Source organism: Pseudomonas sp. TE6283 (assembly GCF_054060555.1).
In genome coordinates, this window is sequence record NZ_JBSSDH010000002.1 from 341564 (window position 1) to 398654 (window position 57091).

Here is a 57091-nt window from a genome sequence, read left to right on the forward strand (position 1 = left end):
GATCACCAGGAACAGGATGATCACCCCGAACAGCGTCAGGTTGCCGAGGATAGACGACAGGCTGGCCAGCGCGGCCGCCGACAGGGTGCCGAGGAAGGCCATGAAGCCGCCCAGCAGCAGGGCGCCGGGAACCAGGTAGGCAAGCACCACCGGGTCCCACAGGCGCAGGCGCTGCATCACCGCCACCGACAGCAGGCCGACCAGGGTCGAGCAGCTGGTGGCCAGCAGGATCGGCAGGAACACCATGGTCGGATCGGGCGCGCCTTGCTGGGCGCGGTACATGAAGACGGTCACCGGCAGCAGGGTCAGCGACGAGGCGTTGAGCACCAGGAACAGGATCTGCGCGTTGCTCGCCGTGGTGCTGCTGGGGTTGAGCTCCTGCAGCGCGCGCATGGCCTTCAGGCCGATGGGCGTGGCGGCGTTGTCCAGGCCCAGGCCATTGGCGGCGAAATTCATGGTGATCAGGCCCAGGGCCGGGTGGCCGGGCGGCACTTCCGGCATCAGCCGGGCGAACAGCGGGCCAAGGACCTTGGCCAGCCATTCGACGATGCCGGCCTTCTCGGCGATTTTCAGGAAACCCAGCCACAGGGTCAGGGTGCCGAACAGCAGGACCATGACCTCCACCGACAGCTTGGCCATGGCGAAGATACTCTCGACCATCGCGGCGAAGATGCCGGCGTTGCCGCCCACCAGCCACTGGGCCAGGGCGGAGATGGCCGCCACCAGGAAAAAGCCGAGCCAGAGGCCGTTGAGCATCCGTGTGTTCCCCCGTGAAAAGTGCCCGAATGATAGCGAAGATTGCGGGCGAGGGCTGCGCCCTCGACTATTGCGCAGACAACAAAAAGCCCCGACAGGTCGGGGCTCTTCGTTCAGCTCAGTGGCTTACTGGTTGACGGTCTTGCCCGCCACCACAGCCTCTTTCTTGCCTTTTTCCAGCACCAGCGACTGGTAGTACGCCGCGCCTTTCTCGGCGTCGTACATGCCCTGCCACTTGGCGATGACCACGGCGGCCAGGGCGTTGCCCACCACGTTCAGCGCGGTACGGGCCATGTCCATGATGCGGTCGACACCGGCGATGAAGGCCAGGCCTTCCAGCGGAATGCCCACGCTGCCCAGGGTGGCCAGCAGTACCACGAAGGACACGCCCGGCACGCCGGCGATACCCTTGGAGGTGACCATCAGGGTCAGCACCAGCAGCAGCTGCTGGCTCCAGGACAGGTCGATGCCGTACAGCTGGGCGATGAAGATCGCCGCGATGCTCTGGTACAGGGTCGAACCGTCGAGGTTGAACGAGTAGCCGGTCGGTACCACGAACGAGCAGATCGACTTCGGCGCGCCGTACTTCTCCATCTTCTCGATCACGCGCGGCAGCACGGTCTCGGAGCTGGAGGTGGAGTAGGCGAGGATCAGCTCGTCCTTCATGATGCGCATGATCTTGATGATCGAAAAGCCGAACACGCGCGCCACCAGGCCCAGCACCATGAAGGCGAAGAAGGCGATGGCGAAGTACACCAGCAGCACCAGCTTGGCCAGCGGCAGCAGGGAGGCGAAGCCGAAGTTGGCGACGGTGGCGGCGATCAGGGCGAACACGCCGATCGGGGCGTAGTTCATGATCATGTGGGTGACCTTGAACATGGTCTCCGACACGCCCTGGAAGGTGCGCACCAACGGCTCGCGCAGGTCTGCGTTGAGGCTCGACAGGCCCATGCCGAACATCACCGAGAAGAAGATGATCGGCAGCATCTCGCCACGCATCAGCGCCGCGAAGATATTCGACGGGATCAGGTTGAGCAGGGTCTCGATGAACGCGTGCTCATGCTGCACCTCGGCCGCGGTGGCCTGGTACTTGGAGATGTCGACGGTGCCCAGGGTGCTCATGTCGATGCCGGCGCCCGGGTGGAACACGTTGGCCAGGACCAGGCCGACGACGATGGCGATGGTGGTCACCACCTCGAAGTAGATGATGGTCTTCAGGCCGATGCTGCCCAGTTTCTTCGCGTCGCCAACCCCAGCGATGCCCACGATCAGCGACGAAATCACGATCGGGACGACGATCATCTTGATCAGGCGAATGAAGATGTCGCCGGCCGGCTGGAGGACGTTGCTGATCCACCATGCCTTTTCTGCACTGAAATGATTCAGTAGCGCGCCGACTGCAACGCCCAGCAACAGACCGATGACGATCTGCCAGGCGAGGCTCAGTTTTGCCTTCTTCATGTCATTACCCTTTGTTGTAGTGGTCACGGGCACCGGCCGAAAAGGTGCATGCCAGAGCGGCTTGAAGCCTTTCCGGTTGCGTCTGGTCGATCCGGCGTCCCACTGTAAGGACACCGCGAGCGAACATTGCTGGCGCTCGGGCCGAGGAAAAAGGCGGCAACTATTGCGACGTGGGGAGGGGCAGTCTAATGCCGGAAACGACTACCCTATGCCGAATCGGCATGAGACCGGAAGGCGAAATCGGGCATCGCCAAGTCCTTGATTTTCAACGTTCGGATTTCCGAACAAGGCCAAAGCGCCATTTTTAGGCCGATTTGACGGGAGCACAGAAAGGTGTGAAGTGGCGTGTTCGACAATCCGAATGGCTGAAATGCCACACGAGCTGACCTGTCGGACAAGTAAAAAAAATTCGATATACGGTAGCGACAAAATGTGTCTGAAGTAAAAAGTCGCTCGTATTAAAGGAAGAACTCCCACAGGCGCTTCGGAAGCCAGATCGGTCGCATCGTCCTGTTCGGACCCAACCGACCTGCAACTTCCGATGCCACCCTCTCCTGACCCGGCCCATGACGGAGGTACTCCCTGTACCCCTAGGCCACTGCGACCCTGCAACAGTCAGAGCGGCCCGGCCCCCTGGTCATGCGCCGCCCCTCCTCGGGGCGGCGCACCATAGAAGCTTGAAAGGTAAAAAGGTTCAGCTTCTATAGCATTACAGTCCGCGACCGCCGGTCAGTACCAGTTCGGGTCGCGCTTGAGCTGCTCCCGCAGCAGAGCCTTTATCCCGTCACCCGGCTTGCCCAGCCAGCGGTAGTCGGCATGACGGCTGGGCGACTTGTCGGCAGGCAGCCCTTCGGGCACCTCCACGAGCATGCCGTAGGCTTTGTCCTTGTCCCAGCTGAAGGCCACGATCAGGCGCTTGTAGGTACAGTTGCCTTCGGACTCGCACAGCGGGCCGACCAAGTACTTGTGGCCGTCCTCGGTTACCGCAGACATCTGCTGCGCCGAGCTCCCGCTGAGGTTGATCACCCACTCGGGCAGGCGCTCCTCGTTCTTGAGGGTCTTCTGCCAGGTTTTCTGGTATTCGGGGTCCGAGCCAAGCAACTGGTTGGCCCGGACCTGGCCATCATTGGCCGCCAGCGCTGTCGCGCCGCTGCCCAGCAGCAGCGCGACAAGCAGGGCCTTGGGGAGCATCCTGCTCATGGTCATCAACCTCTGCCACGGCCGAAGAAGAAGGAGGCTACGAACAGCACCAGGAAGATGATGAAGAGGATCTTCGCGATACCGGTAGCGGCGCCAGCGATACCACCAAAACCCAGGACTGCGGCGATGATGGCGATGATCAGGAAGGTGATTGCCCAACTAAGCATGATGTTTCTCCTTTTCTTGTGCGAAATCGGTCGATGGCGTCAGAACACCCAACGCTCCTCGGGCTGAACACGCTCGAGCACGGCAGGCGCATTGTCGGCACTGGGCAGCGGCTCGGCGGCCTTGACCAGGGTAGAGGCATGGGTTGCCCGTAACTGCGTCAACAGCGCGGTCTGCACCGCCACCTGCTCGGCCAGCCGGGCGGTCTGCCAGCTGTGGTAGAAGAGGCCCGCCGCCAGGGTGAGCAGCAAGGCCATGCCGAGGAACAACAGCTGGTGCAGGGGGACTACAGCGCTCTGCGTACGATTGTCTTGGGGGCGATTCATGCCGGCTCCTCCTGCTGTGCTTGTTATCCATTCTGCAAAGGTTATTGCAGCCTGCATGCCAGCCCTCTCAAAGAATAAAAATTCTTTTAAATCATATAGTTACGAAATACGCCCAACTTGCTGAGGGACGTATCCTGCACGATGACCCACAATCGGGTCGTGCGTTTTGCACGACCCAGCCGTCGGCCAAGCCCTGCCGATGCCTCGATTCCAGCCAGTGGAATCCGAATAGCAGCCAATCGCCAGCGATCAACTTCATATTTATCAGAGACTTAGCCATCATTAAGGCGTGCAGCTAGCATGCATGGAGCGGAATCAATCAGAATCGACCATGCAACTTGCCCGATTTTTCCGACACTAATTGAGATCAATCCCAAAGGAGCGCAGGAAATGGAATCAGCCCAGGACAACCAAGGCCGCATTCTGCTGGTGGATGACGAGTCCGCCATCCTGCGCACATTCCGTTATTGCCTCGAGGATGAGGGCTACAACGTGGCCACGGCCAACAGCGCTGCCCAAGCCGAGGCACTGTTGCAGCGCCAGGTGTTCGACCTGTGTTTCCTCGACCTGCGCCTGGGCGAGGACAATGGCCTGGACGTACTGGCGCAGATGCGTATCCAGGCACCGTGGATGCGGGTGGTGATCGTCACCGCCCACTCGGCTATCGACACTGCGGTGGATGCCATCCAGGCCGGGGCCGCAGACTACCTGGTCAAACCCTGCAGCCCCGACCAGCTGCGCCTGGCTACCGCCAAGCAGCTGGAGGTGCGGCAACTGTCGGCGCGCCTGGAGGCCCTCGAAGGCGAGGTGCGCAAACCCAAGGACGGCCTGGACTCCCACAGCCCGGCGATGATGGCGGTGCTGGAAACCGCACGCCAGGTGGCGACCACCGATGCCAACATTCTCATCCTGGGTGAGTCGGGCACCGGCAAGGGCGAACTGGCCCGTGCCATCCACGGCTGGAGCAAGCGGGCACGCAAGGCCTGCGTGACCATCAACTGCCCCTCGCTGAATGCCGAGCTGATGGAGAGCGAGCTGTTCGGCCACACGCGCGGCGCCTTCACCGGCGCCAGTGAAAGCACACTGGGCCGAGTCAGCCAGGCCGATGGCGGCACGCTGTTTCTTGATGAAATCGGCGATTTTCCCCTCACGCTACAGCCAAAACTACTGCGTTTCATCCAGGACAAGGAGTACGAGCGGGTCGGCGACCCGGTCACCCGCCGGGCGGACGTGCGGATCCTCGCGGCCACCAATCTCAACCTCGACGAAATGGTCCGCGAGAACCGCTTCCGTGAAGACTTGCTGTACCGACTGAACGTCATCACCCTGCACCTGCCGCCGCTGCGCGAGCGCTGCGAGGACATACTGACCCTGGCCGACCGCTTCCTCGCCCGCTTCGTCAAGGAGTACTCGCGCCCGGCCCGCGGCTTCAGCGATGAAGCACGCACGGCGCTGCTCAACTACCGCTGGCCGGGCAACATTCGCGAACTGCGCAACGTGATCGAGCGCGCCAGCATCATCTGTCCCCAGGAGCGGGTGGAGATCATCCACCTGGGCATGGCCGAACAACCCGCCAGCAACGCGCCAAGGGTCGGTGCGGCGCTGAGCCTGGATGAGCTTGAGCGTGCCCATATCGGGGCGGTGCTCGCTGCCAGCGACACCCTCGACCAGGCAGCCAAGACCCTGGGCATCGATGCCTCCACCCTTTATCGCAAGCGCAAGCAATACAACTTATGAAATGGCCGATGAAGCTACGCACACGGCTGTTCCTGAGCATCTCGGCACTGGTTACCGTGGCTTTGCTTGGCCTGTTGCTGGGCCTTTTCAGCGTGCTGCAGATGGCAGCCCTGCAGCAGCACGTCGTCAAGGACACCACCTACACGCTCGAGCTGGCCCTCAAGTTGCGGCAGAACCTGGGCGAACAGCTGAATCTGATTCTCGACGAGGACACCACCCCGAATACCCTCGTCACCCTGCAGGACCAATTCCAGACACTCCTCGATCAGGGACTGGAACAAGGCGGAGAACGCACCGGCTTGAGCAAGGCCGCCAGCAACTACCAGGCATTTGTCCAGGCCTACCGACAGAGCCCCTCGCCTGCACGCAGCATGGGTGTCGAGCAGCCCCTCGGAGCGGCCTTCAACCAGGTACGCATGGACCTGCTGGAGTCCCACCGCCAGGCCTTGGAAAAAATCACCCGCAGCGAGGAGCAGTCGCGCAATCAAGCCCTGCTCATCAGTGGCATGCTTGGCATGGTTGGCCTCACTGTGCTGGTACTAGGTTTCATCACTGTCCACAACATAGCCAGGCGCTTCGGCCAGCCGATCGAGGCACTGGCCAAGGCCGCCGACCAGATCGGCCAGGGCAATTTCGACGTCACCCTGCCGGTGACCCAGGCCACCGAGCTCAATCAGCTGACCCGCCGCTTCGGCCTGATGGCCGATGCCCTGCGCAAACACCAGGCCACCAACATCGATGAACTGCAGGCTGGCCAGCAACGCCTGCAGGCGGTACTCGACAGCATCGATGACGGTCTGCTGATCATCGATCGCCAGGGCCGCCTGGAACACCTCAATCCGGTAGCCCAGCGTCAACTCGGCTGGGATCCGAGCCGCCGGGGCACAGGCCTGGCCGAGGCGTTGCAACGCCCGGAGCTGGACCTGCAACTGCGCCAGGTACTGCGCGGCGGCAGCCTGGATCGTCCACCGGACGACCTGAGTCTGGAGGTGGATGAGGAAACCCGCCTGCTGACCTACAGCCTGACCCCGGTCAGCCACCCCGAGGGGCCGATCCTTGGCGCGGTGATGGTGCTGCACGATGTTACCGAGCAGCGCGCTTTCGAGCGGGTACGCAGCGAATTCGTGCTGCGCGCCTCCCACGAACTGCGCACGCCGGTCACTGGCATGCACATGGCCTTCGGCCTGCTGCGCGAGCGGGTCAGTTTCCCGCCTGAGGCGCGGGAGAACGATCTGCTCGAAACCATCGCCGAAGAAATGCAGCGCCTTACCCAGCTGATCAACGACCTGCTCAATTTCTCCCGCTATCAAAGCGGCCTGCAGAAGCTGGAGCTGGCTCCCTGCGCCCTCGACGAACTGTTCGAGCGCGCCCGGGCACGTTCTGCCGAGCAGGCTTCGAGCAAGCAGATCGAGCTGATACTCGAGCTGGAGTCACCACTGCCGCGTATCCAGGCCGACGTCACGCAGCTCGACCGGGTGCTCGACAACCTGCTGCACAATGCCATCCGCCACACCGGCAGTGGAGGGCGTATCCGCCTGCACGCACGGCGCCATGCCGAACGGGTGATCATCAGTGTCGAAGACAACGGCGAAGGCATCGCCTACGGCCAGCAAGGGCGGATCTTCGAGCCGTTCGTCCAGGTCGGACGCAAGAAGGGCGGGGCCGGCCTGGGCCTGGCGCTGTGCAAGGAGATCGTCCAGCTGCATGGCGGGCGGATGGGCGTATTCTCGCGGCCTGGGCAGGGTACGCAGTTCTACATGGCCTTACCGGTCTGACACGGCTTTTTTTCAGGCAATCAGCCTCAAGGCTCATCATCGATCCGCCGCCCTGCCACCCGCCGCCCCCGGGTAATCAGCTCGGCAAACTGACGCGCGTTCAACGGATGGGCGAACAACCAGCCCTGTCCATAGTTGACCCCCTCGCTGTTAAGTAGCACCGCCTGGTCCTCTGACTCGATTCCTTCGGCGATGACCCGCAGGTGCAAGTCATGGGCCATGCGGATGATGTGCGGCGCCACACCGCTGCTGGCGGCGTCATGGCCGAGGGCGTCGATAAATGACTTGTCGATCTTCAGGCAGTCCACCGGCAACGTCTGCAGGTAGGCCAGGCTGCAATAGCCGGTGCCGAAGTCATCGATCAACACCTGATGCCCCACGGCGCGCAAGGCCTGCAGGTTGTCCCGCGCCACCACCACGTCGATCAGCCCGCGCTCGGTCACCTCGAAGGCGATCTGCCGGGGCGCCACCCGATGATGGGCCAGCAGCCGCGCCGCCACTCGACCGATACGCGGCGCCATGACGTCGCAGGCCGCCAGGTTCACCGAGATATACAACTGGCGGTTGGCCCGCAGCAACTGCCCGAGCTGCTCGAGCACCCGCTGCAAGACGAAGTCGGTGATCTGGCGAATCTGCCCGGTGTTCTCTGCCAGGGGAATGAACAGGTCCGGGCTGGTCAGGCTGCCATCCGGACGGCGCCAGCGCACCAGGGCCTCGGCCCCGACACAGCGGCGGCTGTCCAGCTCGAAGATCGGCTGGTACAGCACCTGCAGCTCGCCCCGGCGCAAGGCCTGCTGCAGCTCAGAACTCATCGAGCGGCGCTGCAGGATCAGTTGCAGCACCAGCCAGCCGATGCACGCCGCCAGCACCAGGCTGCCGGGAAAAAGCAACCAGAGCAGGCCGTTGAGTTTCAGGGGCAGGCTGGCGCGCGGGGCGATCAGCACCAGTTGGTAGTCCGGCGATTTGGTGGACATGCGATAGACCAGGCGATCGGGCAGCTCGATCAGCGACTTGCCCTGGGGCGGCGGCCAATCGGCGATGGGTGGCCAGGGTTGCGCCGGCCCCAGTACCGGAATGGCCCGCGTGCCCCGGTCGAGCACCACCAGCAAGCTGCCGCCTGGGGGCAAATCGACCACATCCGTGAGGTGGCCACGGGAGGTGGAGACCACGAAGCGGCCCCGACCCAGCATCAGCGCCGCGAGGTTTTCGTTGGGCTCGGTGGTGGTGTTCAGCCAGTAGCTGTAGGTCGGCCCCTGGATGTCCGGGCTGCGCAAGGGTTCGATGATCCGCTCGCCGCCGCGGTTCGAACAGGCAAGCGTGCCTTCCACATAGGACGCCTCGTAAATGAACCGCGACTCCAACGCCACCTGCTGCAACTGCGCCAGCATCTGCGGATCGCAGCCGCGCAGGGGTTGCGCCTGGAGCTGGTCCACACCCTCGCGCAACTGGCCGAAGACCTGCTCCAGGCGCTCCAGAAAACGCTCGCCCTGGGCGTTCATCTGTGCGCTTTCGCTCTGCTTCATCTGCTGCAAGGCCACATTGACGCTGATCGCCAGCAACAGTGCGGCACTGGCCAACGCCGCGAGCGCGGCCAACAGCCAGGGTCGGTGGAAAAATTGACGCACCGAAGCGAGGAGGTCAAACATGCGTGGCATCCAGTTGAATACCAAAGGTATAGCAACTGAATCGATGATTGGCGTGGCCGCTGGGCGTGTGATTGTCAGGATTTGCTCGCTCCCCTGTAGGAGCGGCCTTGTGTCGCGAAAGGGCTGCGCAGCAGCCCCGGCAATCTTTAGTCAGACTCGAGATCCTGGGGCCGCGCTGCGGCCCTTTCGCGACACAAGGCCGCTCCCACAGGGCAAGACCAGTTTCTATGCTATGAAAGCTGCCTCACCGCTTGCGGTTGAGCACCTGCAAAATCGCGGCGGTCTGCGCATCCGGCACACCGTCGAAGCGCTGCGCACGGAAGCGCATCTGGAACGCGGCGATAACATGGCGAGTGGCCACATCCCATTCGCCGGTCTGGTCGATGGCGTAGCCAAAGCGCGCCAGCTGCTGCTGGTACCAGGTGACGCTCGGCGGATTGACCTCGAAATAGGCCTGCTGGCGTGCCACCGACGCGGCGTCCGGCCAGATGCCCAGACCGGCGTCGGCCAGGCGCTTCCAAGGGAACAACGGGCCCGGGTCGAGCTTGCGCAACGGCGCGATATCACTGTGGCCAATGATATGACGCGGGTCGATGTTGTTGCGCTTGACGATATCCTTGAGCAACGCGATCAGCGCCTGCACCTGCGCTTCGCTGTACGGGTGCCAGACCCGCCCGGTCGGGGTGTCGGTATAACCCGCGTTGACGATCTCGATGCCAATGGAGCTTGAATTGAGCCAGGTGCGTCCCTGCCACTGACTGTCCCCGGCGTGCCAGGCCCGGCGATTCTCGTCCACCAGTTGATAGACCGTGGCCGGGCCGTCACCGATCAGGTAGTGGCTGCTGACTTCGCCACGGGTCAGCAGGGCAAGGGAACGCTCCAGCGAGGCATTGGTGTAATGCAGCACGACAAACTGGATGCGGCTGTCCTGGTTGGCCGAAGGATGGCTGCGGTCGATGCGCAGGCCACCGGAACAACCTGCCAGGGCCAGCAGGAGCAGGGCGGTGAAGAGTCTTTTCATTGCGGGAATACGTCATTAGGTAAGCGGCAACAGCGCTATAGTATAACGTGCTGACCGCTTGGCGTCAGAGCGCGTTACATCCGCTCAGCGCATACACATGACCAGAAACTCCAGTGAGTTGTCGCCGCTGGCGCCTTTCATGTCCACCAGCTGCGTCATGACCGTGGCATGCGTGACCTGCGGGCTGCCAATTACCTTGGCTTGGCCATGCAGTTGTCGGTCATAGCTGCTGGCATCGATTGGCGACACCGAACAGAACCCCGGTTCTTGCTGCACGATGCGTGGATTGAACTTGAGCTTGTATTGAGTGAAGTAATTGGCCTGCGCCTGGCGCTCCACCTCACTGATCCACTGGGGCCATTGGCGCAGGACCGTGCCGTCGGCCCCCACACGTGCGGTAAAGAACTGATCCTTGGCCATTGCACTTGCCTGGAAAACCAGGCCCAGCAGCAGTGGCATGATCAATCGGGTCGTTTTCATTCTTCAAACTCCTGTCGTCGGTCTGTAGGCGAGGCGCTGGATAGCCAGCGCTCATCTGTAGTCTCAACGGTCCGGGAGTCAGAGAAGCGGTACTTGTTTATGCCTGCTCGACGCGGTTGCGGCCATTGTCCTTGGCCCGGTACAACGCCTCGTCGGCGCGCTTGAGCACCTGGTCGCCGCGCTCGCCGGAACGGAAGGCGCTGATGCCGATGGAAGTGGTGATGACTACCCGCTCGCCCTTGAAGTGGAACGGGCAGGCCTCGATGGCCGCACGCATTGCCTCGGCCACCTGCAACGCTGTCGACGGCGCAGTCTGCGGCAACAGCAGGACAAATTCCTCGCCGCCGAAACGGGCGATGAAGTCGCGGCCGCGCAGGCGCTTGCGCAACTGATCGGCAACGATCTTCAGCACTTTGTCGCCCGCCAGATGGCCATAGCCGTCGTTGATGCGCTTGAAATGATCAAGGTCGAGGATCGCCATGGCCAGGTGGCCACCATTTTCCTGCCAGTCGAGTACCTCGCGCTCGACCTGCTCACTCCAGGCCGCACGGTTGGGCAAACCGGTCAGCGGATCGATCATGGCTTTCTGGCGCTGCTCCTCGAGGTGCTCGCGGTAACCGAGGGCCTCCTGCTCCATGCTCGCCACGCGCTCGGCCAGGCCTTGCAGACGGCTGGCCAGCTCGTGCTCGCGACGATCGCGCTCGTGCTGGTGATCGTCCATGGTCACCAGCAGGCCTTCGAGGCGGTTCTCCAGGATGTGCTTGAGGCTGTCGACATCGACGGCGCCCTGCACGCTGCTTTGCAGGCCGTCGACTTGCTCGCGCAGCTGGCTGTCCAGCGCGCGGGCGGCGGAGCTGTTGTCGGCATGGCCGGCGCTGGCTTCGTGCAGGTGGCTCTGGAAGGACTCCAGGCGCTCGTTGAGCTGTTGCAGGTAGGCTTCGAATTCATGCTGGCCACTGTCGGTGATCGCCAGCATGAGCACAGCCAGGTCATCCAGGACCGGGATCAGTTCGTACCAGTTCAGCCCCCGTGAAACCCGCTCGCGCATCTCCAGGGCCTGGGCCTTGTGACGCTCCGGCAGGCTGAGGTCGTCGAGCAGACCGATCAGGGTCTGCTCGATATGAGCGGCGACCTGACTGTACGGCGGCTCGACCGCGTCAGGGAGGGCGTAGGGACCGTCCTCGCCGACGACCTCCTCGAGCGTGGCCTCAGGTTCGCCCGCAGCGGCGCCTTCGTTCTCGACAGAGGCCTCGGCTTCAGGATCGATGTGTTCGACCGGCTGCGCCAGTGCTAGCGGTTCAGGTTGCGGTTCGGCAACGGGCACCGACGTGGTTTCAACCAGTGCGGGACCAGGCAACTCGACCTCGGGCCCGGGCAATACGGCAGGCTCAGGCGTGACATGCGGCGCGGGTGCCACGGCATGCAGCTCATCAGCGTCCCTTGGCTGCACCTCAGGCGCAATGACGGGCGCCTCCAGCGACGCAGGCACGGGGGCGTCGACCGCCGCAGGCGCCAGCTCAGCCTGGGGCTCGTCACGGCCACCGAACAGACGCTGCAGGAAGCCCGGGCGAGTCTCGTCCTCGGGCTTTTGCATCGCGCTCAGGGCGCGTCCCTGCAAGCCACTGAGCTCACCCAGCAAGGGCGGCAGCTCACGGGACTGGCTGACCCCGCCATCAAGCTTCTTCGCCAGTTTTTTCAGCGGTCGCGACACCTCGCCTGGCAGCGGCAGGGTCTGCAACTGGGTAACCAGCGCAGTCAGCGCGTCGGTGACCTGGTTCATGCGGGTTTCGCGGCGCTGCTCGGAGTCGAGCACGGCTTTTTCCAGGCGCGGAATCAACCCGGCGAGGCCGGCGTCCATGTTGTCGCTGCGGATGACCTCGCGCATTTCCTTCATGCACTGGTCAACGGTCTTGTCGCTACCTTCAGCCGCCAGGGTGCTGCGCACCAGGCCACGGCGCAGCAGGTCGAGACGGGCTTCCCAGCGCCGCTCGAGCTTTTCCTGCTGCTCGATGCTCTTGAGGTATTTTTCTTTCCAGCGCTCGGCTTCTTCGGTCATGCCTGGATCCGCAACGGGTAGTGGCATCTAGTCCTGCAATCACTGGATTTCGGCGGAAAAGCCCAACACTTGAGTGCCGGATTCGCCCAGGCAGGACTAACTCAGGACCGGCAGCGTATCCACAGTCAGGGCATCAGGCAATCGGATCTCGACGGCAACCGGAAGGTGGTCGGAAATAGGCTGCGCCAGCACCTCGACACGTTCGAGCGTAAGGCTTGGGCTGAGCAGGATATGGTCCAGGCAGCGCTGGGGGCGCCAACTGGGGAAGGTGGCCTCGACCTGGGGCGCGATCAGGCCCAGATCCCGCAGTGGCGAGTGGTCGATCAGGTCGTTGGCGTGGGTGTTCATGTCGCCCATGAGGATCTGGTGGCGATAGCCGCCGATCAGCTCGCGGATGTAGGCCAGCTGACGAGCGCGGGTCTTGGCGCCAAGGGCCAGGTGCATCATCACCACGATCAGCGCATCCTCGCCCTCGCCGAAGCGCACCAGGATCGCCCCGCGGCCGGACGGGCCGGGCAGGGGGTGGTCTTCCAGGTGCTGGGGCTTGAGACGGCTGAGCACGCCGTTGCTGTGCTGGGCGAAACGCCCGAGGTTGCGGTTGAGCTGCTGGTACCAGTAGGGGAAGGCGCCCAACTGGGCAAGGTGCTCGACCTGGTTGACGAAGCCGGAGCGCAGGCTGCCGCCGTCGGCCTCCTGCAGGGCCACCAGGTCGAAGTCGCCGAGCAGGTCGCCGATCTTCTGCAGGTTGCCGGCGCGCCCGTTGTGCGGCAGCAGGTGCTGCCAGCTGCGGGTGACATAGTGCCGATAACGCTCGGTGCTGATGCCGACCTGGATGTTGAAGCTGAGCAGCCGCAGGCGACCATCTTCCGGCAGGCCGGTGGCCCGCAGGTGATGCTCGTTGACCTGCGGCTGGGGCAGGCCGATGCCTCGCGTGGCACGCAAGCGCATGGCAATCGCCGCTTACTTAGCGGCGCGCTCCTTGGCGATCAGTTGGTCGGCGACGTTCAGCACGCCTTCCGGACCTTGGGCGGTGCCCAGGTCGAAGCGGTATTTGCCGTTGACGACCATGCTCGGTACGCCAGTGATCTCGTACTTCTTGGCCAGCTCCTTGGCCTGGTTGACCTGGCCCTTGATGGCGAAGGAATTGAAGGTGGCGAGGAACTTGTCCTTGTCCACGCCCTGGGTGGCCAGGAAGTCGGCCATTTCTTCAGGCTTGGTCAGACGCATGCGCTTGTTCTGGATGGCATCGAATACCGCGTTGTGGACGTTGTGCTCCACCCCCATGGCTTCCAGGGTCAGGAACATCTGGCCGTGGGCATCCCATGGGCCACCGAACATGGCCGGTACGCGCTTGAAATTGACATCCTTGGGCAGCTTGTCGATCCAGGGATTGATGACCGGTTCGAAGTGGTAGCAGTGCGGGCAGCCGTACCAGAACAGCTCGACGACTTCGATCTTGCCAGGCACGGACACCTGAACGGGGTTGCTCAGCTCGATATATTCCTTGCCGGCGGTTGCAGGCTCCGCGGCCTGCACGGCGGCCATACCGAATACGCTGGCGGCGACCAGCGCGGCGCTGAGAATCAGTTTACGCATGCTTTACTCCTGGGCAGTCTTTGGTCGCCTCGACGCGACCCGTGTAGGACAGGCCGGATAGGGCTCGAGTTCTGTAGTGTAACGGCTATGGACAGAAAAAAGGGCAGCCTGGGCTGCCCTTTTCATCTTTAGCGCTGGTGCATTAACCGAGTGTTAACGCGTAAGTCAGTGCAGGCCCTGGATGTAGCTGGACAGCGCTTCGATGTCCTTGTTGCTCAGCTTGACGGCGATGTTGCGCATGATCATGGCGTCGCCGTCGTTGGTGCGGTTGCCTTCGCGGAAGTCGGTCAGTTGCTTGCTGACGTACTGCGCGTGCTGGCCGCTCAGGTGCGGGAATTTCGCCAGGGCAAGGCCCGCGCCGTTGGGCGAGTGGCAGCCGGTGCAGGCGGGCAGGCCATTCTCGAGGTTGCCGCCATTGAACAGGGCACTGCCACGCTCGACCAGTTTCGGGTCGGCGGCGCCCACGCTGCCTTTCTGGCTGGCGAAATAGGCGGCGATATCGGCCAGGTCCTGGTCGTTGAAGTTGGCCAGCAAGCCGGTCATCTCCGGCACGGTACGCTTGCCGTCCTTGATGTCATGCAGCTGCTTGTTCAGGTAGGGCTCGCCTTGGCCGGCGAGTTTCGGGAAGTTCGGTGCCAGGCTGTTGCCGTCAGGGTTGTGGCAGGCCCCACAGACAGCTGTTTTGGCCTGACCGGCAGCAGCATCGCCTTTGATGGGTCCCGCAGCAGTTGCCGCACCTGCGACCCCCATGGTCAACAGCAGACTCACGAATAGTTTGTTCATCAGCTAATCCAACACGGCTAAGGGTGAAATGTTATGTATCGGGACTGCCGCTCATCCAAAGGATGACCAAACGGTAGTCCTCGGCACTGCAGTCCATGCACAATCCACGCGGCGGCATAGCCTTGAAACCCTGTGTAACATGCACCACCAGTTGCTCCATGCCTCGCGCCAGCCTTGGCTCCCAGGCCGCCCGGTCACCGCTTTGGGGTGCCTGGGGCAGTTGTCCGGCGTGACAGGCCGCGCACGTGCGGTTGTACAACGCCTCGGGATCCTGTGTAGCCTGTGCGCTGAAAAACGGCAGGAACATACCGACAGCAAGCAGCCATTTCGCCATGCGAAACGACCTGACAGGGTTGGGGGCCGCGCTGCGTTCTGTTGCGCGAGCTATTGTTCGACACCCCATGCTCAATTGCCTTCGCTGGGCGAATGAGCACACAAAAACTGGGGCATTATATACTTCCGCCAGCCAAACGGAAACGACACCGCTTGCCAGGCCTGGTCCTACGCCTCCAGCGCTGGGCAACACCCACATCGGAAATCCCATGCAAGTCAAGAACCCCATCCTCGGCCTCTGCCAGAAAGCCAAATTCGCCCTCAGCGCCGCCAAGGTCGAACAATGCCCCGAAGACCAGGGTTACGAGGTGGCTTTCGCCGGCCGTTCCAACGCCGGTAAGTCCAGCGCCCTCAACACCCTGACCCACGCCAGCCTGGCGCGCACCTCGAAGACCCCCGGGCGCACCCAGCTGCTGAATTTCTTCAGTCTGGACGATGAACGGCGTTTGGTCGACCTGCCGGGCTACGGTTATGCAAAAGTGCCGATTCCGCTCAAGCAGCACTGGCAGAAACACCTGGAAGCCTACCTGGGCAGCCGCGAGTGCCTGCGCGGGGTGATCCTGATGATGGACACCCGCCACCCGATGACCGACTTCGACAAGATGATGCTCGACTGGGCCAAGGCCAGCGGCATGCCCATGCACATCCTGCTGACCAAGGCCGACAAGCTGACCCATGGCGCCGGCAAGAACACCCTGCTCAAGGTGCAGGCGGAAATCCGCAAGGGCTGGGGCGATGCGGCGACCATCCAGCTGTTCTCGGCGCCCAAGCGCCAGGGGCTGGAGGAGGCCTACCGGGTGCTGGCGGACTGGATGGAGCTGGAAGACAAGCCTGCTGTCTGAAGGCCAAGGGATACTTACGTGGGAGCGGGGGGGGGGCCCCCCCCCCCCCGCCGCGGGGGCCCCCCCCCCCCCCCCCCCCGCCCCGGGGGGGGGGGCCGCCCGGGGGGGGGGCCGGCCCCCCCCCCCCGCCCCCCCCCCCCGGCGCGTGCCCCCCCCCGGGCCGGGGGGGGGGGGGGGGGGGGGCCCCCGCGGCGGGGGGGGGGGGGCCCCCCCCCCGCTCCCACGGATTTCCCAGGCTTCAGGCCGAATTGCGGGCAAAAAAAAACCCCGGACTTCGTATGGGGAGGGGGAAGTTCGGGGTCCAAGTCCGGACCGCTAGGGCGGGGTCCAGATATCTGCCAACACTTAACACAACATAGGAGCATCGAAAGGCTTCACCAGCCATTCAGTACCTCTGAGTGGCGGTTCACCGGTTTAGTTCCGAGCCCCTCGAAACTATTTGCGATAGTTTCATGAAACTCCTGATCTAAGGCCCGAGGCCAGTACCGGATCCGCGACACTACGCCGCAGATCCTACACAGCTTTCACGCGGCGTTTAGTGAGCTTCGTCCCAATTCGAGCCAACGCCCACTTCCACCAGCAGCGGCACGTCGAGTTCCGCGGCACCGCTCATATAGCCACGAATTTCATCTTTCACCTGCTCGACCAAGTCCTCGCGCACTTCGAGCACCAGTTCGTCGTGCACCTGCAGGATCACTCGCGCATCCAGCTTGCTGTCGGTCAGCCAGTTGTCCACCGCTACCATCGCGCGCTTGATGATGTCCGCCGCGGTGCCCTGCATCGGGGCGTTGATCGCGGTGCGCTCGGCGCCTTTGCGCAGGGCCGGGTTCTTGGCGTTGATGTCCGGCAGGTACAGGCGACGGCCGAACAGGGTCTCGACGAAACCTTGCTCGGCGGCCTGGGCGCGGGTGCGCTCCATGTAGGCCAACACGCCGGGGTAACGGGCGAAATAGCGGTCGATGTAGTCCTGGGACTGCTTGCGGTCGACGCCGATCTGCTTGGCCAGGCCGAACGCGCTCATGCCATAGATCAGGCCGAAGTTGATCGCCTTGGCGCTGCGACGCTGGTCGCTGGTGACGTCCGCCAGGGCCACGCCGAACACTTCGGCGGCGGTGGCACGGTGGACGTCCAGGTCGTTGCGGAAGGCATGCAGCAGGCCTTCGTCCTTGGCCAGATGAGCCATGATGCGCAGCTCGATCTGCGAATAGTCCGCCGCCAGCAGTTTGTAGCCGGGGCTGGCGACGAAGGCCTGGCGAATGCGCCGGCCTTCGGCGGTGCGCACCGGGATGTTCTGCAGGTTCGGGTCGCTGGACGACAGCCGGCCGGTGGCGGCCACGGCCTGCTGGTAGGAGGTGTGGATCCGCCCGGTGCGCGGGTTGATCTGCCCCGGCAGCTTGTCGGTGTAGGTGCTCTTGAGCTTGCTCAGGCTGCGGTACTGCATGAGCACCTTGGGCAGCGGGTAGCCCTGCTCGGCCAGGTCATCCAGGACCGCCTCGGCGGTGGACGGCTGGCCCTTGGCGGTCTTGCTCAGCACCGGCATGCCCAGCTTGTCGTAGAGGATCGCGCCCAACTGCTTGGGCGAGCCCAGGTTGAACTCCTCGCCGGCCAGGGCGTATGCCTCTCGCTCAAGCTCCACCAGCTTCGCCCCCAGCTCGCCGCTCTGCACGCCGAGCAGCGCGGCGTCGACCAGCGCGCCCTGGCGCTCGATCTTCGCCAGCACCGGCACCAGCGGCATCTCGATGTCCATCAGCACCGGCAGCACGCTCGGCGTCTTGGCCAAGCGCGCCTGCAACGCGTGGTGCAGGCGCAGGGTGATGTCGGCGTCCTCGGCCGCGTAGGGGCCGGCCTTTTCCAGGGGGATCTGGTTGAAGGTCAGTTGCTTGGCGCCCTTGCCGGCGATGTCCTCGAAACCGATGGTGGTGTGGTCCAGGTACTTCTGCGCCAGGCTGTCCATGTCGTGACGAGTGGCGGTGGAGTCGAGCACATAGGACTCGAGCATGGTGTCGTAGGCCACGCCGCGCATCAGGATGGCCGGGCTGCCGTTGGCCAGGATGTTGATGTCGTACTTGGCGTTCTGGCCGATCTTGCCCTTGGCCGGGTCTTCCAGAAGGGGCTTCAGGGCCAGCAGCACGGCGTCACGGTCGAGCTGGGCGGGGGCGCCTTCGTAATCGTGGGCCAGCGGTACATAGGCGGCCTCGTGGGGCTCGACGGCGAACGACAGGCCAACGAGTTGCGCCTGCTGCGCGTCGAGGCCGGTGGTCTCGGTGTCGAAGGCGAACAGCGGCGCCTGGCGCAGCTTCTCCAGCCAGGCGTCGAAACGCGCCTGGTCGAGGATGGTCTCGTACTTCGGCTCGACCTTCTCGGCCACAGGTTCAACGTCGGCAGCAACGCTGCCACCGGCCCGGGGCGCACTGCGCTGGACCTCGGCCACCCAGCTCTTGAATTCCATCTCGGTGTACAGCGCCAGCAGCACCTCGCGGTCCGGTTCGCCGCAGACCAGGGCGTCCACTTCGACATCCAGCTCGACATCGCACTTGATGGTCGCCAGCTCGTAGGACAGGAAGGCCGCGTCGCGGTGCTCCTCGAGCTTGGCCGGCAGGGTCTTGGCGCCACGGATGGCCAGGGCCGGCACCTTGTCGAGGTTGTCGTACAGGTCGCGAAGGCCACCGCCGATACCGGTCAGCAGGCCGACCGCGGTCTTCTCGCCAACGCCCGGCACGCCGGGGATGTTGTCGACCTTGTCGCCCATCAGGGCGAGAAAATCGATGATGTGCTCGGGACCTACGCCGAACTTTTCGTGCACACCGGCGATGTCCAGCACGCTGCCGGTCATGGTGTTGACCAGGGTGACATGGCCGTCCACCAGCTGGGCCATGTCCTTGTCGCCGGTCGAGATGATCACCGGACGGCCGGCGGCGGCGCTGCTGCGCGCCAGGGTGCCGATGACGTCGTCGGCCTCCACGCCTTCGACGCACAACAGCGGGTAGCCGAGGGCGCGGACGCTGGCGTGCAGCGGCTCGACCTGCACCCGCAGGTCGTCGGGCATGCTTGGGCGGTTGGCCTTGTACTCGGCGAACATGGCGTCGCGGAAGGTCCCGCCCTTGGCGTCGAAAACCACCGCGAACAGGCTGTCCGGGTACTGCTTGCGCAGGCTCTTGAGCATGTTCAGCACGCCCTTGACCGCGCCGGTGGGCATGCCCTTGGAGGTGGTCAGCGGCGGCAGTGCGTGAAAGGCGCGGTAGAGGTAGGACGAACCGTCCACCAGGACGAGGGGCGCTTGGCTCATGAGGAGAATCAACCTTTTCGACGGGTCCGGCGCTAGAATAGCCGGATCAATGACGACAAAAGGACTAGGTTATCATGCGCACACCCATTCGCCTGTTACTGCTCGGTCTGCTGGCCACCATGCCGGTCGTCACCCAGGCGGCAGACGAAGCCCCATCGGCCGATCCCGATGTAACCATTCGCACGGAAGGCGACAAGACCATCCAGGAGTACCGTCAAAACGGCTTCCTGTATGCGATCAAGGTCACGCCGAAGAACGGCACGCCTTATTTCCTGGTACGCGCCGATGGCTCCGAAGCCAATTTCATTCGTTCCGACCAGCCGGACATGCTGATTCCGTCCTGGAAGATCTTCGAGTGGTAAGCTAGTAACGCGTATCGTTCTTATCAACCAGGCACTTCCGGCGGAAGTGCCCGCATGGGCAATTCTTCAACATGTCAGTCTTCACCCCTGTGTCCCGGCCTGAGCTGGAAACCTTTCTGGCGCCATACGAGCTGGGTCGCCTGCTCGATTTCCAGGGCATCGCCGCCGGTACCGAGAACAGCAATTTCTTCGTCAGCCTGGAAAAGGGGGAGTTCGTCCTCACACTGATCGAGCGCGGGCCGGCTGAAGACATGCCGTTCTTCATCGAGCTGCTCGACGTGCTGCACGCGGCCGACATGCCAGTGCCCTACGCCCTGCGCGACCGCGACGGCAACGGCCTGCGCGAGCTGTGCGGCAAGCCGGCGCTGTTGCAGCCACGGCTGTCGGGCAAGCACATCAAGGCCCCTAACAACCAGCACTGCGCCCAGGTCGGCGAGCTGTTGGCGCACATCCACCTGGCCACCCGCGAGCGCATCATCGAGCGCCGCACCGACCGCGGCCTGGACTGGATGCTGGATTCGGGCGCCGAGCTGCTGCCGGGCCTGAACCGGGAACAGGCCGGGCTATTGCAGCCGGCACTGGCGGAAATCACCGCGCACAAGGCGCAGATCCTCGCCCTGCCCAAGGCCAACCTGCACGCCGACCTGTTCCGCGACAACGTGATGTTCGAAGGCACCCACCTGACCGGGCTGATCGACTTCTACAACGCCTGCTCCGGGCCGATGCTGTATGACATTGCCATCACCGTGAACGACTGGTGCCTGGACGAGCAGGGCGGCATCGACCTGCCGCGCGCCCAGGCCCTGCTGGGCGCCTATGCGGCGCTGCGGCCGTTCACCGCCGCCGAGGCCGAACTGTGGCCGGTGATGCTGCGGGTGGCCTGCGTGCGCTTCTGGCTGTCGCGCCTGATCGCGGCGCAGGCCTTCGCCGGGATGGACGTGATGATCCATGATCCGAGCGAGTTCGAAGTGCGCCTGGCGCAGCGCCAGCAGGTGGCACTGAAGCTGCCGTTCGCGCTCTAAAGGGCGATAACGCAACCTGCAGGGGATCCGCTCTGCACTGTCGAGCAGGGAACCGTCCCCTGTGGGAGCGGCCTTGCGTCGCGAAAGGGGTGCGAAGCGCCCCCAGATCTGCGCATCAAGCTGATATTGCCGGGGCCGCTATGCGGCCCTTTCGCGACACAAGGCCGCTCCCACAGGGGGCGCGCTAGCTTTAGCAATTGAGCAAGACAGCTGCTCCTACAGCTGTTCCAGGCAGCCGGTCAGGTCGTTGCCCAGCTTCTCCAGCAAGCGCTCATAGCCCCTGGCATCCACCGCATCGCTGCCCCCCAGCGCATCCAGCTCCGCCAGGCGCACCGGCAAACCAGCGGTCAGCGTCTCGGCCAGGCGCGGGCGCAGCGGCGGCTCGCTGAACACACAGGTCTTGCCCACCGCCTGCAGGCGTTTGCGCATGGCGGCGACGTGCTGCGCGCCCGGCTGCACTTCCGAGGCGACGCTGAACACACCGGTGTGCTTCAGGCCATAAGCGGCCTCGAAGTAATCGAAGGCTTCGTGGAACACGAAGTACGGCTTGCCGGCGATCCCCGCCACCCGCTGCTTGATTCGCCCATCCAGGGCGTCCATGCGCTCGACGAACAGCTTGAGGTTGGCCTGGTAGCGCGGCGCATTGGCCGGATCCGCTGCCGCCAGGTCGCCGGCCATCTTCGTCGCGATCACCCGGGCATTCACTGACGACAACCACAGGTGCGCGTCAAGGCTGCCCGGACGGTGGTCATGGTCGTGATCGTCGTGGTCCTCCTCGTCGTGGGAGTGGCTGTCCTCGCCGAAGTGACGCAACTGCATACCCGACAGCGACTGCACGGCCACGGTCGGCTTGGCGCGGCTCTTCAGCACACGGGGCAGGAAGCCTTCCATGTCCGGGCCGATCCAGTACAGCAGGTCGGCATCGGCGACCTTGCGTACATCGGAGGGGCGTAGCGCGTAGTTGTGCGGAGACGCCCCCGGCGGCAGCAGCACGTCGGGGCTGCCGACACCGTCCTGGACGGCGGCTGCGATCTGCTGAAGGGGCTTGATGCTGGTCAGCACGCGCACGTCGGCGTGGGCCGAAAAAGCGATGAAAGCGACAAAGAGGGCAAGGAATCGGGACACGGTGGATACTCGGGTCGTCAGAAACAGGTAACATAATAACGTCTCCATCCTGAACCGTCGCTGCCCATGTCCATCACGCCGCTGGCCCACCGTCCCCACGATCATTCCCACTGCGTCCACAGTGCGCTGGCCGAGGCCGACGCGCTGTGCAACCGTCAGGGCCTGCGCCTGACCGCCCTGCGCCGCCGCGTGCTGGAGCTGGTGTGGCAGAGCCACAAGCCGCTGGGCGCCTACGACATCCTCGCCGTGCTCAGCGAGCAGGACGGCCGCCGCGCCGCGCCGCCCACCGTCTACCGGGCGCTGGACTTCCTGCTGGAGAACGGCCTGGTGCACCGCATCGCCTCGCTCAACGCCTTCATCGGCTGCAGCCACCCCGAGCATGCGCACCAGGGCCAGTTCCTGATCTGCCGCGCCTGCCATGTGGCCATCGAGCTCGAGCAGAACAGCATCAGCGACGCCATCGTCAGCAGCGCCAAGGCCGTGGGCTTCGCCGTCGAGACGCAGACGGTCGAAGTGGTCGGCCTGTGCGGCAACTGCCGGGGCAAGGCATGAGCGACGCCCTGATCCGCCTTGCGCAGGTCGGCGTCAGCTTCGGCGGCGAGGCGGTGCTCGACAGCATCGACCTGGCCGTCGCGCCCGGGCAGATCGTCACCCTGATCGGCCCCAACGGCGCCGGCAAGACCACCCTGGTGCGCGCCGTGCTCGGCCTGCTCAAGCCGCACCGCGGCAAGGTGTGGCGCAAGCCGAAACTGCGTATCGGCTACATGCCGCAGAAGATCCAGGTAGACGCCACGCTGCCGCTGTCGGTGCTGCGCTTCCTGCGCCTGGTGCCCGGGGTAGACCGCGCGGCAGCCTTGGCGGCGCTGCAGGAAGTCGGCGCCGAGCAGGTGATCGACAGCCCGATCCAGACCATCTCCGGCGGCGAAATGCAGCGCGTGCTGCTGGCCCGCGCCCTGCTGCGCGAACCCGAACTGCTGGTACTGGACGAACCGGTGCAGGGCGTCGACGTGGTCGGCCAGACCGAGCTGTACAACCTGATCACCCGCCTGCGCGACCGCCATGGCTGCGGCGTGCTGATGGTCTCCCACGACCTGCACCTGGTAATGAGCGCCACCGACCAGGTGGTCTGCCTCAACCGCCATGTGTGCTGCTCGGGCCACCCGGAGCAGGTCAGCAACGATCCGGCCTTCGTCGAGCTGTTCGGCCAGAACGCGCCGAGCCTGGCCATCTACCACCACCATCACGATCACAGCCACGACCTGCACGGCTCGGTGATCGCCCCCGGCGCCCATGTCCACGGAGAACACTGCAAGCATGGCTGATTTTCTTCTCTACGCCCTGCTTGCCGGCCTGTCGCTGGCGCTCGTCGCCGGCCCGCTGGGCTCCTTCGTGGTCTGGCGGCGCATGGCCTACTTCGGCGACACCCTGTCCCACGCCGCGCTGCTCGGCGTGGCGCTGGGCTTCGCCCTGGACGTCAGCCCGGCGCTGGCGGTGACCGTCGGCTGCCTGTTGCTGGCGATCCTGCTGGTGACCCTGCAACAGCGCCAGCCACTGGCCTCGGACACCCTGCTCGGGATCCTCGCGCCCAGCACCCTGTCGCTGGGCCTGGTGGTGCTGAGCTTCATGCACGATGTGCGCATCGACCTGATGGCCTACCTGTTCGGCGACCTGCTGGCGATCAGCCCCACCGACCTGGCCTGGATACTCGGCGGCAGCGCGCTGGTGCTGGTGCTGCTGGCGATGTTCTGGCGGCCGCTGCTGGCGGTCACCGTGCACGAGGAGCTGGCGATGGTCGAGGGCCTGCCGGTGGCCGGCCTGCGCCTGGCGCTGATGCTGCTGATCGCCGTGGTGATCGCGGTGGCGATGAAGATCGTGGGCGTGCTGCTGATCACCTCGCTGCTGATCATCCCGGCCGCCGCGGCACAGCGTCACGCCCGCTCGCCGGAGCAGATGGCCGTGGGCGCCAGCCTGCTGGGGGTTACCGCGGTCTGCGGCGGCCTGGCGCTGTCCTGGTTCAAGGACACCCCGGCTGGGCCTTCGATCGTGGTCTGTGCGGCGGTGCTATTCTTGCTGAGCCTGGCGTTGCCGAAACGCTGAGATTCCAGGGCGCCTGCTGACGCGCCCTGCAACCTTTTCATCGCTTGCAGGTCTGACAAGACCAGTTTTCGAGCGTGCGCACCTGGGTGTAGACTTGCTCGCTTTTTGCGCAAATAGAGAGTCGCAGGAATGAAGCCGTTCGCCTCACGTTATCTGCTTGTTGCCGCGTTTTCCCTGTTCCTGGCCGCCTGCTCCAGCAAGCCGGCCGAGCAGCCGGTCGCGCCTGCCCAGCCGGATGCCTGGCAGCAGCTGGAACAAAGCATCGCCAGCAACGAACTGGCCACCGCCGAGGACCAGCTGGCCGCGCTGCAGGCCCAGGCGCCGGGCGATGCGCGCCTCGAGCCGCACCAACGCCAGCTGGCCGAGGCCTACCTGCAACGCAGCCGCATCGTCCTGCAAAAGGGCGATGTGAATGCCGCCGCCACCGCGCTGGCCCGCGCCCGGGCGCTGATGCCCCAGGCACCGGCCCTGACCGGCGGCGATGCCATGGCCCAGGCGCGCAAGGCCGAGCTGGAAAAGGCCGAGGCAGCGCTGAAGGCGGCCGAGTCCAAGCCCAGGGCCCGGGTCATCGACCCGACCGCGCCCAGCACCGTGGTGGCGTTGAAGACCACCGACGGTCGGGCGATGCGCCGCCAGTTGGATGACATTGCCGCCGATGTAGTGAATTACCAGTGCGAGGTGGTGTTCCAGGTGCCGCGGACCCAGGACGCGCCGTGGCTAAAGACCCTGCTGGAGAAGCGCGTGCGCAAGCTCGACAGTGGTTTCGAGCTTGAGCAAAAGCATGAGATCCAGCGCTCGATGCCGGCGCAGGTGGTGCTGATCCCTCATCAGCAGTGAACAATCGCGGGGCCAGTCGGATCGCCGCACCGCCGCTCCCGCCAGCCCTTACCTGGCTTAGTGGGAGCGGCGGTGCGGCGATCCGACTGGCCCCGCGATGCACTGTTAGGCTGGTATCGCTTCGGCAGCCGCCTCCCGCGCCCACACCCGGTGTCCCTCGACTGCCTTGAAGAAGGCCTCAAGCGCCTTCTGATCATCGCCCAGCAACAGCCCCGTATCTTCCTTGAGCCCCAGCTTGTTCAGCAGTAGCTTGCCCTCACTGGCTACGCCCATGGGCTTGAGATGCTTGTAGGCCTCAAGCAGGAAATGCTTGGCCACGCCGCTGTTTTCCAGCGCCTCCAGCGAAGCCTTGCCGGCCGGCACCCACACGCCGTCGAACATCACCGACGGCATCCCTTCCATCGACGCATCCACCGGCAGCTGCATGCCACCGGCAGTCTTCACCGGTGCCGACGTCGGCCCCAGCAGCATGGGGCGCGCACGTTGCGCCTGCAGCGCCTTGACCACCTTGTCGACACTCGCGTCATCCACGCCATCAGCCACCAGGATGGCGATCTTGCGCCCACTGATGCCGATATCCCCGGGGTGGTTCATCTGGCTCAAGGCCTTTGACTGCGCCGGCTTGCCGCCCTTGACCTTGACCGTGCCGGCCTTCGGCGTCGGCAGCCCGAGGTTGGCGGCCACCGCTGCCGCCAACTTGAGATCGATGTTGGCCAGGATTTCGTTCACCTCCCGCGCCCGGATCGCCTCGCGCTCGACCTTGCCCAGTTCAAAGCTGTAGGCCTTGATGATGTGCTGCTGCTCGGTGGGGCTCATGCTCTGGAAGAACAGCCGCGCCTGGGAGAAATGGTCGCCGAACGACTCGCTGCGCTGGCGGATCTTGTTCGCATCGATACGTTCCTGGTAACTCTCGAAACCGCCATCCTGCGCGGCGGGCGGCGTTTCCTTCGGCCAGCCGCCATCGATCGAGTTGGGCTCGTAGGAGGCCCGCCCCTTGTCGATGGTCATGCGGTGCATGGCATCGCGCTGGCTGCTGTGATTGGGCGCGACAGGGCGGTTGATCGGGATCTCGTGGAAGTTCGGTCCGCCCAGGCGGCTTATCTGGGTGTCGGTGTACGAGAACAACCGGCCCTGCAGCAAGGGATCATTGCTGAAATCGATGCCCGGCACGATATGCCCCGGGCAGAAGGCGATCTGCTCCACTTCGGCGAAGAAGTTGTCCGGGTTGCGGTCGAGCACCATCTTGCCCAGCGGGGTCACCGGCACCAGCTCCTCGGGGATGAGCTTGGTCGGGTCGAGCAGGTCGAAGTCGAACTTGTGCTCATCGGCCTCAGGGACGATCTGCACGCCCAGCTCCCACTCCGGATAATGGCCGGTCTCGATGGCCTCCCACAGGTCGCGGCGGTGGTAGTCGGTGTCCTTGCCTGCAAGCTTCTGGGCTTCGTCCCACAGCACCGAGTGCACGCCCTGGCGCGGCTTCCAGTGGAACTTGACGAAGCTGGCCACGCCTTGGGCATTGATCAACCGGAAGGTATGCACGCCAAAGCCTTCCATCATCCGCAGGCTACGCGGGATGGCGCGGTCGGACATGGCCCACATGACCATGTGCGCGGATTCCGGCACCAGCGATACGAAGTCCCAGAAGGTATCGTGGGCAGAGCCACCGGTGGGTATCTCGTTGTGCGGTTCGGGTTTGACCGCGTGGACGAAGTCGGGAAACTTGATCGCGTCCTGGATGAAGAACACCGGCATGTTGTTGCCGACCAGATCGAAATTGCCCTCATCGGTGTAGAACTTCACCGCAAAGCCACGCACGTCTCGCACCGTGTCACCCGAGCCACGTGGGCCCTGCACGGTGGAAAAGCGTACAAACACCGGGGTTATTTTCTCGGGATCTTGCAGGAAACCGGCCTTGGTCAGTTCGGCATGGCAGCCGTAGCTTTGGAAGTATCCATGGGCGCCGGTCCCGCGGGCATGGACGATACGCTCGGGTATGCGCTCATGATCGAAGTGGGTGATCTTCTCGCGCATGATGAAGTCTTCGAGCAGCGAAGGCCCGCGGACGCCGGCCTTGAGGCTGTTCTGGTTGTCGGCGACCTTCACCCCCTGGTTGGTGCGCAGCGCCTGGCCGCTGGCGTCGCTGCGAAACGCCTCCAGGCTCTGCAGCTTGGCGTTGGTGTTGGCCTTGTCCGGGGTGTCGGTGCCGGCGACAGGGCTGGGCTGTGGCGCCTGGGGCGTCTTGCTGGGCATCTTCGGCTCTCCTCATCAGTCATCAGGCTGCCCGTTCGGGCTTGTTCAATTAGTGACTGGGCCGCCGTCGGATGCGTTCAATCGGATTGCCGACCGTCGCGATATGCCGATTGGATTGGAGCATTGCGAAATTAATGCTAAGAACAGGCAGGGGAAAAGGCTAAAATGCGCGACCCCGGCTAACCGCTGACCCAAATTCCATGCGCCCCACAAGGTTCGCTCAGTGATCGAGTTTCAAAATGTCCACAAGACCTACCGCGTCGCCGGTAGGGATATTCCGGCCCTGAATCCGACCAGCCTGACCATCGAAGATGGCCAGGTGTTCGGCCTGATCGGCCACTCCGGTGCCGGCAAGAGCACCATGCTGCGTCTGATCAACCGCCTCGAGGAGCCGTCCGGCGGCAAGATCGTGGTCGACGGCGAGGACGTCACCGCCTTCGACGCCAACCAGCTGCGCCGCTTCCGCCAGCAGGTCGGTATGATCTTCCAGCATTTCAATCTGCTGGCGTCCAAGACCGTCGCCGACAACGTCGCCCTGCCGCTGGTGCTGGCCGGCGAGCTGTCGCGTGGCGAGATCGACAAGCGCGTCACCGAACTGCTGGCCCGTGTCGGCCTGTCCGAGCATGCGAAGAAGTACCCGGCGCAGCTGTCGGGCGGGCAGAAACAACGCGTCGGCATCGCCCGCGCCCTGTCCACCAACCCGAAGATCCTGCTGTGCGACGAGGCCACCAGCGCCCTCGACCCGCAGACCACCGCCTCGGTGCTGCAACTGCTGGCCGAGATCAACCGCGAGCTGAAACTGACCATCGTACTGATCACCCACGAGATGGACGTGATCCGCCGGGTCTGCGACCGCGTGGCGGTGATGGACGCCGGGCAGATCGTCGAGCAAGGCCCGGTGGCTGAAGTGTTCCTGCACCCGCAGCACGCCACCACCCGGCGTTTCGTCCAGGAGGACGAGCAGATCGACGAGAACGAGCAACGCGACGACTTCGCCCATGTGCCGGGCCGTATCGTGCGCCTGACGTTCCAGGGTTGCGCCACCTACGCGCCGCTGCTGGGCACCGTGGCCCGCGAAACCGGTGTCGACTACAGCATCCTGGCCGGACGCATCGACCGCATCAAGGACATTCCCTATGGCCAGCTGACCCTCGCCTTGATCGGCGGAGACATGGACGCGGCATTCGCCCGCTTCACTGCAGCTGATGTACATATGGAGGTACTGCGCTGATGGACATCCTCAGCTATTTCGCCAACGTCGACTGGGTCGAGATCTGGCAAGCGACCAACGACACCATGGTCATGCTGTTCATCTCACTGGCCTTCATCATCCTGCTCGGCCTGCCGCTGGGCGTCGTGCTGTTCCTGTTCAGCCCTCGGCAGATGTTCGAGCACAAGAAGATCTACGCAGTGCTGGCGACCATCGTCAACATCGTGCGCTCGGTGCCGTTCATCATCCTGCTGATCGTGATGATCCCGATCACGGTACTGATCACCGGTACCTCGCTGGGTGTCGCGGGCGCGATTCCGCCGCTGGTGGTCGGCACGACGCCGTTCTTCGCACGCCTGGTCGAGACGGCCCTGCGTGAAGTGGATCGCGGCATCATCGAGGCCACCCAATCGATGGGCGCCACCACCCGCCAGATCATCTTCAAGGCAGTGCTCCCTGAAGCCATGCCGGGCATCATCGCCGCTATCACCGTAACGGCCATCACCCTGGTGTCCTACACCGCCATGGCCGGCGTGGTGGGTGCCGGTGGCCTGGGCGACCTGTCGATCCGCTTCGGCTACCAGCGCTTCCAGACCGACGTGATGATCGTCACCGTGGTACTGCTGGTGATCCTGGTCCAGGTGCTACAGATGATCGGCGACAAGCTGGTCGTGCATTTTTCCCGTAAGTAACCCCAATGGGGTCGGCCCGGCCGACCCGTTCGGGGGCCGTCGCGGCCCTCACAAGGAGTGATCAATGAAGAAGCTGCTTGCTGTTGTCGCCGCCGTCGCGGCCTTCTCGGCCCACGCCGAGACCCTGACCGTCGCCGCCACCCCGGTGCCGCACGCCGAGATCCTCAAGTTCATCCAGCCACAGCTGGCCAAAGAAGGCGTGGAGCTGAAGGTCAAGGAATTCACCGACTACATCCAGCCGAACGTGCAGGTCGCGGAAAAGCGCCTGGACGCCAACTTCTTCCAGCACCAGCCGTACCTGGATGAGTTCAACAAGGCCAAGGGCACTCACCTGGTAAGTGTTGCCGGCGTGCACATCGAGCCACTGGGTGTGTATTCGAGCAAGGTCAAGAAGCTCGACGAGCTGCCATCCGGCGCTGCGGTGGTCATCCCCAACGACGCCACCAATGGCGGCCGCGCCCTGCTGCTGCTGGACAAGGCAGGGGTGATCAAGCTCAAGGACAACACGAACATCCTGTCGACCATCAAGGACATCGCCGAGAACCCGAAAAACCTGAAGTTCCGGGAGCTGGAAGCCGCGACCATCCCGCGTGTGCTGACCCAGGTCGATGCCGCCCTGATCAACACCAACTACGCGCTGGAAGCCAAGCTCAACCCGGAAAAAGACGCCCTGGCCATCGAAGGCAAGGACTCTCCGTACGTGAACATCCTGGTGACCCGCGAGGACAACAAGGACGCGGACGCGGTGAAGAAGCTGGTACAGGCCCTGCACTCGCCTGAGGTGAAGCAGTTCATCACCGAGAAGTACAAGGGCGCCGTGGTGCCGGCGTTCTGATCAACGCCTGAAACAATTGCGGGGCAAGCCCGCTCCCACGACTATCACGTGGGAGTGGGCTTGCCCCGCGATGTTTTCTAGCCCCGATCAATCGCGCTTGACCAGACCCGGCAACTGCGCCACCAGCTTCTGGTTGTTGAACGGCGCACGGATGAACCCGCGCTGGCGCCCGTCCGGCCCGACCACCGCCAGGTTGCCGCTGTGATCCACGGTGTAGCCCGGCTTGCTGGTATCGGCCGGGATGAACGGAATGCTCAAGGCATTGGCCAGCTTCTGGGTGTCCTCGGTCGACCCCGCCACCCCGACGAAATCCTTGTCGAAGTAGCCCAGGTACTGTTTGAGCTGGTTCGGCGTGTCGCGGTTCGGGTCGACGCTCACCAGCACCACCTGCAGACGCTCCAGCGCCTCCTTGGGCAACTCGCTCTTCACCTGGCGCAGCTGGGCCAGGGTGGTCGGGCAGATGTCCGGGCAGTAGGTATAGCCGAAGAACAGCAACGACCACTTGCCCTTGAGCTGGTCAAGCACCAGCGGCTGGCCGTTCTGGTCGGTCATGGTGACATCCGGCACGGTGCGGCTCTGCGGCAGCAGGATGATGCCGGCATCGATCAGCTCGGTGGGGTTCAACTGACCACGGTCGTTGAGCACCTTGTTGACGGTCAGGCCCATGATCAGCGCGACCAGGGCAACGAGGATGAAGACGGTTTTCTGGGTTCGGGTCATAGGTTCAGCAACAGGTAGTGGTCTACGAGCAACGCGATGAACAAGGCGAACAGGTAGCCGATAGAGTACTTGAACGTCTTGATCGCCGCGTGCGGCCGGGTGCCACGGTACAACACCCAGGCCCAGTGCAGGAAGCGCAAGCCCAGGACCATGGCACAGGCCAGGTACAACGGTCCGCTCATGTGGATGGCATAGGGCAACAGGCTCACCGCCAGCAATATCAAGGTGTAGAGCAGGATGTGCAGGGCCGTGTAGCGCTCGCCGTGGGTAACGGGGAGCATGGGAATATCAGCTTTTGCGTACTCCTCCTTGCGATGAATCGCCAGGGCCCAGAAGTGCGGTGGCGTCCAGGCGAAGATGATCAGCACCAGCAGCAGTGGTTCGGCGCCCAGGTGCCCGCTGACCGCCACCCAGCCCAGCAACGGCGGAGCCGCTCCGGCCAGGCCACCGATCACGATGTTCTGCGGCGTGGCACGCTTGAGAAAGCCGGTATAGAGCACCGCGTAACCGAGCAGCGAAGCCAGGGTGAGCCAGGCGGTGAGGGGGTTGGTGAAGGCCAGCAGCAGGGCCATCCCCGCCAAGGCCAACAGCAAGGCGAACAGCAAGGCCGGCAAGGGCGCGACCCGGCCCTGGGCCAGCGGGCGCTTGTGGGTGCGGGCCATCAGTGCATCGACGCGGCGGTCGACCACGTGGTTGACCGCCGCCGCAGCCCCCGCGCACAAGCCGATCCCCAGGTTGCCGAACAGCAGGACGCTCCAGGCCACCCCCGCGCGGGTGGCAAGAAACATCCCCACCAGCGAGGTGATCAGCATCAGCACCACCACCCTCGGCTTGGTCAGCTCCATGTAGTCGCGCCATCCGGCGCGCTGGCGTTCCGTGCTCAGAAGCGTCGCCACGAATCGTTCCTCATTTGATGGGAAAGGTGCACGCCGGTCACCGGCGTCAGGCGCCAGCCGTGGCCCACACGGACCTTGTCGACCACGCGGATGCGGTAGTTGACCAGTACCATGCACATCAGCAGCAAGGCGCCACCAGCGTTGTGCGCGACAGCCACGCCCAGGGGCAGGTGGAACAGCACGTTGCTGATGCCCAGGCCCAGTTGCAGCGCCAGCGCCAGCAACACCAGGCGAGCCAGGCCACCCAGGCCGTGGCGGTGCAGCTTCCAGCTCAGGGTCAGCAACACCAGCATGACCAGCAGCGCGCCCAGGCGATGGCTGATATGAATCGCGGTGCGCGCGTCACTGTCCAGTTGCCCACCGAGGTAATTGGGCCCGACGTGCTGGGTCAGGTGGAAGCCGTTGCTGAAGTCGGCCGCAGGCCACCACTGGCCATGGCAGGTGGGCAGGTCGATGCAGGCAACGGCGGCGTAGTTGGCGCTGACCCAGCCCCCCAGGGCGATCTGGCCGATGACCACCAGCAGCGCCAGCGCGGCGATGCGGCGCAGGCTCAGCGGCAGTTTCGGCAATGGCGCAAAGGCCCGGGATAGACGCAGGGAAAGCAGGAAAAGCAGGCTCACGGTGGTGAATCCGCCGAGCAGGTGCGCGGTGACTACCTGGGGCCAAAGCTTCAAGGTAACCGTCCACATGCCGAACGCCGCCTGGGCCAGCACCACGCCCAGCAGCAACACCGGCAGGCGGTAGGGCTGGCCGTCGCGGGCATGCCGGCGCACGGCCTGGAAGGCGAGCAGGGCGATCACCAGCGCCAGGGTGCCGGCGAAATAGCGATGGACCATCTCGGCCCAGCCCTTGGCTTCTTCCACCGGGTGCTCGGGGAAGTGCAGCTCGGCATGGGCCAGCTGGGCATCGGTCTTGGGCACGCTGATGAAGCCATAGCACCCCGGCCAGTCGGGGCAGCCCAGGCCGGCATGGGTCAGCCGGGTATAGGCGCCGAGCAGCACCACCAGCAGCGCCAGCAGGGTGGCGAACACAGCGAGACGGAATCCGGGTCTGGCCATGGCGGCCTCCTAGCCGATGTTGGACAGCTTGAGCAGGTGACGCAGGTCGTCCAGCACATGCTTGCCGTTGACCTTGGCGTCGTAGCGCAGCACCAGGTTGCCGTGGGGGTCGACGATCCACAGCTGCGGGCCCACTTCGCCGACCTTCTGGACATAACGCTGAACATCCAGCGGGTAGCGCCGCAACTGCGGGTATTCGCGGCCCAGCAGGGCCTGGTAGTCGGCGGCCAGCGGTTGGGCCGCCGCCAGGGCATGGCTGGCGCGGCTGGCGTCGCGACCCAGGCCGACCTGGATCTGCCGGGCCAGGTACACCAGTTGCCGGCACTCCTCGGCGCAGGCCTCGGGGGCGCTGACCAGCAGCTGCCAGCGCTCGTCCTGGGCATCGATGCCGATGTCCGCGCGGCCCTCGCCATTGCCGATCATCACGCCGTGATAGCTGCGCCCCTCCGGCACCCAGAACTTGAGCTTGTACATGAAGGTGGCAAGGATCATCGGCCCGAGCACGACGAACAGGATCAGCAACAGTTGCAGACGCCCCCGGGGCTTGCGGTGGTCAGGCGCGTCCAGTGGACTCGTGGCGGCGGCCATGGCGGTTCTCCTTGTCGTTGTGATGCCAGCCGAAGTACAGGTAGAGCAGCACCAGCGTGGTGGCCAGGGCGAACCACTGCACGGCATAGCCCTGGTGCTTTTCCGGCCCCATGGCGACCACCGGCCAGTCCAGGCGGTAGGCGGCCGGACCGGGCTGCAGGCGCAGTTCCTGGGCGAAGCCTTCGCGGCCCAGCTGCTGCCACAGCCCGGCCGGGTCGATGGCCGTCAGCAGTTGCGGCCAGCGGCCATCCGGATTGTCCGGGTGCAGTTGGAAGGTCTTGCCCGGCGCCACGTATACCGTGGTGTCCAGCGCCAGGGCCTGGTCCGGGGTGTCGAAACGCACCGGCACCCGACGGTCGGGCCAGGGCAGCCAGCCGCGATTGACCAGCAGCCACAGCCCGCTGGCCTGGTCGTGGAAAGGTTGCAGCAGCTCGACGCCGGCCTTGCCGTCGCGCATCTGGTTGTCCAGCAGCAGGCTGTGGGTGGCGTCGAAGCGGCCATACAAATGCACGGGATAGAACGCCGGATCCGGCAGCTGGCGCAGTTGATCGACAGCGACCGGCGCCTCGATCTGGCGCTCGGTGTACGCGGCGAGCAGGTCGCGCTTCTCATCGGCGCGGCGCAGTTGCCAGCAGCCGAGCGCGATCAGGCCCGGCAGCAGCGCGAGCACCACCAGGGTCGGCAACAGGCCGGGGCGAAACGGCTTCACCAGGGCCTCGCCAGGTCGAGCGCTATACTTGTACTCATCACCGCATCCCCCTGGAGTTACGCCATGCTCAAGGCCGCGATTGTCCTGATGCTGCTGGCCACCATCGCCAGCCTGTTCAGTGGCCTGGTGTTCCTGGTCAAGGACGACGACCAGTCGACCCGCCTGCTCAAGGCCCTTACCGTGCGTGTCGCCCTCGCCACCCTGACCATCGCGCTGGTGGCCTGGGGCTTTATCAGCGGGCAGTTGGTCTCCCACGCGCCGTTCTGAATTACCTCGATCCCTGTAGGAGCGCGCCGCCCTTCAAAGCACATACACGAATATGAACAACCCCACCCACACCACATCCACGAAGTGCCAGTACCAGCTCGCCGCCTCGAAACCGAAGTGCTTGTCCGGCTCGAAGTGCCCGCGCATCACCCGGCAGAACATCACGAACAGGATCAATGTCCCCAGCGTCACGTGCGCGCCGTGAAAGCCGGTGAGCATGAAGAACGTCGCGCCATAGATCCCCGACCCCAAGGTCAGCCCCAGCTTGTTATAGGCCTCGTGGTACTCGTAGGCCTGCAGCGCAAGGAACCCCAGCCCCAGCAGGATGGTCAGCCCCAACCACAGTTTCAGCGGGCCACGATGGCCTTTGCGCAGGGCATGGTGGGCGATGGTCACGGTCACACTGGAGCTAACCAGCAGAATGGTGTTGATCAGTGGCAGGTGCCACGGGTCGATGACTTCCTTCGGTGGCGGGAACAGTTTCGGGTCCGGCGTGTGCAGCAGCGGCCAGACGAACTCGAAGTTGGGCCAGAGCATGTGCGCCACGCCCTTGGCTCCATCGCCCCCCAGCCACGGCCCGGCCAGCACCCGCACGTAGAACAGCGCGCCGAAGAAGGCCAGGAAGAACATCACCTCGGAGAAGATGAACCAGCTCATGCCCCAGCGGAACGAGCGGTCCATCTGCGCGCTGTACAGGCCGGCATGGCTCTCCTTGACCACCGCGCCGAACCAGCCGAACAGCATGTACGCCAGGAACAGCGCCCCGATGAAGAAGATAAGCGGCCCGTGGGACTCCGGGTGGCCGGCCTTGAGGTCGTTGAACCAGGTGCCCAGGCCGAACACGGTGATGAACATGCCGATCGTGGCGATGATCGGCCACTTGCTCTGCGCCGGGACGTAGTAGTGCTCGTGGCTTGCCATGCTTGATCTCCTTCCCTCAACGGGCGGCCTCGGTCGCGACATGGGCGACCGGCGGGTGGCGAGCGGTGATGTCGAACAGGGTGTAGGCCAGGGTCAGGTGCTTCACCGACTCCGGCAGGTCGCGGTCGACGATGAAGCGCACCGGCATTTCGATGCGCTCGCCCGGCTGCAGCACCTGCTGGGTGAAGCAGAAGCACTCGGTCTTGTGGAAGTACGCCGCAGCCTCGGCCGGGGTGATGCTGGGGATGGCCTGGGCGCTCATCGGCTGGTTGGTCGGGTTGCGGGCGATGAAGATCATCTGGTTCACCGCCCCCGGGTTGACCTCGATCTGGTCGGCGGTGGAATGAAATTCCCAGCTCATGTCGCCGGCGTTGGTGGACATGAACTGCACCCGCACCGAACGCGACGGGTCGCTCACCTGGGTGCCCGCGTACTGCCCGCCGGTCTTGCCGTTGATGCCGAAAGCCTTGCACATCACATCGTAGATCGGCACCAGGGCGAAGCCGAAGGCGAACATCACCACGGTCAGCATCAGCAGGCGGCTGACCAGGCGTTTGAGCGACAGGCCGTCCATGGGCAGGCTCCTACTTCACTTCCGGCGGGGTCTGGAAGGTGTGGTAGGGCGCCGGCGAAGGAATCGACCACTCCAGGCCCTCGGCGCCATCCCAGGGCTTGGCCGGTGCCGGCGCGCCACCGCGGATGCACTTGATGACGATGAACAGGAAGAAGATCTGCGTGGCGCCGAACATGAACGCGCCGATCGACGAGACCATGTTGAAGTCGGCGAACTGCAGGTTGTAGTCCGGGATCCGGCGTGGCATGCCAGCCAGGCCGACGAAGTGCATGGGGAAGAAGGCCAGGTTCATGCCAACGAACGACAGCCAGAAGTGCAATTTGCCGAGGGTTTCGTCATACATGTGGCCGGTCCACTTCGGCAGCCAGTAGTAGGCCGAGGCAAAGATGCCGAAGATCGCCCCGGGCACCAGTACGTAGTGGAAGTGGGCGACCACGAAGTAGGTGTCGTGGTACTGGAAGTCCGCCGGCGCAATGGCCAGCATCAGGCCGGAGAAGCCACCGATGGTGAACAGGATGACGAAGGCGATGGCGAACAGCATCGGTGTCTCGAAGGTCAGCGAGCCTTCCCACATGGTGCTGACCCAGTTGAACACCTTCACCCCGGTGGGCACGGCGATCAGCATGGTCGCATACATGAAGAACAGCTCGCCTACCACCGGGATGCCGACCACGAACATGTGGTGGGCCCAGACGATGAACGACAAGAAGGCGATGGCCCCGGTGGCGTAGACCATCGAGGTGTAGCCGAACAGCGGCTTGCGCGAGAACGCCGGGATGATCGAGCTGACCGCGCCGAAGGCCGGCAGGATCATGATGTACACCTCGGGGTGGCCGAAGAACCAGAACACGTGCTGGAACAAGACCGGGTCGCCACCGCCGGCGGCGCTGAAGAAGCTGGTGCCGAAGTGAATGTCCATCAGCATCATGGTCACCACGCCGGCCAGCACCGGCATCACCGCGATCAGCAGGAACGCGGTGATCAGCCAGGTCCAGACGAACAGCGGCATCTTCATCAGGGTCATGCCCGGGGCGCGCAGGTTGAGGATGGTGGCGATCACGTTGATCGCGCCCATGATCGAGCTGATGCCCATCAGGTGGATGGCGAAGATGAAGAAGGTCACGCTCGCCGGGGCGTAGGTGGTCGACAGCGGGGCGTAGAAGGTCCAGCCGAAGTTCGGCCCGCCACCGGGGCTGAAAAGGGTCGAGACCAGCAGCAGGAACGCCGCCGGCAGCAGCCAGAAGCTGAAGTTGTTCATCCGCGGCAGGGCCATGTCCGGCGCGCCGATCATCAGCGGGATCATCCAGTTGGCCAGGCCGACGAAGGCCGGCATCACCGCGCCGAACACCATGATCAGCCCGTGCATGGTGGTCATCTGGTTGAAGAACGCCGGCTCCACGATCTGCAGGCCGGGCTGGAACAGCTCGGCGCGGATCACCATGGCGAACGAGCCGCCGAGCAGGAACATGGTGAAGGCGAACCACAGGTACATCGTGCCGATGTCCTTGTGGTTGGTGGTCAGCACCCAGCGCATCAGGCCTTTGGCCGGGCCGTGGGCGTGTTCATGACCGTGGGCGTGGTCGTCGATCACTGCACTCATGTCCTGTCTCCTGCAACCCTAAGGCACCGGTTCATTTGCTTTCCGCCTGCTTGAGCGCCAGCACGTCCTTCGGCGTGACCATGTCGCCCTTGTTGTTGCCCCAGGCGTTGCGTTCGTAGGTGACCACGGCGGCGATATCGACTTCCGAGAGTTGCTTGCCGAACGCCGCCATGGCGGTGCCGGGCTTGCCGTGGAAGACGATCCCCAGGTGGGCTTCCTTGGGCCCGGTGGCGATCTTCGAGCCCTTGAGCGCCGGGAACATCGGCGGCAGGCCCTGGCCTTCGGCCTGGTGACAGGCCACGCAGGTGGTGTGGTAGACCTTGTCGCCGCGGGCCACCAGCTCTTCGAGGGTCCAGTCCTTGCTGGTCAGCTCCTTGAGCTTGGCCGCCTCGGCCTTGCGCTCGCCAAGCCAGGTGTCGTAGTCGGCCTTGGACTTCACCTCGACCACCACCGGCATGAAGCCGTGGTCCTTGCCGCACAGCTCGGTGCACTGGCCACGGTAGATGCCCGGCTTCTCGACCCGGGTCCAGGCCTCGTTGACGAAACCGGGAATGGCGTCGCGCTTGACCGCGAAGGCCGGCACCCACCAGGAGTGAATGACGTCGGCGGCGGTCACCAAAAAGCGCACCTTGGCGCCCACCGGCAGCACCAGCGGCTGGTCGACCTCGAGCAGGTAGTGCTCATCCTTCGGCGATTTGTTGTGGATCTGCTCGGCGGGGGTGGCCAGGTTGCTGAAGAACTCGACGTCCTGGCCCAGGTACTTGTAGTGCCACTTCCACTGGTAGCCGGTGACCTGGATGTCGATATCCGAGTCGCTGGCGTCGTAGATGTCGATCAGGGTCTTGGTGGCCGGAATGGCCATGGCCACCAGGATCAGGAAGGGAACCACCGTCCAGAGGATCTCGACCCAGGTGTGCTCATGGAAGTGCGCGGCCTGCTGCCCGGTCGAGCGGCGGTGGATGACCATCGACCAGAACATCGCGCCGAACACCACGATGCCGATGATCACGCAGATCCAGAAGATGGTCATGTGCAGGTCGAACACTGCATGGGAGACTTCCGTCGCCCCAGGCGCCATGTTCACCGTCCATGCTGCCTGTGCCTGACCGAACAACGACCACAGCAACAGGCCCATCCAGACATGTGGATGTCGCATCATTGCGGGTTCCCCTTATCGTTCTTGTAGTCCCGGAGGCGTGGACGACCTGCTACGACAAAGGGGGGAACGGTGGCCAAGACTGCCTGGCTTCGACGACCGAGCCCCCTGCTTAAGGCAGTCGGGCCTCATCAACGAATCACGTTTCACCCGGAGTATAGACACCGACCAATGGTGCGCAACGCAGCACTTGAAATGATCTTCTCTCAACCAAACGTTTGCGCTGAAAGCCTCATGAATACTGGGCCGAGACACGATAATGGCACTTTGATATAGCCAATTTCCTACACGCACGTGCGAGATATAACAAATGCGTCTTAGCTATTCTCGTAAGCAAGCTAACTTAGTGTCTTCCGTTTGTAACCCCATGTCCCTGGAGTTGTCATGAACATCGCTGCTGTACGCGAGCAGATCGAAAATGCCCATCAACATGAGAGCCGTACAGGCCAACTGAAAGCCCGCCTCCAACTGCAACTGCCACACCTGCATCCATCGATCCAACTACCCCAGCAGGATGCCCAGGGTACCTTGGCGCGCTTTGTCGGCGCCTACATCAACGAGGTTCCGAAACTGCTCGAAGCCGCGCACGACGTGGCGCTCGAAGCCGGCATCGAGACGCAGATCAAACCGGTACTGAAGATTGCCGAGGCCTACTTCCTGCAGCCGCCGAGCGTGATGGCGGGGCAGGTCGGGCTGGACTGCCTGCTGGACGAGGCCTACCTGGCGCATCGCCTGGTCGAGGAGGTCAACGACCTGTATATCCGCCATTTCCAGCAACCGCTGATTCCGGTGGATACCACGGTCGCCAACCTGATCGCCCATCAGCTGATCGGCGAGATATTTGCCAACCAGCTGGATGAGGTGGTGCACCATTCGGTGGATGAGATGCTTGATGACGAGAGCTTTGCCGTGGAGTCGGTGGAGGTCTACCGCGACAAGCTGTCGAGCCCGGCAACTGGCGCTGCGTGGAAACGCTGGCCGTGCCTTTCGCGCCAGCTCGGGGTCGAGCTGGGCCAATCGGCCTGAGTAACATTCAAAATCGCCGGGGCCGCTGCGCGGCCCCGGGATCCTCAGATCAGACTAGGCTCCAACCCCCGCCGTAGTCCGCAACCGTCCCTCGACCCGGCGCTTCAGACGCCGCTGCTCCAGCACCAGCCGCGAGCCCTTGGCCGCGCCGCTGCGCCCCCAGTCCTCCAGCAGTTCCAGGCAGGAATGGTCGATATAGCTCAGGTTGCCCAGCGGCACATGCAACGTGGTCCCTTCCGGTACCGTGTCCAGCACCTGGGTCAGCGCCGGCACCTTGAGGAAGGTCGCCGCCCCACTCAGGCGCAGTTCCATGTGCCCCGGCGTGCCCAATGCCACCAGGTTGATCTTCAACCGCGCCGCCTTCAGCGCCAGCTTCAGCAAGGTCAGGGCAAAGCCCAGCAATACGCCGGTCAACAAGTCAGTGAAGATGATCGCAAGGGCCGTCGCCGCATAGGTGAACATCGGCATTCGCCCGTAGCGGCCCAAACCGCGGAACGCCTTGAAGTCCACCAGCTTGACCCCGGTATAGACCAGCACCCCGGCCAGGCTGGCCACAGGTATCTGCTGCAGCACGCTACTCAGCGCCACCACGAAGGCCAGCAGCCAGATACCGTGGAAGATCGCCGAGGCCCGTGTCTGCGCACCGGCCTGGACGTTGGCCGAGCTGCGCACGATCACACCGGTCATCGGCAGCGCACCAAGCACCCCGCAGAGCATGTTGCCGACGCCCTGGGCCGACAGCTCACGGTCGAAGTCCGAACGCTGGCCGCTGTGCATACGGTCGACGGCGGCGGCGGACAGCAAGGTTTCGGCGCTGGCGATGAAGGCCAGGGCGCAGGCCGCCACCAGCAGGGTCGGGTCGGCCAACTTGAGCAGGTCATCCGGACGCAACCAGTCGATGGCTTCGGACAGATCGGCCGGTACCTGAACACGGTTGACCGGCAGTGCCAGCCACAGGCTGACGGCCGTCATCGCCGCCACCCCAAGCAGGGCACCGGGGATGAAGCGCAGCCGCTGCGGGCGCAGGCGCTCCCAGCCCCACATGATGGCGATCGTGCCCAGCCCGAGCGCGCCGGCCTGCCAGCCGTTACCCGCGCTTTCCAGCGGCAGGGCCGAAGTCAGCGTCGCCGGGAAGCCCAGCAGGTTGTCCACGCCCGAGGGCTGTGGCGCCGTGTCGAACATCACATGCACCTGGGACAGCACGATCAGCACGCCGATCCCGGCAAGCATGCCATACACCACCGCCGGCGCCGTGACCCGGAACCAACAGCCCAGGCGCAGGCGCCCGGCCAGCAGTTGCAGCAGGCCGGCCAGCAGCAGGATCGGCCCGAGCATCGCCACGCCATGCTGGCGCACCAGTTCGAACACCAGCACTGCCAATCCCGCCGCCGGGCCGCTGACCTGCAATGGCGAGCCGGCGAGAAAGCCCACCACGATACCGCCAATGATGCCGGTGATCAGTCCTTTGGCCGGTGGCATGCCCGAGGCGATGGCAATGCCCATGCACAACGGCAGGGCGACCAGGAAAACCACCACCGAAGCCAGCAACTCGCGCGGCAGGGCCGCCTTTATCTGTGTCATGTTCACCATGTAGCTCCTTTCTCGATTCACGGCCATTCCGCTGGCCGCTAGCACGGGGAACCCTGAATGACGCGCAGGCGCGGGCCGCCAGCGGGTCTGCCGGCAAGGCATTCAGGGAGATTCAAGGCAGGCGAAGGCCGCGCCGCACCCGTCGGGTGCAGCCGGCAATCAAGGCTTGTTCAGCGTGTTCGGGTCGCTTAGTAGCGGCCTCTCGGTGTGGCAGAGGGGATCGGCTCGCCAGCGGTCAGCGGCAGGAAGCGATCGCTGGCGGCATCGTAGGCTTCGATCTGGCTGGTTTCGATGTCGTAGATCCAGCCATGGATGTGCAGCTGTCCGGCGGCCAGGCGCGAAGCGACCGACGGATGGGTACGCAGGTGGTGCAGCTGGGCGATGACGTTTTCCTTGGTCACCAGCTGCATGCTTTCGTGCTCGCTGCCGCAGGAGCAGTTGTCCTCGATCACGGTCCGCGCCACTTCGGCATGGCGCAACCAGGCGGAAACGGTCGGCATCTTGCTCAGCGACTGTGGGTTGAGCACCGCGCGCATGGCGCCGCAGTCGGAGTGACCGCAGACGATGATGTGGTGCACGCCCAGCGCCAGCACCGCGTATTCAATGGCGCTCGACACACCGCCGTTCATCTGGCCATACGGCGGCACGACGTTGCCGACGTTACGGGTGACGAACAGGTCGCCCGGCGAGCTCTGGGTAATCAGCTCAGGCACGATGCGCGAGTCGGCGCAGGTGATGAACATGGCGCGCGGCTTCTGCGCGGTGGCCAGTTTCTTGAACAGCTCTTGCTGCTCGGGGAAGACTTCGGTGTGGAACCGCAGGAAGCCGTCGACGATATGCTTGAGGGCGGCATCGGCGCTTTCGGCGGGTGCGGCCGGGACAACCTTGGATGGGTCCTTGACGGGCATGATTCATCCTCTTGACGGTTTGAAAGTGAATGCCATGTTACCGGGGAAAGATTGGAGTGACGCGGGGATTTAGATGACGCGCACGGGTAAATAATCACAGTCACTGCTGACTCATGACTCACGCTAGCGTAGGAAACTTAACTGAAACTTAATTGCGCAGGCTCTAGAACGGGCGTTCTGGATAGGCGGGGAGAGCATCGGATAATAGCAAAAAAGCATCAGATGCCAAGCATCATGAGTGAAATTACAGGGTTGTTTTAGTTGCGCTGATGCAGCGCACAGGGTGACAGCAGCCTCTACGCGTGGCGAATGTCGTCAGAAAGCCAACAAAACGCTCTAGTACGCGCTTTCTGACAACATTGATGTCGCTCTTCCGATTTTTTGCAGGCACTTAGCCAGTATAGGATGCGCGTCCTTCGTCACCGCCAGACACGGACCGTCATGCGCCGCCGCACTCCCTTGATCCACACCACCTTCCTGGCAAGCCTGTGCATGTGCACGACATTGCTTGCCGAGCCGCAACGCGCCGAACTGCTGCAGGTCTATCAGCACGCCGTCGAACAGGATGCGCGCCTGAGCGCCGCCCGCCACGAGTTCCAAGCCCTCAGCGAACGCGTACCGCAAGCACGGGCGGGGCTGCTGCCAACCCTCAATGCCGGCGCCACCTTCGAAAGCACCCGCATGCAGCGCGACGAGCCCGCGCTCACCCGTACCCGCAGCGGCATGGTCTACCAGGCCAACCTCAACCAACCGCTGCTGCGCCTGGACCGCTGGTACGCCCTCAAGGCCGCCGAGGCCGGCACGGCACAAGCGGGCCTGGACCTCGCTGCAAAGGAACAGTCGCTCATCCTGCAAACCGCAGAAGCCTATTTCGATACCCTGCGCGCGCTCGATGCGCTGGCCGCGGCCAAGGCCGAAGCCAAGGCGCTCAAGCGCCAGCAGGAACAGGCCCAGGGACGTCTGGCCAACGGTGCCTCCAGCATCACCGATGTGCTCGATGCCCAGGCGGCCTACGACAACGCCAGCGCCAACCGTCAACTGGCGCAACGCAAGGTCGATGATGCCTTCGAAGTCCTGTATCGCCTCACTCGCCAGGACTATGCGCAGATCGCCGGCATCGCCCACCAACTGCCGGTGCAGCCGCCAGTGCCCAACGATGCCAGCACCTGGGTAGACCAAGCGGTGCAGAGCAACCTCAGCCTGCTCTCCAGCGGACACGCCGTTGATGCCGCCGTGCAGGCCAGTCGCCAACGCAAAGCCGGACATGCTCCCACCCTGGATGCCGTCGCTTCCTATCGCAAGGGCGACAACGACCGTTTCGGCTACAGCAACCCGACCGACTTCGGCCGCAACGGCTACCGCGACGACATTGCCCAGGGCACCTTGGGGCTGGAGCTGAACATTCCACTGTACGCAGGCGGATTGACCAGCTCGCAGGTCCGTGAGGCAGGGGAACGCCTGGCGCAGAGCGAAGACGAACACGAAGACCGCCGTCGCGAAGTGGTGCTGCAGACCCGCAACCTGCACCGGGCGGTCAACGCCGATGTGGAACAGGTCCAGGCCCGCCAGCAAAGCATCCGTTCCAGCCAGGCCTCGCTGAAGGCCAACCAGGTGGGCCGGGCACTCGGCTCACGCAACACCGCCGATGTACTCAATGCCGAACGCCAGCTGTACCGAGCCGTGCGCGAATACAACGACGCCCGCTACGACTACATCATCGACTCGCTGAAGCTCAAGCAGGCCGCCGGCAGCCTGGCCCCCCAAGACCTGCTTGAGCTGTCCCACTACTTGAGCCGGGACTACGACCCGGACCGCGACTTCCTGCCGCCAGAGGCCAGGCGGCCTGTCGCCGGCTAAACAACCGAATGAAATAACAATCATTTGATGGTGGCAAAATGATTATAAAATTTTGCAAACTCCGCTAACCTATTGAAATAGGTAGCTTTACCAGGCCATACCAGCCTGCATGGACGCGTTATGAGTGAACACCAAACAGGCACCCCGGACACCGGACTGATCTGCCTGCTGATGCTGGCCCGTTTCCACAACGTGGCAGCCTCTGGCGAACAGCTGGCCCACGAATTCACCGATGGCCAGCAAGCCTTCGCCACCCCGCAAATACTGCTGGCTGCGCGCAAGCTCGGGCTCAAGGCCAAACGCGTCGAGACCCGCGCAGAGCGCCTGGCGCAGACGCCACTGCCGGCGATTGCCGCCGACCGTGAGGGCGGCTTCTTCATCATCGCCCGCCTGGACCAGGGCAAGGTCCTGATCCAGGATCCGCGTGCCGAGCGACCCGAGGTCATCGACCTGGCCACCCTCGAGCAACGCTGGAGCGGCGAGTTGCTGCTAGTGCGCAGCGAAGCACTGGCCCCCGGCGAATCCTCGCGCTTCGACTTCACCTGGTTCATCCCGGCCATCGTCAAGCATCGCAAGCTGCTCGGCGAAGTGACCCTGGTGTCCTTCGTGCTGCAGATCTTCGCCCTGCTCACGCCGCTGTTCTTCCAGGTGGTGATGGACAAGGTGCTGGTGCACCACGGCCTGACCACCCTGGACGTGATCGCCATCGGCCTGCTGGGCATCATGCTGTTCGAATCCGCCCTGAGCGGGCTGCGCAGTTTCGTCTTCGCCCACACCGCCAGCCGCATCGACGTCGAACTGGGCTCACGCCTGTTCCACCACCTGATCCACCTGCCGCTGGCCTACTTCCAGGCGCGCCGGGTCGGTGACTCGGTGGCGCGGGTGCGCGAGCTGGAGAACATCCGCAACTTCCTCACCGGCAACGCCATCACCCTGGTGATGGACGTGTTGTTCTCGGTAGTGTTCATCGCCGTGATGTTCTACTACAGCGGCTGGCTGACCCTGGTGGTGGTAGCTTCGTTGCCGCTGTACGCGCTGGTATCGCTGTTGATTACCCCGCTGCTACGCCAGCGCCTGCAGGACAGCTTCAACCGTGGCGCCGAGAACCAGGCATTCCTGGTCGAGACGGTCAACGGCATCGACACCCTCAAGTCGATGGCCGTCGAGCCGCAGGTCCTGCGGCGCTGGGACAACCAGCTGGCGGCCTACGTCGCCGCCGGCTTCAAGACCCAGACCTTGTCGACCCTGGCCAACGAAAGCGTCGGCCTGATCGGCAAGCTGGTGACCGTCGCCACCCTCTGGCTCGGCGCCCGCCTGGTGATCGACGGCCAGCTCACGGTCGGCGAGCTGATCGCCTTCAACATGCTGGCCGGACGCGTGGCCCAGCCGATCATGCGCCTGGCCCAGCTGTGGACCAGCTTCCAGCAGACCGGTGTGTCAGTGCAGCGTCTTGGCGACATCCTCAACACCCGCACCGAGCTTGCCAGTTCGGCACGCAGCGCCTTGCCGCCCCTGCAAGGCCGCATCGAGTTCGACCAGGTGCATTTCCGCTACCGTGCCGACGGCTCGGAGATCCTGCGCGGGGTCAACCTGTGCATTGAACCTGGCGAGGTGATCGGCGTGGTCGGGCGCTCCGGCTCCGGCAAGAGCACCCTGACCCGACTGCTGCAGCGGCTCTATGTGCCAGAACGTGGGCGTGTGCTGGTCGACGGCATGGACCTCGCCCTGGCCGATGCCTCCTCGCTGCGCCGACAGATCGGCGTGGTGCAGCAGGACAACCTGCTGTTCAACCGCAGCATCCGCGAGAACATCGCCCTGGCCGACCCCGGCACCCCGCTGGAAACCGTCATGCAGGCCGCGCGCCTGGCCGGCGCACACGATTTCATCCTCGAGCTCGCCGAAGGCTACGACACGATGGTGGGTGAACACGGCGCCTCGCTCTCGGGCGGGCAACGCCAGCGTATCGCCATTGCCCGGGCGCTGATCGGCGACCCGCGCATCCTGATCTTCGACGAGGCCACCAGCGCGCTGGACTACGAGTCCGAACGCATCATTCAGCAGAACATGCGTTCGATCTGCCAGGGGCGCACGGTGATCATCATCGCCCATCGCCTGTCCGCCGTGCGCGATGCCAACCGCATCGTCGTGGTGGACCGTGGGCAGATCGTCGAACAAGGCAGCCACGCCGAACTGCTCGCGCACCAGGCCGGGCACTACGCCAGGCTGCACCGCCTGCAACAGGGCTGATCCTCTCACCACCTCATACCAAGGAGAGGCCATGTCCGCCTATTCAAGCCTCTGGCAGCGCTACCGCGAGGCCTGGCAGCAAGCCTGGCGCCAGCGCAAGGCGCTTGACGCGCCTGCGCGTGCCGCCCACGAAATCGAGTTCCTGCCCGCCGCCCTGGCCCTGCAGGAACGTCCACCGCACCCGGCGCCGCGGGTGTTTGTCTGGAGCATCATGGGCTTTGCCGCCCTGGCCCTGCTGTGGGCCTGCCTCGGTCATATCGACGTGGTCGCGGTGGCCACGGGCAAGGTGGTGCCGAGCGGTCGCACCAAGCTGGTTCAGCCCAGCGAGACGGCGGTGGTCAAGGCCATCCACGTCAGCGATGGCCAGCGGGTCAAGGCTGGCGAGTTACTGCTCGAACTCGACCCGACCACCGCCGACGCCGATGTGCGTCGCAGCGAAAGCGAACTGCTGGCCGCGCGCATCGACGTGGCGCGCAGCAGCGCGATGCTCCAGGCCATCGCCAGCGGCCAGCCTCCGCAGGGGCTGCAAGGCGACATCGAGCATGCCGACGCGCTGCAGGTGCAGGATGCCGAACGCTGGCTGCAGGGGCAGTACCAGGAATACCGCAACAACCTCGACCAGGTCGATGCCGAGATCCAGCAGCGCGGCGCCGAGATCCAGGCCGCACAGGTGCAGGTGGCGAGCCTGCGCAAGACCCTGCCGATCGCCACGCAGCTGGCCCGGGACTACCAGAACCTGCTGGAGCAGCAGTACGTGGCCCGCCACGAATACCTCGACAAGGAACAGGCCCGCCTCGACCTGGAGCGCCAGCTGCAGGTGCAGCAAGCCAGCGTGCTGCAGTCGACCGCCGCGCAGTCCGAGGCCCGCCGCCGCCGCGAGGGCGTGGTGGCCCAGGCCCGGCGCAGCCTGCTCGACCTGCAGCAGACCGCCGGGCAGAAAGTCGCCAGCCTGCGCCAGGAACTGGCCAAGGCGCGCTACCAGGAAGCCCGCACGCAACTGCTGGCCCCGGTCGACGGCACCGTCCAGCAGCTGGCGGTGCACACCGTCGGCGGCGTGGTCACCCCGGCCCAGGCGTTGATGGTCATCGTGCCCGGTGACCAGCCGGTGGAGGTCGAGGCACTGCTGGAGAACAAGGACGTCGGCTTCGTCCAGGTCGGGCAGGCAGTCACGGTCAAGGTCGAGACCTTCACCTACACCCGCTACGGCACGGTACAGGGCGAAGTGCTGAGCGTGTCGCGCGACGCCATCGAGGACGAACGCCGCGGGTTGGTGTACAGCAGCCGCATCCGCCTGGCCAGCGACCACCTGCAGGTCAATGGCCAGGCCGTGGCGCTGACGCCGGGCATGGCGGTGAGCGCCGAGATCAAGACCGATAAGCGGACGGTGATCGATTACTTCCTGAGTCCGTTGCAACAGCATGCGCAAGAAAGTTTGCGGGAACGATAACGCTTGAGACCTGGGCTGGCTTATCCAGAATTCGAGCACATCCATTAAACATCCAAGCACGCCGAATATGGCAACCCAGGAATCACTCCAATGACGCCGGCTCGATTAATCCCAATAGTTTTCTTGTATCTGTTTTCCAGTGCCAGCATCGCCTGTACGTTTCGTGACACTCGTAACAACGCCGTCTACGAGTTGAATCTGTCAGAGGCTGAATGCCGTACGATCTCGTATATTGATGGGCCCATCATCCCGATGCGCCTCAGCTATCCGGAAGGTAAAGTCGTTGACTCGGCATGGCGGGGGGAGACCATTCACCTCCTTCTATACCATGTCGACTCGAAGCATCGGTTAGATCGCATGCTTGACGGGGCCTCTTACATCCGAAGCATCGGCGACCTGGATGTCTATAAAGACTCGAGCGAAGAATTTTATCTGCTCAGGGGTAGTGATAGCGCGCGCATTTTTATCAAAGAACGCGGCTATACGTGGCTTGCGAAGCGCATGTATAGCGGGGTGTTGATCCAGTATCAATACGACCGCCGACTCACGAACTTTGCAACAATTGACAATCTCATAATGGCTGCGCTCGAGCACATGCTCGGGCGCCAGGGTGAACAATGATTAGGCTCAAGTCATACCGCCGCCCCAGCATTCTAAATCCAGTTTGTTTTTTGCTGGCGGCTTGTCTACCCCTTACTGTTATCGCCGACTGCAGGCCAAACGTGGGTCCTGCGCCGTCCCGCTTGGCGCACCTTGAGCTGAGTGATCAAGAGTGCAGGACACTCGAACGAATGGGATCGCCACAAATTTTTATGACATTGGACTTCCCAACGGGCGAAGTCGTTGAGCAAACCCCGCGTAACCGAAAGATCAGAGTCCGCATTCGTGAGGCCGGTCCATATTTCAATTTGATGGCCGCGTTCGTAACACTTAAGCCAACACGCGAGGAACCTGGCATTACGGTATATGGCAGCGATGACGATGCCACCTATCTTTTGACGGGGTCCGACGGTGAAAAATTTTACGTGACAGCCATCGTGGAGACCTGGGTAGCCCATAGGACTTACAAGGGGCTCGACGTGAACTATCAATACAGTCGAAACATAAAAAACTTTAAACAAATGGACGATGCGGTGCTCAAGCTTCTGAACAGAGTTTTCATCAAAACCCAGGAGTAGAAAACACACATAACATGATTAGGCTTCTTTTCGCCGATCAGGGAGCGCGCCAGCGCAAACTCACTCATCTGCGAGAATCCTCTCGTACGCACTCAAATTAAGGTTAAAGGATGAACATGATAAACATGACAGCTGAGCAGCTGTCAGAACTCACACGCCTGCGCGATAGCAAACGCTACCCCGACATGTATCGCTATATGCTCGAGGTCGTGACTGCGCAAAAAAATATCACTCACGATGCTCAAGCGCTAGACGATTTGACTACTGCTCAGACGTGGTTGAATGTAGCTATCAGCGTCAACTCGAATGATGGTCAGTTTCCAAACCAGATGGTCCGCGGGTCAATGCAGTTCGCGGCGGCAAGTAAAGGTAAACCTCTTTCCGACACTGAATTTCAAAAAGGCTCCGATAAGCTCGCCTGGAATATTGCGGACAGTATCATAAAAAATGGTGGTTTCCCCCCGATCAACGACATCATGAAGGATGATCGGGATATGACTGTCGATGCGTTTGGCCTCGAATCATGGCAATGGCCTGGCACCATCGCCGATACCTTCCCCCCTCTGCTGGGAGGTCTCAACCGCGAGGTTTCGACCATCCCGGGCCAAGGCGAAACCTACGCAAAGCACCTCAGGCTCGCTGTCATGCAGAACCTCGCCGGGGTCAGTCGGTACATTTCCAGCTTCACCGAATTGGACATGCTTCCCGCATGGAAATATGCCAATGAGCTAAGGCGCTTCGCTGCGGACAACACCTACAAGATGTTCCAGTGGTTCGGTGCCGGTGACGACACTCCCGTCCAGCCCGATACCAACCAGTCGATCCAGATCCACATCGACGCCTCGCCCAAGCCACAGCAGCACATCCAGGGCGAAGACCAGGCACGCCAGGACGTGAGCAACGGCTATGTGCAGAACGCCGCGACCCACAACGTGTTCGCCCTCGGCGGTATTCTCAACAAGACCGACTTCGCCTCCACGCAGATGGCCAGCCTGACCTCGGGCGGCATCCGCCCTGGCGAAATGCAACTGGACCCGAACGCCCGCCCCAACAGCCACCTGTCGAAGTTCTACCTCGACCAGCCGAGCACCAGCGGTTTCGATTTCAGCCTGCGCAACGCGGTGACCCTCAACGGCCTGTCGGCCATGACCACCCGCAACACCTACGTCGACCCACTGCTGCTCGACCTGGGCGGCGAAGGCGTGCGCATGACCGACCTGAGCGACGCCGTGCTGTTCGACACCGACCACAGCGGCACGCTCAAGCGCAGTGCCTGGGCCGACCGCAAGACCGGCATGCTGGTGATCGACGACGGCAGCGGCCAGGTCAAGGACGTCAGCCAGATGTTCTCCGAGTACTACAAGGGCAAGGCCGGGGTGAACGGCGCGGCGGGCGAGGCCCGCTTCAAGGACGGCTTCGCCGCGCTGGCCAGCGAGGATGGCAATGGTGATGGCATCATCGATGCCCGCGACCCGATCTGGAACCAGCTGCGCGTCTGGGTAGACGCCAGCCATGACGCCCGCGTCGATCGCGGCGAACTGAAGACCCTGACCGAGCTGGGCATCACCCAGATCAACGTGCGCGCCGCCGGTACACCTGGCGAGAGCCGCGATGGCAGCCGCGTGCTGGCCCGGGGTTCGTTCGTCATTGGCGGCAACACCCGCGAGGCGCTGGCGGTGGACTTCCTCGGCGACCCGGTGAGCAGCAGCACCACCCGCCAAAGCAATGGCCTGCGCGTAACCTCCAGCAGCGATGGCGCCACGACCACGGCCTACAGCAGCACCAGCACCCAAGGCGAACACCTGGACGCCACGGCGCTGGGGGTGAACAACCTGTACGGCGGCAGCGGCGACGACCGCCTCACCGCGAGCGCCAGCGGCAGCTGGCTGGTCGGAGGTGGCGGCAGCAATACGTACGTCGGGGGTGCCGGCGACGATGTCTTCGTCATCAGCGCCAGCGACAACCCACAGAACATCCAGGGCAACGGCGGCCGCGACACAGCGCTGATCGTCGGCGACCAGGGCGTCGAGCTGAACATGGCCAAGGCTGGGCTGACCATCGCCCAGGGCGGTCGCGGCGACGACGTGATCCGCAGTGGCGGTGGCGCCGGTGTGTTCATCAAGGGCGGGGAGGGCAATGCCACCCTGATCGGCGGCGCCGGCAACGACGTGCTGGTCGGCGGCAGCGGCCACAACACCTTGATCGGGGGCAGCGGCAAGGCGGTGATCTACGCCGGGCCCAACGGCGACCTGATCTACGCCTCGGCAGGGGGCAGCATCATCCACGCCGGTGGCGGCAACGATGTGATCCACGGTGGAGCCGGTGACGATGTGATCGAGGTCGGCCACGGCAACGCTCGGATCGACGGCGGCGCCGGCACTAACCTGGTCAGCCTGCACGGCAAGTACGGCGAGTACCGCATCACCCACACCAGCAACGGCTACCAGGTGGCCGACAACCTGGCCGGGCGCGACGGTACCGTGCAACTGCGCAACATCCACAAGCTCAACTTCGCCGACATTTCCGCCGTGGACCTGTCGCAACCCAATGCCATGCCAGTGGCCGACGTGCTGCGCCAGGACAAGGACGGCCAGCGCTTTGACCGCAACCGCAGCCACCTGATCGCCGCCTCCAGCTTGCTGGCCAACGACCTGCTGCTTGGCAGCCAGGGTGGCCTGCGCATCGACAACATCGGCGATGCCACTGGCGGCTCGGTCAGCCTCACCGCCCAGGGTGATGTGCTGTTCACCCCGTTGGCCGGCTACACCGGCATGATGGGTTTCAAGTACGGCATCGTCGACGCCCAGGGCAACAAGTCGGCCTCAGTGGTCGACCTGGGTAGCGGCCAGACGGCGCCGATGCGCGCCAGCGTGACCCTGCTCGACGCCGGCATGCCAAACGACCCGCTGGCCGCACAGCAGTGGTATCTGAGCGACACCAACGTGCTGCCGGTGTGGCAGGACTACACCGGCAAGGGCGTGCGCATCGCCATGTTCGAGCCCGGTGGCGAGTTCGCCACGGCGCCGGAAATCTTCGACATCCAGCACCCGGACCTGGCCGCCAACGTCGACCAGGCCTGGCTCAAGACCCAGCACGACAAAGGCGTACTGCCGGAGCTGGCCTCCAACCACGCGACCATGGTCGCCGGGGTGATGGTGGCCGGGCGCAACGACAAAGGTGGCGTGGGCGTGGCCTATGACGCCAAGCTCAGTGGCTTCTACCTGGCCAACAAGGGCGATGACCTTACCGGCCTGGGCAACATGGTCAGCTACGATGTCGCCAACCACAGCTGGGGCTTCCAGAACGACTTCGCCATCAGCAACCTGCAGAACGGTGCCATCGACACCGCCAGCGCCCTGGCGGCCAACGCCCGCTATGCCGCGCACAACGGCCGCGGCGGCCTGGGCACGGTGATCGTCACCGCCGGCGGCAACCAGCGCGCCCACGGCGGCAGCGCCCAAGGCTCGCTGACCAACAACAACCGCTTCTCGATCGAGGTCGGGGCGATCAACGCCCAGGGCGACCTGTCGACCCTGCAGATCGGCTCGACGCCGTTCTCCAACCCTGGTGCCAGCCTGCTGGTCTCGGCCCCGGGCAGCAACGTGCTGTCCACCAGCCGCCTGGTGGAGACCGAGCGCGGCTCAACCTTCGGCAACGACTACACGAGCATGCAAGGCACCAGCTTCGCCGCGCCGATCGTCTCCGGCGTGGCCGCGCTGATGCTCGAAGCCAACCCCAACCTGGGCTACCGCGACGTGCAGCAGATCCTTGCGCTGTCGGCCCGCCGGGTCAACGACAGTGCCACCCGCTGGGACGACAACGGCGCGCGCAACTGGAACGGCGGCGGCATGCACACCAGCCACGACTACGGCTTCGGCGAAGTGGACGCCCGCGCCGCAGTGCGCCTGGCCGAAAGCTGGATGACCCGTAGCACCGGCGCCGACGAAAGCGTGTTCAGCGCCAACAGCGGCGCCCTGGGCAAGACCCTGGCCGGCGGTGGCAGCCTGAGCACCTCGCTGCAGATGGACGCCGGGCTGAACGTCGAGCACGTGGAAATCGACCTGGACGCCAGCGTCGGCCGCCTCGGCGACCTGACCGTCACCCTCGTCTCGCCCGATGGCACCCGCAGCATCCTGCTCGACCGCACCGGCAAGGTGCCGCAGGGGATGGCCGGCGCCAGCGACGCCGACATGGGCAGCACGCGCTCCGGGGCCTTCAAGTACAGCTTCATGAGCACCCGTGACTGGGGTGAACGCTCGGCCGGCACCTGGACCCTCGAGGTCAAGGACGCCAGCAACGGCCAACCGGTGACCCTCAACAACTGGGCCCTGCGCCTGTATGGCAGCAAGGCCGGCGCGGACGACACCTACTTCTACACCGACGAGTACCTCAAGGCGGTGCAGGGCCACGCCAGCCGCAGCGTGCTGGATGACGCCGGCAACGGCACCGCAGGCGGGCGCAACACCCTCAACGCCGCGGCGGTCAGCGGCGATGTCCAGGTCAACCTGGCCACCGGCGTGGCCAGCATCGGCGGCGCGGCGCTGACCTTGCGCAACCCGAACGGCGTGCACAACCTCATCAGCGGTGACGGCAACGACACCCTGGTGGCCGGCAACGCCGATGCCCTGCTCGACGGTGGCCGAGGCAACAACAGCCTGACCGGCGGTAGCGGCAAGGACTTCTTCGTGGTCCATCGCCGCGAGGGCGGCCAGGACACCGTGCACCACTTCGAAGCGGCAAAAGGGGAGGTCATCGACCTGGTCGGTTTCACTGGCAAGACCTTCGCCGACCTGACCCTGCAGCAGCAGGGCGCGGATGTCCGCGTCGACCTGGGCAACGGCCAGCACATCCTGCTGAGCGGGCAGTCGCTGGGCAACATCAGCGCGGCGAACTTCCAGTTCCAGGACAGCTTCGTCGCCCCGGCCAACTATGTCGACAGCAGCCGACCAAACGTGGACACCGGCACCGTTGCCGGCACCATGGTGCTCAACGGCGGTGGCCAGGGCGTAAACTTCAGCAGCGGCGCCGACGGCCAACTGGTTGCCGCGCTGGCGGGCAAGGTGTACAGCCACGACAGCGCCACCTCGGACCGCTTCATCATCAGCCACCAGCTCAATGCCAGTGACTACCACAATGCCTTGCGCGGCTTCCGTCATGGCATCGACAAGATCGACCTGAGCCAGGTCGGTGTCACCCGTTTCGAAGAGCTGAGCATCGTCCAGAAGAACCGCGGCACCATCAATGGCCTGTCGCAGATCCATGGCGTTGAACTGAGCACCAACGTGCTGCGCGGCGCGAATCAGCCGGTCAACCTGGCTTACCTCGACGCCATCGAAGTGGCCCAGCTCGATGCCGGCGACTTCATCTTCGCCAGCGCCCATCTGCCGATGGAAACCGGCCAGCCCGCGCTGCCGCCGACCCGCCTGCCGGGGACCGACCTGTCGCTGCCGGACCGGGTCAAGCCCATCGAGATCCCCGACCGGCTCACGCCGATCGTCGAGCGTCCCGACATCAAGATTCCCGATGTCCGGATTCCGGACTTCAGCATTCCGGATCACCGGATCCCGGATCTGACCGACTTGCTCAATCGCAGCACGGACGACTGGCGCAAGCGCTTCGATGACCATCCGAGCGTACCGACCCGGCCTGTCGAGATCCCTGACATCCGGCCAACGCCCATCGAGATCCCGGAAATCAGAATCCCTGACCGAACTGCGGTCGACCTGCGCCCTAGCACCGATATCGGCTCGATCTTGGAAGAAGCGAGGCGCCGGCACGAGCAGATCATGGAGGAAAGCAACCGCCGCACGGACGAATTGCTCAAGCCGACCCGACCTGTCGAGATCCCCGACATTCGGCCAGCGACCATCGAAATCGCTGACAGACCTGCGGTCGACCTGCACACAAGCACTGATGTCGACTCGATCGTCGAAGAAGCAAGGCGCCGGCACAAGCAGATCATGGAGGAAGTCCACAACGACCGGTTCGAACACAAGCCGGTGACACTGCCGGACATCAATGCCAGCGACTACCTCAAACACCCCACATCCTCCGACGCCACTCCGGCATCGAAGCCACAGGCCAGCACCTCACCAGCGCAGGCCTATCAGTTGATCGTCGCCGGTCAGGCCTGGAGCGCTGGCTCCTTGAGCGGGCTATTCGGCATGGCGCTCAAGGACCAGGCACCGGTTTACCAGGTCAGCCTGGCCGATGGCTCGCCGCTGCCAGCCTGGATGAGCTTCGACTCGGCTCAGGCGTCGCTGGCAGGGATACCTGAGGCCGGTCTCGCCGGCACCTTCGACATCAAGGTGAATGCCGGCAGCCAAACTAGTGCCGTGCTGCACCTGATGGTCCAACCGACGGTGATGACCGTGCCGATGTTCAGCAGCGTCACCCTGGCCGACGACCAGTACGCGGTGAACCTAAGCAATTCGTTCACCAAGGTCACCGCCAACGGCGGCCGTCATCTGGCACTGCTCGGCAGCGGGGCCAAAGCCACCCTGCTGGGCAGGGACGACCAGCAGGTCTTTGCCACTGGCTCGCGGGCAGAGGTAACCCTGGGTGATGGTAACAACACGGTCAAGGGAGGGGTCGGCACGCTGGTAGCCGGTCATGGTGACAACCTCATCGAAACGACAGGATCGTCTACCAACCTCACGCTGGGCAACGGCCACAACACCATCAAGGGTAGTCTCGACAAGCTGGTGGCCGGCAATGGCGACAACCTCATCGAAACCACCGGCTCATCCGCCGACGTCACGCTGGGCGATGGCCGCAATACCATCAACGGCAGGCTCGACAAACTGGTTGCCGGTAATGGCGACAACCATGTCGAAAGCTCGGGCTCGTTCGCCGAGATCACCCTGGGCAATGGCGGCAACTCGATTAAAGGCGAATTCCGCAAGCTGGTGGTCGGCGATGGCGACAACCGCATCGAGACGTCATCGTCGTTCACCAAGATCAAGCTGGGCAAAGGCCACAACAACGTCGTGGTCGAAGGCAGCATGGCCGATGTGGAAGTCGGTGAAGGTCATACCGAGGTTGCATTCCGGGGCTCCATGAGCACCTTGAACTTCGGCAAGCCCGTACTGCCCGAACAGCTGTGGTTCCAGCACCAGGGCGATGACCTGCTGATCAGCCGTATCGGCAGTGCGCAGCAGGTCACCCTGCATGACTGGTATGCCAGCTCGCCAGCCCGGGTCCGCGACATCGTTGCGGGTAACGGTCAGCACTTGTCGGACCGCAATGTCGAGCAACTGGTCCAGGCCATGGCGGCGTTCGCGCCGCCCGGCGCGGCTGCTACCAGCTTCGACGCGGCGCAGGCGCAAGCCTTGCAGCCGGTCCTCGCCGCCAACTGGCGCTAACGCCTGGCACCTGGAGGCTTGCGAGCCTCCAGGTGACGGCATCCTGATCAAAACAACGCCATCTGCCCGCCCGGCGGGCAGAATGCGCTGCAGTCCAGCGCCAACACCTCCCGCCCTTCGAACCCCAGCCGCCTGGCCGCCTTGCGAAAGCGCTGCGCCAGCAATTCGGCGAACACGCCTTCACCGCGCATCCGCGCACCGAAGCGGCTGTCATACAACTCGCCCCCCCGGCTCTGGCGGATCAGGCTCAGCACATGCGCGGCCCGCTGCGGGTAGTGATCGTGCAGCCACTGCTCGAACAACGGTGCGACCTCCAGCGGCAAGCGCAGCATCATGTACGCCGCGCTCTGCGCGCCGGCCTCCTGCGCCGCCTCCAGCAGGTGCTCCAGTTCGCTGTCATTGATCATCGGGATCATCGGCGAACACAGCACGCCCACTGGCACACCGGCCTCACGCAGCACGCGAATTGCGCGCAGGCGCGCCTTTGGAGCGGCCGCACGTGGTTCGAGGGTGCGCTTGAGCTCATCGTCCAGGGTTGTGAGGCTGATCATCACCCGCGCCAGGCGCTGGCTGGCCAGCTCGCTCAGCAAGTCCAGGTCGCGCAGCACCAGCGAGCCCTTGGTGACGATGGTCACTGGGTGGCGGTAGCGCAGCAGAACTTCGAGCAGGCGCCGGGTCAGCTGTTGTTCACGCTCGATGGGTTGATAAGGGTCGGTGTTGGACCCCAGGTTGATCGGCGCGCAGACATAGCCAGGCTTGCTCAGTTGCTGCTCGAGCACCTCGGCGGCGTTGGTCTTGGCGATCAGCTTGGTTTCGAAGTCCAGCCCGGGGGAGAGGTCCCAATAGGCGTGGCTGGGACGGGCGTAACAGTAGATGCAGCCATGCTCGCAACCGCGATAGGGGTTGATCGAACGGTCGAAAGGCAGGTCGGGTGAGGTGTTGCGCGCGATGATGGTCTTCGCCACCTCGATTCGTACCTCGGTGCCCTGGGTTATCGGCACCTCTTGGTACCACCCATCATCCTCGGCCACCGCACGACTCGGGGCGAAACGGTTGTGCGGGTTGCTGGCGGTGCCGCGGCCGCGGATGGGA

Annotated in this window: 48 protein-coding genes (2 of these 48 cut by a window edge); 20 read left to right on the forward strand and 28 right to left on the reverse strand. The window is 64.2% G+C overall.

Annotated features, from left to right (window positions below; all coding sequences use genetic code 11):
• The 5 genes from ACVWZ5_RS05190 to ACVWZ5_RS05210 all read right to left on the reverse strand — a co-directional run.
• A protein-coding gene (locus ACVWZ5_RS05190; RefSeq protein WP_457340451.1) for a nucleoside recognition domain-containing protein crosses the window boundary here: on the reverse strand, positions 1 to 756 show its 5' portion. It extends 474 nt beyond the left edge of the window; only the first 756 of its 1230 coding nucleotides appear in the window; the start codon lies at positions 754 to 756; its stop codon lies off the left edge, out of view.
• 126 nt (positions 757 to 882) lie between these two features.
• A complete protein-coding gene (gltP, locus tag ACVWZ5_RS05195; protein WP_050703212.1) occupies positions 883 to 2217 on the reverse strand; it encodes a glutamate/aspartate:proton symporter GltP in 1335 nt (444 codons plus the stop codon).
• 729 nt (positions 2218 to 2946) lie between these two features.
• Entirely contained in the window at positions 2947 to 3417 is a 471-nt protein-coding gene (locus ACVWZ5_RS05200; RefSeq protein ID WP_062575661.1) for an inhibitor of vertebrate lysozyme family protein, read from the reverse strand.
• A gap of 5 nt (positions 3418 to 3422) precedes the next feature.
• A complete protein-coding gene (locus tag ACVWZ5_RS05205) occupies positions 3423 to 3584 on the reverse strand; it encodes a DUF1328 domain-containing protein (RefSeq protein WP_028688664.1) in 162 nt (53 codons plus the stop codon).
• A 39-nt stretch (positions 3585 to 3623) separates the two neighbouring features.
• The gene (locus ACVWZ5_RS05210; protein ID WP_186600051.1) at positions 3624 to 3908 is read right to left on the reverse strand and encodes a hypothetical protein; all 285 of its coding nucleotides are present in this window, start codon (positions 3906 to 3908) and stop codon (positions 3624 to 3626) included.
• 390 nt (positions 3909 to 4298) lie between these two features.
• On the opposite strand from ACVWZ5_RS05210, the gene algB reads away from it, so the two are divergent.
• Together algB and ACVWZ5_RS05220 are read left to right on the forward strand one after the other, a co-directional pair.
• A complete protein-coding gene (gene algB, locus ACVWZ5_RS05215) occupies positions 4299 to 5645 on the forward strand; it encodes a sigma-54-dependent response regulator transcription factor AlgB (RefSeq protein ID WP_062359975.1) in 1347 nt (448 codons plus the stop codon).
• Positions 5642 to 7420 carry a KinB sensor domain-containing domain gene (locus tag ACVWZ5_RS05220; protein ID WP_457340452.1) on the forward strand — a complete coding sequence of 593 codons (1779 nt, stop codon included), beginning with the start codon at positions 5642 to 5644 and terminating at the stop codon, positions 7418 to 7420. Before algB ends, ACVWZ5_RS05220 begins: the two co-directional genes overlap by 4 nt.
• Before the next feature lie 26 nt (positions 7421 to 7446).
• Here the strand turns inward: ACVWZ5_RS05220 and ACVWZ5_RS05225 are convergent, their stop codons facing one another.
• From ACVWZ5_RS05225 to ACVWZ5_RS05260, 8 genes are all read right to left on the reverse strand, one after another.
• Positions 7447 to 9066: an EAL domain-containing protein gene (locus ACVWZ5_RS05225; protein ID WP_028688667.1), complete on the reverse strand. Its 1620-nt coding sequence runs from the start codon at positions 9064 to 9066 to the stop codon at positions 7447 to 7449.
• A gap of 244 nt (positions 9067 to 9310) precedes the next feature.
• Positions 9311 to 10087 (reverse strand): N-acetylmuramoyl-L-alanine amidase, encoded by a 777-nt coding sequence (locus ACVWZ5_RS05230; RefSeq protein ID WP_062572381.1) that lies wholly within the window; start codon positions 10085 to 10087, stop codon positions 9311 to 9313.
• Positions 10088 to 10171: 84 nt separating this feature from the next.
• Entirely contained in the window at positions 10172 to 10546 is a 375-nt protein-coding gene (locus ACVWZ5_RS05235; protein WP_143514872.1) for a hypothetical protein, read from the reverse strand.
• A 118-nt stretch (positions 10547 to 10664) separates the two neighbouring features.
• Positions 10665 to 12623, reverse strand: coding sequence for a GGDEF domain-containing protein (locus ACVWZ5_RS05240; RefSeq protein ID WP_186600054.1), 1959 nt, complete (start codon positions 12621 to 12623; stop codon positions 10665 to 10667).
• A 96-nt stretch (positions 12624 to 12719) separates the two neighbouring features.
• Positions 12720 to 13571: an endonuclease/exonuclease/phosphatase family protein gene (locus tag ACVWZ5_RS05245; protein ID WP_028688670.1), complete on the reverse strand. Its 852-nt coding sequence runs from the start codon at positions 13569 to 13571 to the stop codon at positions 12720 to 12722.
• A gap of 12 nt (positions 13572 to 13583) precedes the next feature.
• A complete protein-coding gene (gene dsbA / locus ACVWZ5_RS05250) occupies positions 13584 to 14219 on the reverse strand; it encodes a thiol:disulfide interchange protein DsbA (protein ID WP_062572378.1) in 636 nt (211 codons plus the stop codon).
• 165 nt (positions 14220 to 14384) lie between these two features.
• The gene (locus tag ACVWZ5_RS05255; RefSeq protein ID WP_186600055.1) at positions 14385 to 15002 is read right to left on the reverse strand and encodes a c-type cytochrome; all 618 of its coding nucleotides are present in this window, start codon (positions 15000 to 15002) and stop codon (positions 14385 to 14387) included.
• Between the two features lie 31 nt (positions 15003 to 15033).
• Entirely contained in the window at positions 15034 to 15336 is a 303-nt protein-coding gene (locus tag ACVWZ5_RS05260; protein WP_096049012.1) for a c-type cytochrome, read from the reverse strand.
• Positions 15337 to 15544: 208 nt separating this feature from the next.
• On the opposite strand from ACVWZ5_RS05260, the gene yihA reads away from it, so the two are divergent.
• Complete coding sequence (yihA, locus tag ACVWZ5_RS05265) at positions 15545 to 16177, forward strand: ribosome biogenesis GTP-binding protein YihA/YsxC (RefSeq protein WP_028688674.1); 633 nt, start codon at positions 15545 to 15547, stop codon at positions 16175 to 16177.
• A 535-nt stretch (positions 16178 to 16712) separates the two neighbouring features.
• Here the strand turns inward: yihA and polA are convergent.
• On the reverse strand, positions 16713 to 19463 hold the full coding sequence (gene polA / locus ACVWZ5_RS05270) for a DNA polymerase I (RefSeq protein WP_186600057.1): 2751 nt from the start codon (positions 19461 to 19463) through the stop codon (positions 16713 to 16715).
• Positions 19464 to 19537: 74 nt separating this feature from the next.
• Here polA and ACVWZ5_RS05275 point away from each other — a divergent pair, with 74 nt between their 5' ends.
• The gene (locus ACVWZ5_RS05275; RefSeq protein WP_062572375.1) at positions 19538 to 19825 is read left to right on the forward strand and encodes a DUF2782 domain-containing protein; all 288 of its coding nucleotides are present in this window, start codon (positions 19538 to 19540) and stop codon (positions 19823 to 19825) included.
• Positions 19826 to 19896: 71 nt separating this feature from the next.
• A complete protein-coding gene (locus tag ACVWZ5_RS05280) occupies positions 19897 to 20847 on the forward strand; it encodes a homoserine kinase (RefSeq protein WP_062572374.1) in 951 nt (316 codons plus the stop codon).
• A gap of 216 nt (positions 20848 to 21063) precedes the next feature.
• Here ACVWZ5_RS05280 and ACVWZ5_RS05285 read toward each other — a convergent pair whose 3' ends face one another.
• A complete protein-coding gene (locus ACVWZ5_RS05285; protein ID WP_280070877.1) occupies positions 21064 to 22020 on the reverse strand; it encodes a zinc ABC transporter substrate-binding protein in 957 nt (318 codons plus the stop codon).
• An 18-nt stretch (positions 22021 to 22038) separates the two neighbouring features.
• Here ACVWZ5_RS05285 and zur point away from each other — a divergent pair, with 18 nt between their 5' ends.
• The 4 genes from zur to ACVWZ5_RS05305 all read left to right on the forward strand — a co-directional run bounded on the left by zur (position 22039) and on the right by ACVWZ5_RS05305 (position 24906).
• Positions 22039 to 22524 (forward strand): zinc uptake transcriptional repressor Zur, encoded by a 486-nt coding sequence (gene zur, locus ACVWZ5_RS05290; RefSeq protein WP_028688679.1) that lies wholly within the window; start codon positions 22039 to 22041, stop codon positions 22522 to 22524.
• Positions 22521 to 23294 (forward strand): zinc ABC transporter ATP-binding protein ZnuC, encoded by a 774-nt coding sequence (gene znuC, locus ACVWZ5_RS05295; RefSeq protein WP_457340453.1) that lies wholly within the window; start codon positions 22521 to 22523, stop codon positions 23292 to 23294. Before zur ends, znuC begins: the two co-directional genes overlap by 4 nt.
• Entirely contained in the window at positions 23287 to 24069 is a 783-nt protein-coding gene (znuB, locus tag ACVWZ5_RS05300) for a zinc ABC transporter permease subunit ZnuB (RefSeq protein WP_028688681.1), read from the forward strand. Before znuC ends, znuB begins: the two co-directional genes overlap by 8 nt.
• Positions 24070 to 24198: 129 nt before the next feature.
• Positions 24199 to 24906: a PA5502 family lipoprotein gene (locus ACVWZ5_RS05305; protein WP_084940970.1), complete on the forward strand. Its 708-nt coding sequence runs from the start codon at positions 24199 to 24201 to the stop codon at positions 24904 to 24906.
• A gap of 105 nt (positions 24907 to 25011) precedes the next feature.
• Here ACVWZ5_RS05305 and katE read toward each other — a convergent pair whose 3' ends face one another.
• Complete coding sequence (gene katE / locus ACVWZ5_RS05310) at positions 25012 to 27156, reverse strand: catalase HPII (RefSeq protein WP_301140123.1); 2145 nt, start codon at positions 27154 to 27156, stop codon at positions 25012 to 25014.
• 223 nt (positions 27157 to 27379) lie between these two features.
• Between katE and ACVWZ5_RS05315 the strand changes: the two genes are divergently transcribed.
• From ACVWZ5_RS05315 to ACVWZ5_RS05325, 3 genes are all read left to right on the forward strand, one after another.
• Positions 27380 to 28387 carry a methionine ABC transporter ATP-binding protein gene (locus ACVWZ5_RS05315; protein WP_028688684.1) on the forward strand — a complete coding sequence of 336 codons (1008 nt, stop codon included), beginning with the start codon at positions 27380 to 27382 and terminating at the stop codon, positions 28385 to 28387.
• Positions 28387 to 29058 carry a methionine ABC transporter permease gene (locus ACVWZ5_RS05320; protein ID WP_028688685.1) on the forward strand — a complete coding sequence of 224 codons (672 nt, stop codon included), beginning with the start codon at positions 28387 to 28389 and terminating at the stop codon, positions 29056 to 29058. The genes ACVWZ5_RS05315 and ACVWZ5_RS05320 overlap by 1 nt, the downstream gene beginning before the upstream one ends.
• 64 nt (positions 29059 to 29122) lie before the next feature.
• A complete protein-coding gene (locus ACVWZ5_RS05325) occupies positions 29123 to 29893 on the forward strand; it encodes a MetQ/NlpA family ABC transporter substrate-binding protein (protein ID WP_084940964.1) in 771 nt (256 codons plus the stop codon).
• A gap of 87 nt (positions 29894 to 29980) precedes the next feature.
• Here ACVWZ5_RS05325 and ACVWZ5_RS05330 read toward each other — a convergent pair whose 3' ends face one another.
• From ACVWZ5_RS05330 to ACVWZ5_RS05350, 5 genes are read right to left on the reverse strand one after another with little or no spacing between them, the layout of a single operon-like run.
• Complete coding sequence (locus ACVWZ5_RS05330; RefSeq protein ID WP_084940961.1) at positions 29981 to 30613, reverse strand: SCO family protein; 633 nt, start codon at positions 30611 to 30613, stop codon at positions 29981 to 29983.
• Complete coding sequence (gene cyoE / locus ACVWZ5_RS05335; protein WP_457340454.1) at positions 30610 to 31509, reverse strand: heme o synthase; 900 nt, start codon at positions 31507 to 31509, stop codon at positions 30610 to 30612. Before cyoE ends, ACVWZ5_RS05330 begins: the two co-directional genes overlap by 4 nt.
• Positions 31494 to 32567 carry a COX15/CtaA family protein gene (locus ACVWZ5_RS05340; protein WP_028688689.1) on the reverse strand — a complete coding sequence of 358 codons (1074 nt, stop codon included), beginning with the start codon at positions 32565 to 32567 and terminating at the stop codon, positions 31494 to 31496. The genes cyoE and ACVWZ5_RS05340 overlap by 16 nt, the downstream gene beginning before the upstream one ends.
• Positions 32568 to 32576: 9 nt before the next feature.
• Positions 32577 to 33155, reverse strand: a complete 579-nt coding sequence (locus tag ACVWZ5_RS05345) for a hypothetical protein (protein ID WP_028688690.1) — start codon at positions 33153 to 33155, stop codon at positions 32577 to 32579.
• Complete coding sequence (locus ACVWZ5_RS05350; protein WP_062572367.1) at positions 33121 to 33864, reverse strand: SURF1 family protein; 744 nt, start codon at positions 33862 to 33864, stop codon at positions 33121 to 33123. Before ACVWZ5_RS05350 ends, ACVWZ5_RS05345 begins: the two co-directional genes overlap by 35 nt.
• A 63-nt stretch (positions 33865 to 33927) precedes the next feature.
• On the opposite strand from ACVWZ5_RS05350, the gene ACVWZ5_RS05355 reads away from it, so the two are divergent.
• Entirely contained in the window at positions 33928 to 34131 is a 204-nt protein-coding gene (locus tag ACVWZ5_RS05355; protein WP_028688692.1) for a twin transmembrane helix small protein, read from the forward strand.
• A gap of 33 nt (positions 34132 to 34164) precedes the next feature.
• Here the strand turns inward: ACVWZ5_RS05355 and ACVWZ5_RS05360 are convergent, their stop codons facing one another.
• Genes ACVWZ5_RS05360 through coxB form a run of 4 tightly spaced genes read right to left on the reverse strand, consistent with a single transcriptional unit; the run spans position 34165 to position 38385 of the window.
• Complete coding sequence (locus tag ACVWZ5_RS05360) at positions 34165 to 35052, reverse strand: cytochrome c oxidase subunit 3 (protein ID WP_062572366.1); 888 nt, start codon at positions 35050 to 35052, stop codon at positions 34165 to 34167.
• Between the two features lie 16 nt (positions 35053 to 35068).
• Complete coding sequence (locus ACVWZ5_RS05365) at positions 35069 to 35626, reverse strand: cytochrome c oxidase assembly protein (protein WP_028688694.1); 558 nt, start codon at positions 35624 to 35626, stop codon at positions 35069 to 35071.
• A 10-nt stretch (positions 35627 to 35636) separates the two neighbouring features.
• On the reverse strand, positions 35637 to 37226 hold the full coding sequence (gene ctaD / locus ACVWZ5_RS05370) for a cytochrome c oxidase subunit I (protein WP_023628965.1): 1590 nt from the start codon (positions 37224 to 37226) through the stop codon (positions 35637 to 35639).
• Between the two features lie 31 nt (positions 37227 to 37257).
• Entirely contained in the window at positions 37258 to 38385 is a 1128-nt protein-coding gene (coxB, locus tag ACVWZ5_RS05375; protein ID WP_028688695.1) for a cytochrome c oxidase subunit II, read from the reverse strand.
• A 381-nt stretch (positions 38386 to 38766) separates the two neighbouring features.
• On the opposite strand from coxB, the gene ACVWZ5_RS05380 reads away from it, so the two are divergent.
• Positions 38767 to 39408: a hypothetical protein gene (locus ACVWZ5_RS05380; protein ID WP_062572364.1), complete on the forward strand. Its 642-nt coding sequence runs from the start codon at positions 38767 to 38769 to the stop codon at positions 39406 to 39408.
• 54 nt (positions 39409 to 39462) lie between these two features.
• Here ACVWZ5_RS05380 and ACVWZ5_RS05385 read toward each other — a convergent pair whose 3' ends face one another.
• Positions 39463 to 40998 carry a SulP family inorganic anion transporter gene (locus ACVWZ5_RS05385; RefSeq protein ID WP_189660275.1) on the reverse strand — a complete coding sequence of 512 codons (1536 nt, stop codon included), beginning with the start codon at positions 40996 to 40998 and terminating at the stop codon, positions 39463 to 39465.
• Between the two features lie 188 nt (positions 40999 to 41186).
• Positions 41187 to 41906: a carbonic anhydrase gene (locus ACVWZ5_RS05390; protein ID WP_028688698.1), complete on the reverse strand. Its 720-nt coding sequence runs from the start codon at positions 41904 to 41906 to the stop codon at positions 41187 to 41189.
• Between the two features lie 441 nt (positions 41907 to 42347).
• On the opposite strand from ACVWZ5_RS05390, the gene ACVWZ5_RS05395 reads away from it, so the two are divergent.
• The 6 genes from ACVWZ5_RS05395 to ACVWZ5_RS05420 all read left to right on the forward strand — a co-directional run bounded on the left by ACVWZ5_RS05395 (position 42348) and on the right by ACVWZ5_RS05420 (position 55999).
• A complete protein-coding gene (locus ACVWZ5_RS05395) occupies positions 42348 to 43763 on the forward strand; it encodes a TolC family outer membrane protein (protein WP_081100188.1) in 1416 nt (471 codons plus the stop codon).
• A 120-nt stretch (positions 43764 to 43883) separates the two neighbouring features.
• Positions 43884 to 46010, forward strand: a complete 2127-nt coding sequence (locus tag ACVWZ5_RS05400; RefSeq protein WP_084940953.1) for a type I secretion system permease/ATPase — start codon at positions 43884 to 43886, stop codon at positions 46008 to 46010.
• A 31-nt stretch (positions 46011 to 46041) separates the two neighbouring features.
• Entirely contained in the window at positions 46042 to 47457 is a 1416-nt protein-coding gene (locus tag ACVWZ5_RS05405) for an HlyD family type I secretion periplasmic adaptor subunit (protein ID WP_062572362.1), read from the forward strand.
• A 90-nt stretch (positions 47458 to 47547) separates the two neighbouring features.
• A complete protein-coding gene (locus ACVWZ5_RS05410) occupies positions 47548 to 48078 on the forward strand; it encodes a hypothetical protein (RefSeq protein ID WP_457340455.1) in 531 nt (176 codons plus the stop codon).
• 170 nt (positions 48079 to 48248) lie between these two features.
• A complete protein-coding gene (locus ACVWZ5_RS05415; protein ID WP_062572360.1) occupies positions 48249 to 48635 on the forward strand; it encodes a hypothetical protein in 387 nt (128 codons plus the stop codon).
• Between the two features lie 644 nt (positions 48636 to 49279).
• On the forward strand, positions 49280 to 55999 hold the full coding sequence (locus tag ACVWZ5_RS05420; RefSeq protein ID WP_336196304.1) for a S8 family serine peptidase: 6720 nt from the start codon (positions 49280 to 49282) through the stop codon (positions 55997 to 55999).
• Between the two features lie 47 nt (positions 56000 to 56046).
• Here the strand turns inward: ACVWZ5_RS05420 and ACVWZ5_RS05425 are convergent, their stop codons facing one another.
• Positions 56047 to 57091 carry the 3' portion of a PA0069 family radical SAM protein gene (locus ACVWZ5_RS05425; RefSeq protein WP_062572358.1) on the reverse strand. 11 nt of this gene lie beyond the right edge of the window, so the window shows 1045 of its 1056 coding nt (coding positions 12-1056); its start codon lies off the right edge, out of view; its stop codon occupies positions 56047 to 56049.

Excerpts from the sequence above, each read along its gene's own strand:
- gltP (WP_050703212.1), bottom strand. The coding sequence starts at position 2,217 with ATGAAGAAGGCAAAACTGAGCCTCGCCTGGCAGATCGTCATCGGTCTG.
- ACVWZ5_RS05200 (WP_062575661.1), bottom strand. The coding sequence starts at position 3,417 with ATGAGCAGGATGCTCCCCAAGGCCCTGCTTGTCGCGCTGCTGCTGGGC.
- ACVWZ5_RS05205 (WP_028688664.1), bottom strand. The coding sequence starts at position 3,584 with ATGCTTAGTTGGGCAATCACCTTCCTGATCATCGCCATCATCGCCGCA.
- ACVWZ5_RS05210 (WP_186600051.1), bottom strand. The coding sequence starts at position 3,908 with ATGAATCGCCCCCAAGACAATCGTACGCAGAGCGCTGTAGTCCCCCTG.
- algB (WP_062359975.1), top strand. The coding sequence starts at position 4,299 with ATGGAATCAGCCCAGGACAACCAAGGCCGCATTCTGCTGGTGGATGAC.
- ACVWZ5_RS05220 (WP_457340452.1), top strand. The coding sequence starts at position 5,642 with ATGAAATGGCCGATGAAGCTACGCACACGGCTGTTCCTGAGCATCTCG.
- ACVWZ5_RS05225 (WP_028688667.1), bottom strand. The coding sequence starts at position 9,066 with ATGTTTGACCTCCTCGCTTCGGTGCGTCAATTTTTCCACCGACCCTGG.
- ACVWZ5_RS05230 (WP_062572381.1), bottom strand. The coding sequence starts at position 10,087 with ATGAAAAGACTCTTCACCGCCCTGCTCCTGCTGGCCCTGGCAGGTTGT.
- ACVWZ5_RS05235 (WP_143514872.1), bottom strand. The coding sequence starts at position 10,546 with ATGCCACTGCTGCTGGGCCTGGTTTTCCAGGCAAGTGCAATGGCCAAG.
- ACVWZ5_RS05240 (WP_186600054.1), bottom strand. The coding sequence starts at position 12,623 with ATGACCGAAGAAGCCGAGCGCTGGAAAGAAAAATACCTCAAGAGCATC.
- ACVWZ5_RS05245 (WP_028688670.1), bottom strand. The coding sequence starts at position 13,571 with ATGCGCTTGCGTGCCACGCGAGGCATCGGCCTGCCCCAGCCGCAGGTC.
- dsbA (WP_062572378.1), bottom strand. The coding sequence starts at position 14,219 with ATGCGTAAACTGATTCTCAGCGCCGCGCTGGTCGCCGCCAGCGTATTC.
- ACVWZ5_RS05255 (WP_186600055.1), bottom strand. The coding sequence starts at position 15,002 with ATGAACAAACTATTCGTGAGTCTGCTGTTGACCATGGGGGTCGCAGGT.
- ACVWZ5_RS05260 (WP_096049012.1), bottom strand. The coding sequence starts at position 15,336 with ATGGCGAAATGGCTGCTTGCTGTCGGTATGTTCCTGCCGTTTTTCAGC.
- yihA (WP_028688674.1), top strand. The coding sequence starts at position 15,545 with ATGCAAGTCAAGAACCCCATCCTCGGCCTCTGCCAGAAAGCCAAATTC.
- polA (WP_186600057.1), bottom strand. The coding sequence starts at position 19,463 with ATGAGCCAAGCGCCCCTCGTCCTGGTGGACGGTTCGTCCTACCTCTAC.
- ACVWZ5_RS05275 (WP_062572375.1), top strand. The coding sequence starts at position 19,538 with ATGCGCACACCCATTCGCCTGTTACTGCTCGGTCTGCTGGCCACCATG.
- ACVWZ5_RS05280 (WP_062572374.1), top strand. The coding sequence starts at position 19,897 with ATGTCAGTCTTCACCCCTGTGTCCCGGCCTGAGCTGGAAACCTTTCTG.
- ACVWZ5_RS05285 (WP_280070877.1), bottom strand. The coding sequence starts at position 22,020 with ATGGAGACGTTATTATGTTACCTGTTTCTGACGACCCGAGTATCCACC.
- zur (WP_028688679.1), top strand. The coding sequence starts at position 22,039 with ATGTCCATCACGCCGCTGGCCCACCGTCCCCACGATCATTCCCACTGC.
- znuC (WP_457340453.1), top strand. The coding sequence starts at position 22,521 with ATGAGCGACGCCCTGATCCGCCTTGCGCAGGTCGGCGTCAGCTTCGGC.
- znuB (WP_028688681.1), top strand. The coding sequence starts at position 23,287 with ATGGCTGATTTTCTTCTCTACGCCCTGCTTGCCGGCCTGTCGCTGGCG.
- ACVWZ5_RS05305 (WP_084940970.1), top strand. The coding sequence starts at position 24,199 with ATGAAGCCGTTCGCCTCACGTTATCTGCTTGTTGCCGCGTTTTCCCTG.
- katE (WP_301140123.1), bottom strand. The coding sequence starts at position 27,156 with ATGCCCAGCAAGACGCCCCAGGCGCCACAGCCCAGCCCTGTCGCCGGC.
- ACVWZ5_RS05320 (WP_028688685.1), top strand. The coding sequence starts at position 28,387 with ATGGACATCCTCAGCTATTTCGCCAACGTCGACTGGGTCGAGATCTGG.
- ACVWZ5_RS05325 (WP_084940964.1), top strand. The coding sequence starts at position 29,123 with ATGAAGAAGCTGCTTGCTGTTGTCGCCGCCGTCGCGGCCTTCTCGGCC.
- ACVWZ5_RS05330 (WP_084940961.1), bottom strand. The coding sequence starts at position 30,613 with ATGACCCGAACCCAGAAAACCGTCTTCATCCTCGTTGCCCTGGTCGCG.
- ACVWZ5_RS05340 (WP_028688689.1), bottom strand. The coding sequence starts at position 32,567 with ATGGCCAGACCCGGATTCCGTCTCGCTGTGTTCGCCACCCTGCTGGCG.
- ACVWZ5_RS05345 (WP_028688690.1), bottom strand. The coding sequence starts at position 33,155 with ATGGCCGCCGCCACGAGTCCACTGGACGCGCCTGACCACCGCAAGCCC.
- ACVWZ5_RS05355 (WP_028688692.1), top strand. The coding sequence starts at position 33,928 with ATGCTCAAGGCCGCGATTGTCCTGATGCTGCTGGCCACCATCGCCAGC.
- ACVWZ5_RS05360 (WP_062572366.1), bottom strand. The coding sequence starts at position 35,052 with ATGGCAAGCCACGAGCACTACTACGTCCCGGCGCAGAGCAAGTGGCCG.
- ACVWZ5_RS05365 (WP_028688694.1), bottom strand. The coding sequence starts at position 35,626 with ATGGACGGCCTGTCGCTCAAACGCCTGGTCAGCCGCCTGCTGATGCTG.
- ctaD (WP_023628965.1), bottom strand. The coding sequence starts at position 37,226 with ATGAGTGCAGTGATCGACGACCACGCCCACGGTCATGAACACGCCCAC.
- coxB (WP_028688695.1), bottom strand. The coding sequence starts at position 38,385 with ATGATGCGACATCCACATGTCTGGATGGGCCTGTTGCTGTGGTCGTTG.
- ACVWZ5_RS05380 (WP_062572364.1), top strand. The coding sequence starts at position 38,767 with ATGAACATCGCTGCTGTACGCGAGCAGATCGAAAATGCCCATCAACAT.
- ACVWZ5_RS05385 (WP_189660275.1), bottom strand. The coding sequence starts at position 40,998 with ATGGTGAACATGACACAGATAAAGGCGGCCCTGCCGCGCGAGTTGCTG.
- ACVWZ5_RS05390 (WP_028688698.1), bottom strand. The coding sequence starts at position 41,906 with ATGCCCGTCAAGGACCCATCCAAGGTTGTCCCGGCCGCACCCGCCGAA.
- ACVWZ5_RS05395 (WP_081100188.1), top strand. The coding sequence starts at position 42,348 with ATGCGCCGCCGCACTCCCTTGATCCACACCACCTTCCTGGCAAGCCTG.
- ACVWZ5_RS05400 (WP_084940953.1), top strand. The coding sequence starts at position 43,884 with ATGAGTGAACACCAAACAGGCACCCCGGACACCGGACTGATCTGCCTG.
- ACVWZ5_RS05405 (WP_062572362.1), top strand. The coding sequence starts at position 46,042 with ATGTCCGCCTATTCAAGCCTCTGGCAGCGCTACCGCGAGGCCTGGCAG.
- ACVWZ5_RS05410 (WP_457340455.1), top strand. The coding sequence starts at position 47,548 with ATGACGCCGGCTCGATTAATCCCAATAGTTTTCTTGTATCTGTTTTCC.
- ACVWZ5_RS05415 (WP_062572360.1), top strand. The coding sequence starts at position 48,249 with ATGGGATCGCCACAAATTTTTATGACATTGGACTTCCCAACGGGCGAA.
- ACVWZ5_RS05420 (WP_336196304.1), top strand. The coding sequence starts at position 49,280 with ATGCAGAACCTCGCCGGGGTCAGTCGGTACATTTCCAGCTTCACCGAA.